General features: G+C 32.6%; 51 protein-coding genes (2 of these 51 cut by a window edge). 33 read left to right on the forward strand and 18 right to left on the reverse strand.

Annotation, left to right across the window (positions count from 1 at the left end):
- The 6 genes from AABL87_RS04005 to AABL87_RS04030 all read left to right on the forward strand — a co-directional run.
- A protein-coding gene (locus AABL87_RS04005; protein ID WP_253113253.1) for an alkaline phosphatase crosses the window boundary here: on the forward strand, nt 1–696 show its end. It extends 1098 nt beyond the left edge of the window; the window shows 696 of its 1794 coding nt (coding positions 1099–1794); its start codon lies beyond the left edge, outside the window; it ends in the stop codon at nt 694–696.
- Complete coding sequence (locus tag AABL87_RS04010) at nt 696–2195, forward strand: calcineurin-like phosphoesterase C-terminal domain-containing protein (RefSeq protein ID WP_341276975.1); 1500 nt, start codon at nt 696–698, stop codon at nt 2193–2195. Before AABL87_RS04005 ends, AABL87_RS04010 begins: the two co-directional genes overlap by 1 nt.
- Nucleotides 2196–2524: 329 nt before the next feature.
- A complete protein-coding gene (locus AABL87_RS04015) occupies nt 2525–4012 on the forward strand; it encodes a S41 family peptidase (protein WP_006265212.1) in 1488 nt (495 codons plus the stop codon).
- 115 nt (nt 4013–4127) lie between these two features.
- Nucleotides 4128–4838 carry a sterol desaturase family protein gene (locus AABL87_RS04020; protein WP_341276976.1) on the forward strand — a complete coding sequence of 237 codons (711 nt, stop codon included), beginning with the start codon at nt 4128–4130 and terminating at the stop codon, nt 4836–4838.
- 262 nt (nt 4839–5100) lie between these two features.
- The gene (locus AABL87_RS04025) at nt 5101–6234 is read left to right on the forward strand and encodes a hypothetical protein (protein ID WP_341276977.1); all 1134 of its coding nucleotides are present in this window, start codon (nt 5101–5103) and stop codon (nt 6232–6234) included.
- 156 nt (nt 6235–6390) lie between these two features.
- Nucleotides 6391–8169 carry an aminopeptidase P family protein gene (locus AABL87_RS04030; protein WP_006258974.1) on the forward strand — a complete coding sequence of 593 codons (1779 nt, stop codon included), beginning with the start codon at nt 6391–6393 and terminating at the stop codon, nt 8167–8169.
- Between the two features lie 51 nt (nt 8170–8220).
- On the opposite strand, the gene AABL87_RS04035 is transcribed toward AABL87_RS04030, so the two are convergent.
- Both AABL87_RS04035 and AABL87_RS04040 read right to left on the reverse strand, forming a co-directional pair.
- A complete protein-coding gene (locus AABL87_RS04035) occupies nt 8221–9084 on the reverse strand; it encodes a hypothetical protein (protein WP_006263509.1) in 864 nt (287 codons plus the stop codon).
- A gap of 735 nt (nt 9085–9819) precedes the next feature.
- Nucleotides 9820–10314: a GNAT family N-acetyltransferase gene (locus tag AABL87_RS04040; protein ID WP_006258971.1), complete on the reverse strand. Its 495-nt coding sequence runs from the start codon at nt 10312–10314 to the stop codon at nt 9820–9822.
- 180 nt (nt 10315–10494) lie between these two features.
- On the opposite strand from AABL87_RS04040, the gene aroC reads away from it, so the two are divergent.
- Complete coding sequence (aroC, locus tag AABL87_RS04045) at nt 10495–11562, forward strand: chorismate synthase (RefSeq protein WP_341276978.1); 1068 nt, start codon at nt 10495–10497, stop codon at nt 11560–11562.
- Nucleotides 11563–11565: 3 nt separating this feature from the next.
- Here aroC and AABL87_RS04050 read toward each other — a convergent pair whose 3' ends face one another.
- From AABL87_RS04050 to hutI, 4 genes are read right to left on the reverse strand one after another with little or no spacing between them, the layout of a single operon-like run.
- Nucleotides 11566–12915 carry a HAMP domain-containing sensor histidine kinase gene (locus AABL87_RS04050; RefSeq protein ID WP_039329451.1) on the reverse strand — a complete coding sequence of 450 codons (1350 nt, stop codon included), beginning with the start codon at nt 12913–12915 and terminating at the stop codon, nt 11566–11568.
- Between the two features lies 1 nt (nt 12916).
- Entirely contained in the window at nt 12917–13591 is a 675-nt protein-coding gene (locus AABL87_RS04055; protein WP_341276979.1) for a response regulator transcription factor, read from the reverse strand.
- 2 nt (nt 13592–13593) lie between these two features.
- On the reverse strand, nt 13594–14637 hold the full coding sequence (locus AABL87_RS04060; RefSeq protein ID WP_006261131.1) for a formimidoylglutamase: 1044 nt from the start codon (nt 14635–14637) through the stop codon (nt 13594–13596).
- A 39-nt stretch (nt 14638–14676) separates the two neighbouring features.
- Complete coding sequence (gene hutI, locus AABL87_RS04065; protein ID WP_006263512.1) at nt 14677–15918, reverse strand: imidazolonepropionase; 1242 nt, start codon at nt 15916–15918, stop codon at nt 14677–14679.
- Between the two features lie 79 nt (nt 15919–15997).
- Here hutI and corA point away from each other — a divergent pair, with 79 nt between their 5' ends.
- Together corA and AABL87_RS04075 are read left to right on the forward strand one after the other, a co-directional pair.
- A complete protein-coding gene (gene corA, locus AABL87_RS04070) occupies nt 15998–17083 on the forward strand; it encodes a magnesium/cobalt transporter CorA (RefSeq protein ID WP_006261133.1) in 1086 nt (361 codons plus the stop codon).
- A gap of 1282 nt (nt 17084–18365) precedes the next feature.
- Nucleotides 18366–19400, forward strand: coding sequence for an LLM class flavin-dependent oxidoreductase (locus AABL87_RS04075; RefSeq protein ID WP_006263514.1), 1035 nt, complete (start codon nt 18366–18368; stop codon nt 19398–19400).
- A 64-nt stretch (nt 19401–19464) separates the two neighbouring features.
- Here the strand turns inward: AABL87_RS04075 and pdxR are convergent, their stop codons facing one another.
- The 3 genes from pdxR to AABL87_RS04090 all read right to left on the reverse strand — a co-directional run bounded on the left by pdxR (nt 19465) and on the right by AABL87_RS04090 (nt 21859).
- Entirely contained in the window at nt 19465–20877 is a 1413-nt protein-coding gene (gene pdxR, locus AABL87_RS04080) for a MocR-like pyridoxine biosynthesis transcription factor PdxR (RefSeq protein ID WP_341276980.1), read from the reverse strand.
- 156 nt (nt 20878–21033) lie between these two features.
- Nucleotides 21034–21459 (reverse strand): hypothetical protein, encoded by a 426-nt coding sequence (locus AABL87_RS04085; RefSeq protein WP_230486156.1) that lies wholly within the window; start codon nt 21457–21459, stop codon nt 21034–21036.
- Nucleotides 21460–21613: 154 nt separating this feature from the next.
- Complete coding sequence (locus tag AABL87_RS04090) at nt 21614–21859, reverse strand: hypothetical protein (protein WP_006258960.1); 246 nt, start codon at nt 21857–21859, stop codon at nt 21614–21616.
- Nucleotides 21860–22268: 409 nt separating this feature from the next.
- Between AABL87_RS04090 and AABL87_RS04095 the strand changes: the two genes are divergently transcribed.
- Nucleotides 22269–23006: an OmpA family protein gene (locus AABL87_RS04095; RefSeq protein ID WP_286430174.1), complete on the forward strand. Its 738-nt coding sequence runs from the start codon at nt 22269–22271 to the stop codon at nt 23004–23006.
- 160 nt (nt 23007–23166) lie between these two features.
- Complete coding sequence (locus AABL87_RS04100; protein WP_341276981.1) at nt 23167–23850, forward strand: phosphoribosylaminoimidazolesuccinocarboxamide synthase; 684 nt, start codon at nt 23167–23169, stop codon at nt 23848–23850.
- 55 nt (nt 23851–23905) lie between these two features.
- Here the strand turns inward: AABL87_RS04100 and AABL87_RS04105 are convergent, their stop codons facing one another.
- From AABL87_RS04105 to AABL87_RS04130, 6 genes are all read right to left on the reverse strand, one after another.
- The gene (locus AABL87_RS04105; protein WP_006261141.1) at nt 23906–24145 is read right to left on the reverse strand and encodes a Sec-independent protein translocase subunit TatA/TatB; all 240 of its coding nucleotides are present in this window, start codon (nt 24143–24145) and stop codon (nt 23906–23908) included.
- Between the two features lie 94 nt (nt 24146–24239).
- Nucleotides 24240–25319: an alanine racemase gene (locus AABL87_RS04110; RefSeq protein ID WP_341276982.1), complete on the reverse strand. Its 1080-nt coding sequence runs from the start codon at nt 25317–25319 to the stop codon at nt 24240–24242.
- 4 nt (nt 25320–25323) lie between these two features.
- The gene (locus AABL87_RS04115) at nt 25324–25767 is read right to left on the reverse strand and encodes a GNAT family N-acetyltransferase (protein WP_006263519.1); all 444 of its coding nucleotides are present in this window, start codon (nt 25765–25767) and stop codon (nt 25324–25326) included.
- Between the two features lie 803 nt (nt 25768–26570).
- Complete coding sequence (locus AABL87_RS04120; RefSeq protein WP_341276983.1) at nt 26571–27689, reverse strand: GNAT family N-acetyltransferase; 1119 nt, start codon at nt 27687–27689, stop codon at nt 26571–26573.
- 87 nt (nt 27690–27776) lie between these two features.
- On the reverse strand, nt 27777–28445 hold the full coding sequence (locus tag AABL87_RS04125; RefSeq protein WP_006261143.1) for a spermidine synthase: 669 nt from the start codon (nt 28443–28445) through the stop codon (nt 27777–27779).
- Nucleotides 28446–28531: 86 nt separating this feature from the next.
- Nucleotides 28532–29044 carry a helix-turn-helix domain-containing protein gene (locus tag AABL87_RS04130; RefSeq protein ID WP_006265227.1) on the reverse strand — a complete coding sequence of 171 codons (513 nt, stop codon included), beginning with the start codon at nt 29042–29044 and terminating at the stop codon, nt 28532–28534.
- A gap of 304 nt (nt 29045–29348) precedes the next feature.
- On the opposite strand from AABL87_RS04130, the gene AABL87_RS04135 reads away from it, so the two are divergent.
- From AABL87_RS04135 to AABL87_RS04185, 11 genes are all read left to right on the forward strand, one after another.
- Complete coding sequence (locus AABL87_RS04135; RefSeq protein WP_071307647.1) at nt 29349–30500, forward strand: M14 family metallopeptidase; 1152 nt, start codon at nt 29349–29351, stop codon at nt 30498–30500.
- An 88-nt stretch (nt 30501–30588) separates the two neighbouring features.
- A complete protein-coding gene (locus AABL87_RS04140) occupies nt 30589–31068 on the forward strand; it encodes an Lrp/AsnC family transcriptional regulator (protein ID WP_006258948.1) in 480 nt (159 codons plus the stop codon).
- A 149-nt stretch (nt 31069–31217) separates the two neighbouring features.
- Nucleotides 31218–32222, forward strand: a complete 1005-nt coding sequence (locus AABL87_RS04145) for a metal-dependent hydrolase (protein ID WP_286398847.1) — start codon at nt 31218–31220, stop codon at nt 32220–32222.
- A 32-nt stretch (nt 32223–32254) separates the two neighbouring features.
- Nucleotides 32255–33211, forward strand: a complete 957-nt coding sequence (locus AABL87_RS04150) for a hypothetical protein (protein ID WP_286398844.1) — start codon at nt 32255–32257, stop codon at nt 33209–33211.
- 119 nt (nt 33212–33330) lie between these two features.
- A complete protein-coding gene (gene kynU, locus AABL87_RS04155) occupies nt 33331–34620 on the forward strand; it encodes a kynureninase (RefSeq protein ID WP_341276984.1) in 1290 nt (429 codons plus the stop codon).
- A gap of 84 nt (nt 34621–34704) precedes the next feature.
- Nucleotides 34705–35271, forward strand: coding sequence for a hypothetical protein (locus AABL87_RS04160; protein WP_341276985.1), 567 nt, complete (start codon nt 34705–34707; stop codon nt 35269–35271).
- An 87-nt stretch (nt 35272–35358) separates the two neighbouring features.
- A complete protein-coding gene (locus AABL87_RS04165) occupies nt 35359–35946 on the forward strand; it encodes a hypothetical protein (protein ID WP_006258942.1) in 588 nt (195 codons plus the stop codon).
- Between the two features lie 71 nt (nt 35947–36017).
- Nucleotides 36018–36665, forward strand: coding sequence for a DUF4240 domain-containing protein (locus tag AABL87_RS04170; protein ID WP_006261148.1), 648 nt, complete (start codon nt 36018–36020; stop codon nt 36663–36665).
- A 219-nt stretch (nt 36666–36884) separates the two neighbouring features.
- A complete protein-coding gene (locus AABL87_RS04175) occupies nt 36885–37553 on the forward strand; it encodes a hypothetical protein (RefSeq protein ID WP_006263526.1) in 669 nt (222 codons plus the stop codon).
- Nucleotides 37531–38142: an SMI1/KNR4 family protein gene (locus AABL87_RS04180; RefSeq protein WP_006258939.1), complete on the forward strand. Its 612-nt coding sequence runs from the start codon at nt 37531–37533 to the stop codon at nt 38140–38142. The genes AABL87_RS04175 and AABL87_RS04180 overlap by 23 nt, the downstream gene beginning before the upstream one ends.
- A 15-nt stretch (nt 38143–38157) precedes the next feature.
- Nucleotides 38158–38691, forward strand: a complete 534-nt coding sequence (locus AABL87_RS04185) for a hypothetical protein (RefSeq protein WP_006261151.1) — start codon at nt 38158–38160, stop codon at nt 38689–38691.
- 34 nt (nt 38692–38725) lie between these two features.
- Here the strand turns inward: AABL87_RS04185 and AABL87_RS04190 are convergent, their stop codons facing one another.
- A complete protein-coding gene (locus AABL87_RS04190) occupies nt 38726–39955 on the reverse strand; it encodes an MFS transporter (protein ID WP_006261152.1) in 1230 nt (409 codons plus the stop codon).
- Between the two features lie 349 nt (nt 39956–40304).
- Between AABL87_RS04190 and AABL87_RS04195 the strand changes: the two genes are divergently transcribed.
- Nucleotides 40305–41060 carry a hypothetical protein gene (locus tag AABL87_RS04195; protein WP_341276986.1) on the forward strand — a complete coding sequence of 252 codons (756 nt, stop codon included), beginning with the start codon at nt 40305–40307 and terminating at the stop codon, nt 41058–41060.
- A 78-nt stretch (nt 41061–41138) separates the two neighbouring features.
- Here the strand turns inward: AABL87_RS04195 and AABL87_RS04200 are convergent, their stop codons facing one another.
- Nucleotides 41139–41885 (reverse strand): glutamine amidotransferase-related protein, encoded by a 747-nt coding sequence (locus tag AABL87_RS04200; protein WP_006263530.1) that lies wholly within the window; start codon nt 41883–41885, stop codon nt 41139–41141.
- Nucleotides 41886–42211: 326 nt separating this feature from the next.
- Here AABL87_RS04200 and AABL87_RS04205 point away from each other — a divergent pair, with 326 nt between their 5' ends.
- Together AABL87_RS04205 and AABL87_RS04210 are read left to right on the forward strand one after the other, a co-directional pair.
- The gene (locus tag AABL87_RS04205) at nt 42212–44179 is read left to right on the forward strand and encodes an OmpA family protein (RefSeq protein WP_341276987.1); all 1968 of its coding nucleotides are present in this window, start codon (nt 42212–42214) and stop codon (nt 44177–44179) included.
- Nucleotides 44180–44527: 348 nt separating this feature from the next.
- Nucleotides 44528–45001 (forward strand): hypothetical protein, encoded by a 474-nt coding sequence (locus tag AABL87_RS04210; RefSeq protein ID WP_006258933.1) that lies wholly within the window; start codon nt 44528–44530, stop codon nt 44999–45001.
- Nucleotides 45002–45400: 399 nt separating this feature from the next.
- Here AABL87_RS04210 and AABL87_RS04215 read toward each other — a convergent pair whose 3' ends face one another.
- Nucleotides 45401–46387, reverse strand: coding sequence for a diaminopimelate dehydrogenase (locus AABL87_RS04215; protein WP_006261155.1), 987 nt, complete (start codon nt 46385–46387; stop codon nt 45401–45403).
- A gap of 770 nt (nt 46388–47157) precedes the next feature.
- Between AABL87_RS04215 and AABL87_RS04220 the strand changes: the two genes are divergently transcribed.
- The 8 genes from AABL87_RS04220 to lpxD form a co-directional block, all read left to right on the forward strand.
- Entirely contained in the window at nt 47158–48081 is a 924-nt protein-coding gene (locus AABL87_RS04220) for a DUF6985 domain-containing protein (RefSeq protein WP_341276988.1), read from the forward strand.
- A gap of 198 nt (nt 48082–48279) precedes the next feature.
- On the forward strand, nt 48280–49824 hold the full coding sequence (locus AABL87_RS04225) for a hypothetical protein (protein ID WP_341276989.1): 1545 nt from the start codon (nt 48280–48282) through the stop codon (nt 49822–49824).
- 174 nt (nt 49825–49998) lie between these two features.
- Nucleotides 49999–51684, forward strand: coding sequence for a cytochrome-c peroxidase (locus AABL87_RS04230; RefSeq protein ID WP_341276990.1), 1686 nt, complete (start codon nt 49999–50001; stop codon nt 51682–51684).
- Nucleotides 51685–51824: 140 nt separating this feature from the next.
- Nucleotides 51825–52925: a DUF695 domain-containing protein gene (locus tag AABL87_RS04235; RefSeq protein WP_058699572.1), complete on the forward strand. Its 1101-nt coding sequence runs from the start codon at nt 51825–51827 to the stop codon at nt 52923–52925.
- Between the two features lie 223 nt (nt 52926–53148).
- A complete protein-coding gene (yaaA, locus tag AABL87_RS04240; RefSeq protein WP_006258926.1) occupies nt 53149–53916 on the forward strand; it encodes a peroxide stress protein YaaA in 768 nt (255 codons plus the stop codon).
- A gap of 27 nt (nt 53917–53943) precedes the next feature.
- Nucleotides 53944–55446 carry a histidine ammonia-lyase gene (gene hutH, locus AABL87_RS04245; protein WP_039329484.1) on the forward strand — a complete coding sequence of 501 codons (1503 nt, stop codon included), beginning with the start codon at nt 53944–53946 and terminating at the stop codon, nt 55444–55446.
- A 112-nt stretch (nt 55447–55558) separates the two neighbouring features.
- Nucleotides 55559–56797, forward strand: coding sequence for an HD domain-containing protein (locus AABL87_RS04250; RefSeq protein ID WP_006258924.1), 1239 nt, complete (start codon nt 55559–55561; stop codon nt 56795–56797).
- 30 nt (nt 56798–56827) lie between these two features.
- Nucleotides 56828–57671, forward strand: partial view of a UDP-3-O-(3-hydroxymyristoyl)glucosamine N-acyltransferase gene (lpxD, locus tag AABL87_RS04255; RefSeq protein WP_286415716.1) — the 5' portion only. Its footprint extends 176 nt past the window's final position; 844 of the gene's 1020 nt are visible here — the first part of the coding sequence; its start codon is at nt 56828–56830; the stop codon falls past the right edge of the window.

Consider the following 57671-nt stretch of genomic DNA (forward strand, 5'->3'; position numbering starts at 1 on the left):
ACAGGAGTAATTACCACAGATGAGTTAACAGGAGCTACGCCTTCTGCTTTTTATGCACATCAAAAAGATAGAGATGATAGCTCACTAATAGCTCAAGATTTATTAAAAAGTCAACTTTCTCTCTTTGTAGGTGGAGGAAAGAAGTCTTTTAACAATGTGAATCTAAAGCAAGAGTTTACTTTACTAGAGCAAGTAGAACAGCTTAGTACCAGTAAGGATGCTCGTGTTGGTTATTTCTTAGGAGAAGGAGGATTAAAAGGTGTGATAGAAGGAAGAACAGACGTTTTAGCCCAATCTACTAAACACAGTTTAGACTTTTTGTCAAAAGGAAATCAACCTTTCTTTTTAATGGTAGAAGGAGCTAAAATAGATTCTTATGGTCATTTTAATAATACAGGGGGGATTGTAACAGAGGGAATTGACTTCGATAAAGCGATAACAGAAGCTTTAAAATTTGCAGATAAAGACGGGCAAACCTTAGTTATTATAACAGCAGATCACGAGACAGGTGGTTTTGCAATTCCACAAGGAGACGTAAAACAAGGTATTATTGAAGGAGATTTCATTTCTCATGATCATACAGGAGCTATGGTACCTATTTTTGCTTACGGGCCTAAATCGGGTGAGTTTAGAGGTGCTTATGAGAATAATGAAGTCTACCATAAGATTATAAAACTCTTAAATCTAGATAACTAATGAAGCGCTTATTAGTAGGTATAAGTCTTATTATAACGAGTGGAGCTTGGGCTCAAGGGGCACAAGTAACAGGTAGAGTATTTGAAGATACCAATCAAAATAGGCAATACGATAAAGGAGAACCTCTGTTGAAAGATGTTTTGATCAGTAATGGCAAGGATTTAGTTGTGACTAATGCTAAAGGTGAATATAAGATCAACAGTTTAGAGCAAGGGCAAATCTTTTTAATCAAGCCTTCAGGATATCAGTCTCCTTTGTCAAAGTCTAATAAAGTTGAGTTTTATATCCCCTTTGGAGAAGAACATAAGAGTTATGATTTTCCTGTGTATAAGCAAGAGGAAGATAAATCTCTAAAGGCTGTTTTATTGGGAGATTTGCAGTCGGATGTAATGGATGATATTCATCACGTAGAAAAACTCGTGGTAAGCGAATTAGCTACCACACCTCCAGATTTAATCTTTCCGCTTGGAGATTTAGCTTTTGATCGTTTAGAAGTATTTGAGCCTTTATCACAGGCATTAGGTGTAATCGGTAGCCCTATATATTATGTGGTTGGAAATCATGATTTAAACTTTGGATCAGGTCTAACACTTCAAGATAGAGATAGTAGTTATAAGAAAGCTTTTGGCCCATCTTATTATGCATTAGAATATGGAGAGGAGCTTATTTTAGTACTTAATAATATACTTCCTGTAAATGACAAAGAATATATAGGAACAATAGATGAGGTACAAAAAGCTTTTATACAAAATGTACTAGCTCGTTATGCTCTAAAGTATGATAAAGTAAAAGTGATGATGCATATTCCTATTGAGTTTATGGAAGATAAGCAGGAGTTTCTAGACTTGTTTAAGGACTATAAAGAAGTCTTTGTAGCTGTAGGACATACACATACACAGTATCATCAGTACTTTGAAAGAGATAATAAAAAACCTGTACATCAATTAGTAGCTGGAGCTGTTTGTGGTGCGTGGTGGCAAGGGCCTCATGATATCGAAGGTATCCCTTTTGCTATGATGTATGATGGTACTTGGAAGGGATACTGGACACTAGAGACACAAAAAGGAGATTATAACTTATCCTATAAAGTATCTGGTAGAGCTGAGAATAAACAGATTCAGATTTGGACTCCAGAAGTACAAGAGTGGGATAAGAGTTTAGAACACTTAAACGATGGATATGTCTATGCAAATGTATTTGCGGCAGATCTGAATACAGCTGTTGAAATAAGCTTCGATGGTGTAAGTTGGCAAAAGATGAAGTACTATGAAGGAGTAGACCCTCATTATACCCGTTTAATAGAGCTACAGAATCAAGGGCGATATAAAAATATGAAAACCTCTCCTTTAGTAGACGCTAAAAGGAAGAGTAAACATTTATGGCGTATGCCAATACCTAAGGGGTTAAAAGAAGGCCCTCAGTTAATTAAAGTAAAAGCTATTGATCCTAGATACGGTCTTAATCATGTGGAGAATCGTGTCTTGTGGACCCCAAAATAGTTTTGTTGTAAGAAGTTGTTGTTTCAACTTTTTAGATTAGTAGTGTTTGTATTGGAAGGTGGCCTGGCGAGGTCACCTTTCTTTTTTTGAACCCTATTTAAAAGCACAAAGTTGGTTGTTTTAAAAAAGATTGTTTTTTTAACTTTTATAAAATAATAAAATTGATAATTAGCTGTTATAATATACATACTAGTAAAAGTTGCGTAGGTATATGCTTAACTTTATCTTTGTATGCTTAGGAAATAAAGAGATTTGCATAAATTGCTTTTGGAATAATGTTTTAAAATGCTATAAATTCTTTATTTTAGATAATTTAATTGAGAACAGGAATGATAAAAAAAGGTTTATTATTAATTGCCTTATTATTGAGTAGTTCTTTTGTATTAGGACAGAAGAAATATTCGGAGTTGACGAAAGAAGATTATTTAAATGATTTTGATATACTTATTAATATTATAAAAAAGCAACATCCTAATCCATTTCGAACTATTAGTGAAAAGGACTTGGATGCAAAAGTTGCAGAAATAAGAAAAAAACTAGAAGAGAATCCTTCTTATGCTAATTTCTTGTTATCTAATCCGATTCCTCTAATTCACGATGCTCATTCCTCTTTGAGTACAGATAGTACCGTTTTTGAGGATTTTACAAAGGAAACTTCTTTTTTCCCAATTAATACCATTGTTTATGATGGAAAGGTGTTTGTGAATCAACACAACCCTACTATACCTGTAGGAAGTATTATTACAAAAGTAAATGATGTAAAATCAGAAGATTACTTAAAGCGTATTAATGTAACAACGGATGGAAGTATAGAGGCTGATGATGCTAAAGACTTTTCGTTCTATGTGTCTTTAATGAGTCCTGAGCAAGAGTATAAAATCACTTATCTTGATAGTCTAAATGCTGTAGAGAGTAAAGAAGCTACACTAAAGGCAGTTAACTATGCACGAAACTATTACAATGTACAGAAAGCAATATTGCCAGTAGATATCATTAGTTACTCCTACGGAATCTATGGACAGAAGGTCAATGACGATACATACTGCCTAACGATTAAGACTTTTGCTTTTTCAGAAGAGTTCGCCTACCAGAAGTTAAGTTCTTTCTTTGAGAAGATTAATGAAGAAGGAGTGAAGAATTTAATTATTGATATCAGAGGTAATGGAGGAGGATATCTAAGTAATATTCCTTTGTTTTACTCTTTTATATCACAAGAAAAAGTGTTTAAGAACAATTATAGATATGCAACTAAGGTAATAGACATCAATGTACGTGAGAATCTTATAGATGCTAGTGGTAGACAGTATTCTGATATGGATATTAAGAATATGAATAACTTTATGTTCCAGCGATATGATAAGAGTGAGGTAGAAGGAGATGAGTACTATTATGGTAATAATCGATTAGACGAGTCTTATGTAGAGAACTATCCTCGTGATCGTTATTTCTTTGAAGGGAATACGATGTTATTGATAGATAATAACACAGTATCAGCAGCAGCGTATTTTGCTTCTTTATTTAAAGAGAATAAAAGAGGGATTATCATAGGACAAGAGACACGCACCTGTAGTAACTTCACTACTGCATCTTGGTTTATTAATTATAAATTGCCTAATACGCAGACAGTGGTAGATTTGCCTCGATCAGAAGTGTTTTTTAATAATTCAATTAGTACAGATAAGGGGTGTAGAGGAGTACTACCAGACTATACTGTAGATGAAAAAGGTTTTTATAGAAGTATCTTAAACGAAGAAGACCCTGAACTTACATTTGCTTTAGATCTACTAAAGAGACAAGCTCAAAATGAAGAACAGTAATTAAGAATACTCTAAATAAATATAGATATAAGATGTAGAAGGATGACTCAAGCAGTCATCCTTTTTATTATATGTTTTTTGTAAGTTTGATTATTAATAATATAAATGGAGAACCATGTTAGATCTAGTGATCAGAATGTCTATTACACAACTAGTCCTTTTTAGTATAGTATTGAATATACTGTTCTATGGTGTATCTATTGGATTGTATTTGACTCTAAACAGATGTAAGAAGGGAGAGTATATTCAAGAAATAAAACAAGAGATTACTAGAAGAGATCTAATATTATCATTTGTTGTTTTGCTGTGTAATGCAGCCGTTTTTGTATTAGGAGTAGGGTTGTATAATTATGGGTATATTCATGTATTAGAAGGTAGCTCTATCACTGTTATAGCTCTACAAACATTAGGACTAGTGATTGGTATGGACTTTCTAATGTATGTATTTCACAGATTAGCTCATATCCCGATTTTTTATCCATTAGCGCATCTAAGACATCATGAGCACAACAGTGTTAATGCGATAAGTTTATTTGTATTACATCCACTAGAGGCTATTGGTTTTGGGCTATTGTTTATCTTGTTGTTGTGTATATATCCTTTTGACACTTTTTCGATAGGACTGTACTTACTTATAAATCTTATTTGGGGAACGATAGGTCATATAGATAAGGATGTGTTTAAGAATACTTACTTTGAGCGTTGGATACGAGATATACTGTGTCTTACCTTGTTTCACAATATTCATCATCAAGATCCGAACTGTAATTATGGTTTTTACACATTATTATGGGACAAACTTTTTAAAACGTATCGAAAAGTATAGTATATGCCTTGTAAACGTTTGAATATTAGTAGGGTACTAATTTTTTTGCTATCATTATAATGATGTGATTTACTTGTTTCTATTTGTAAGGTGTTGATATATAATGGTGTCTATATCTATATAGTGGTTTATAACTATCTATTTAATTGTTTTTGGAAACGTAATTTTATTTTTTTGTCATTTGAAATTTGTAAATTTGATATTCATGGTTTTAGACAAGGAGTTTAGGATTATGCATACTATGTTATTTAAAAAGAAAAATATGAAAAAGGGTATTGTATTATTGGCACTAAGTATAGGAGGAGTACTATATGCGCAAAATCATACTACAGTGACAGATTCTATACATAGAGATACTCTTAAGTTGAAGGATATTAGTTATCTAGTAGAGACTTCTACTGTTAATGATAGTTTGAAAGTTGTAGAGAAGACAGCATCATATCCTAATACATTATCTATGTTAACGGATCGATTAAAGTTTATTTCACTTTATGATCAGCAAGCTAAGGCATATATAGAGGTAGAGAATAAACAAGATACAATACAGGTAAAGGCTATATATCAAGAAGGGAAGATATATAAAGGACTATTAGTAGAAGAGAATGTATCTAATGATCTTGATATCGTTTATTATGAAGATGCTATTCCGAGATATCGTTATACTACAGATCATGATTATCATTACTATACACTATTATCTAGTGAGTTAGATAAGAACGATTCTATACGTGGGCAGTTCTATGATTTACATGAAGGGAGCCTATTACCTTTAAAGCAAGACTATGTAGATGGACAATGGGTAACAACATGGCAGAAAGACTTAAAAAAAGAAGAAGTAGCTTTAAATGGATTAGCTACTCCTGCTACCTTGTACTCTTCATTAGATGATAAAAAAGAGCGCATGGTATGGAAAATCGAAAATGAAAATAAGGAGTTACATTATATATTCTTACAAAGAGAGGGAAATATGATTCTAATCTATGAACAAGCTTGCCCTGTAGTAGAAGGAGAAGAGGTGTATCTAAATGTTGCCTCAATGATAAACGTTGGTTTTGACAAAAAAAGGGTAACTGCTAGGACTAATAATAAGGAATCTATCTCAGATGTTTACTTTGAAAACTTTGGTAAACGCGATTGGAAAAAGCCTAATCAGTATGTTTTTGATTATTATAGAAGATCTGATAAGAAGCTTGTACGCGCTCGTGCTGTACTAGATCCAACAGTGATGAGTAATAAGGTGTTCTCAGACTTTATAATCGCTTTAGTGAATAACCCAGAGTTGTTTAGAAGAGATGTTCATTTAAAAGACTTTTCTTTTGAAGATGTATTGAGTAAACAAATTCTACGATTAAATCCTACGATTAAGCCAACTCACATTTTAGACGAACAGAAATAAAATAAAAGAAGCCAACTAAATGTTGGCTTTTTTGCATTTAAGGGATTAGAAATTAAGCTACTATCTACAGAAGTAAAAACTATTCTAATTTAACAGATTTATCTTTTTGTAGTACTCGTCATTTTGTACCTTTAGCTTGAAAAATTTATTATCGTAATGACATATTTAGAAAAATTATCGAAGATACGTTCACTGATGAAGGAGAGAGGAATTGATGGATACATTATCCCTTCTTCAGATCCACATATCAGTGAATATTTACCAGATTATTATAAGTGTATAGTTTGGACATCTGGTTTTAGTGGTTCAGCAGGAACATTAGTGATTACACAAGATTTTGCTGGATTATGGACTGACTCTCGTTATTTTGTACAAGGACCAGCACAGTTAAAAGGATCTGGTTTTGAGTTAGTAAAATTAAAAGTTCAACATGCACCTGAGTATGTGTCATGGTTAGGAGATAAATTACAAGCAGGTAATACAGTTGCCTTTGATGGTAATTTAGCTTCATTAGCAGTAGCGAATGCTGTAAATACTATATTAGGACCTTTAAATATCAAGGTAGATGGTCATGTAGACTTATTAGATGTAATATGGAATGATAGACCAGCATTGCCAACAGAGCCAGCTTATACATTACCTATTTCTATTACAGGACAATCTACTCCAGATAAGATAGCAGCTGTACGCAAAGTCTTAAAACAAAAAAGAGCGACATGTCACCTAATTTCATCTTTAGATGATTTAGCTTGGGTATTGAATATAAGAGGTACAGATGTAAAATGTAATCCTGTTACACTAGGGTTTGTATTTATCAGTCAAGAAAAATCAATCTTATTCATTGATTCTAAGAAATTAGATAAAGGTACAGCTGAGGAGTTACAAGGGTATGGTATCTTAATCAAACCTTATGAGGAAGTAAGAAATTACTTAAAATCACTAGGAACAAGCGAAACTATCTTATTAGATCCTAAGCGTACTTGTTTTGCTACTTATGATTCTGTTCCTGAGGGGGTAACTATCTTAGAGGATATGAATCCGTCTACTATGCTAAAAGCAGTGAAGAATGAAGTAGAGTTAAATCATGAGAGACATGCCATGATTAATGATGGTGTAGCACTGACGAAGTTCTTTAAATGGATAGAAGAAAATGTAGCTTCAGGCGAATTATCTGAGATGAGTATTGCAGATCATTTAAGAGGATTACGCGCAGAACAGCCAGGTTTTAAAGATATTAGTTTTGACACTATTGCTGGATATAAAGATCACGGAGCTTTACCACACTATAAGGCAGAATTGGATAGCAACTATAAATTAGAGGCTAAAGGATTGCTATTAGTAGATTCTGGTGGACAATACGAGACAGGAACTACAGATATTACACGTGTGGTATCTTTAGGACAGTTGACTCAAGAAGAAAAAGAAGATTACACTATTGTTTTAAAAGGAACGATAGAAGGATCTATGGCTATCTTCACTAAAGGTACTAGAGGATATCAAATCGATGCTATAACACGTCGTCCTATCTGGGCTACTATGCGTAACTATGGACATGGTACAGGTCATGGAGTAGGATTCTTCTTGAACGTACACGAGGGCCCTCACACTTTTAATGGTGCTGCAGTAGATATTGCGATAGAGCCAGGAATGATCAGTTCTATAGAACCAGGATTATACAGAGAAGGTAAGCACGGTATTCGTATCGAAAACTTAGTAGTATCTAAGGATTTAGCTTCTAATCAATTCGGTGATTTTATGGATTTCGAAACAATCACAATCTGTTATATCGCAACAGATTTAGTAGAGAAGTCACTATTAGATCAAGTACATATTGATTGGTTAAATAACTATAATCAATGGGTGTATGAATCTTTAGAATCAAAATTATCAGCAGAAGAAGCTGCTTGGTTAAAAGAAAAGACAAAAGCAATTTAAGTTGCACATAAAAAAAGGTTGATTCATTTGAATCAACCTTTTTTACTTTTATTACGCTTGTAATATGTTTGAATAGCGAATAATAGGATTATATCCGTTACTTTCAAATTTCTTGTACTTTGTGATTAATGACTCAGTAGAGTTAAAGCCACATACATCAGCAATCTCTTCGAATGAATTCTTTGTAAAGAATACAAGTTCTAAACTCTGTAGGTACTTTCTCTTATCATAAAAGGTAAGGTATCCTTCTCCAAAGAAATAGATAAAATCATTATTAAAATCTACACTAGAGATATTCTTCTTATCTAATGCATCTTTAAGTGCCTGTGGTGTTGTTATTTTACTTAACGCTAATTCTCTATAAAGCTTTACGTACTTAGCCTTGTCTTTCATATAGAAGTCTACTTCTAATAAAGAATCAATGCGTTCGTTACGAATGTTTAAGTAGAATAAGTTTAGAATGAGTTCTCCTGTTTTAGAGTCTTTAAACAAAGTTCCTCCTAGGCCACATAATCTATTTTCTCTATTTAGACAGTTAAATCTAATGTAGTGATAAGTGTCTTCGCTTAACCCTTTATTTAAAAAAGGAAGATCACCTAGTACTACTTTTAAAATCTGCTGTTGAACTTTAGGTTCAAACTTGTCAAAGTTAATATCTCTTAGTGGTTTAAAATTTTTATCCAATACTAATGAGAAAGCTTCTGCATATTGAACATTGTCTTTCTCTTGTTGTATAGTCGCATAGTTTAAGTGAACTAATGACTTATACAGCGTAGTTGTCATTGAATCAAAATAGTTGTAGTGGAATCGTTGCCAAGCTAGAGAATGCTTGTTTGCTTTAATGTTGAGGTTAGTAAATTTCTCTACGAATACCCCCAGAACATCTGAGAGTTCTTCAAATAATTCAAGTGTCATAATAAGTTGTTTGATTAGTTAGGTTTTGTTAAGGACAATTTATATAATTTTTCTATAAAAACAAACAAGAATATTTTAATTTAAGCGTTTATTCTTGTGTTAAAATTATAAATAGCTAAATGTTTATGGTATACTATTGCATTATAGTTAATAGTGTGATATCGCTTAATGTCTGTATAACCGTGGTGTTTAGAAGATTTTAGTATGGAAATATAAAGTAAGAAAAACAGGTTATGAGGAATCTATATAAATTGACTTTAAATACTTAAATGGCTTAAAAAGAACTTTTTTTTCTTCTTTGAAAACTATATTTATCTATAAAAGCAGTGTTTTGTACTGCTATGAATGTATTCATCTTGCTTAAAGATGTCTTTTAAGTTTAATAAAATGTGATTTCTGTACAGAAAATAACCTTTGTCTGCAGTAGTAAAGATGAAAATTAGAATCGAGCTGATTCCTGTTATCTATAAACTCAATTTTGACTGTAGGTAAGATTGCTTATAGGAGAGTAATTGTAAAAGAATAGAAGCAATATTATAAGACTGTACAGTACTAAGTAGGATTGTGAACTATAGTTGTACAGTTATAGAAGGACTAGACATTCGAGTCCTTAGTGAGTCCGTTAAAACAAATATTATAACGGAGTCACTAAGGAAATAATCTGTTGCAAATTTAGATCGACTAGCAACTTTGTCACTAGAAAATAGAAATATATATAATAGCTATCGTAAGTGGTTACTTTTTAGTATAGTCCATTTGTTTACTAAACCATTGTTCTCCATTTGGTAGATCAAAACTTCTCATAGGAACATCAGCAAAGGTAAAGCCTATTTTTTCATAACATTTAATAGCTCCAATATTCCAATCAAATACATTAAGGATAACAGAATCACTTTGGATATCATTTAGACAATAATCTACAAAGGCTTGCATCATCTTTTGTCCATAACCTTTTCCTCTATTATTTCGATCACCTACCACTATACGAGCTAGTTTAGTAGCATTATTCTCCATCAAAATAATTTCGCCAACTCCAATTACGGTGTCATTATCAGTGTCAATTGCTTTAAAGAATAAAGAGTTTTCTACTTTCATGAAAGCCAAGACTTGATCCTCTGTAAGAGGATGTGTAAATGCAGTTCCTCCAAACTGTAGTAGTTCTTCTTCTGTAAAATTCCAATCTATAATTATTGGGGCATCCGTTTTGGTAAATGGTTTTAGTATAATCATTTGTTTTATTTTGAATTACAAATATATCGATATCTGCTTAAAAAAGGAAGTGGTTAGGGAATATAGAAGGACTTTGGGAGTAAATAAGGTAAGGTCTAGAAAGTAACTTTGTCAAAAAATATCTAGAATAACAAGGTGCAAAACTTAGAAAAGTAGTAAACTTGTATAAAATACATTAATATGGCAGGTAATACTTATGGCAATAGATTTAGAGTAACTACTTTCGGTGAATCTCATGGAGTAGCGATCGGTGGTATTATAGATGGTTGTCCAGCAGGAATAGAGTTAGATTTAGAACAAATTCAGTTGGAATTAGACAGACGTAAACCAGGTCAATCTAAGATAGTTACACAGCGAAAAGAAGCGGATGAAGTAAAGTTTCTTTCAGGAATATTTGAAGGGAAGACAACAGGTACTCCTATAGGTTTTGTAATTGAAAATACAAATTCAAAATCAAAGGATTATGATCATATCAAAGATATTTATCGTCCAAGCCATGCAGATTATGTATACGATGAAAAATATGGACATCGTGACCACAGAGGAGGTGGGCGTAGTTCTGCTCGTGAGACTGCCAGTAGAGTAGTAGCGGGAGCAATAGCAAAGCAAGTATTAAAAGAAATAAAAATAACAGCTTATGTGTCTTCAGTAGGAGATATTGCTGTTGAGAAAAAATACAGTGAATTAGATTTTAACGAGATAGAGAACAATCCTGTTCGTTGTGCTGATCCTATTAAAGCAGTAGAAATGGAGACTTTAATTAAGGAAGTTAAAAAAGATGGGGATTCTATAGGAGGAACTATTATCTGCGTGGTACAGAACGTGCCTGTAGGATTAGGAGAACCTGTATTTGATCGACTTGATGCTGATTTGGCTAAAGCTATGCTTGGAATCAATGCTGTTAAAGGAGTAGAGTTTGGTCGTGGTTTTGAAGGGACAAAGATGAGAGGTAGTCAGCATAATGATTTTATCCTTCCTGATGGCTCTACAACAACCAATAATGCAGGAGGAATAGTAGGCGGTATAAGTAATGGAATGGATATTTACTTTAAAGTTGCTTTTAAACCAACTGCTACCTTAATGAAAGACCAACAGTCTATTAATACAGCACATGAGGTGGTGACTGTACAAGGGAAGGGGAGACACGATGCTTGTGTATTACCACGTGCAGTGCCTATCGTAGAGGCAATGACTGCAATCACTCTTCTAGATTTTTATATCGAACAGTTTGGTTTCAAAAGAAAATAAACTTTAAAATGTTAAAGTAATAATTGTCCCTTGTTCTAACTGAGAAATAATGTCGAATTTAATGTGATGTTGTTCAAAGATGATAGTAGCAAGGGACAGTCCTATACCACTTCCTTTAATATCTCCGACATTTTTACCTCTGTAGAATGTTTGTTTTATAAAAGTAAGTTCTTCTTCAGAGATACCTTTTCCATGGTCTTTTACCTCTAGTTGTAGCCTATTGTTATGTAGAGACAGCTCTACTGAAACAGGTTTGCTATTAGAGTATTTTACAGCATTTTCGACAATATTGTATAATGCTAGATGGATTAGCGTTTCATTACCTTTATACTCTAGTTTAGTGAAGTCATCTACATTGATATTTATCTCTAAGGTAGTCTGTAGCTCTGCTAATTTATCTTGTAATGCTTCATATATAGTCCAGATTATCTCGTCTATTCTAAATAGACTAGCGTCTTTCTCTGTGTTTTTTAATCCTGATAATAAAAGAAGGTTACTTAAGATGTTCTCTATTTTGTACACATTTTTTAAAGCTTCTTTGACTACTTGATTATATTCTTCAGGAGAACGCTCTTTCTGAGCAAAAACTTCTAGGTTACCACTGATAGCAGTAAGTGGAGTTTTAAATTCATGAGAGACATAGTTAATAAAGTTCTTTTGAATTAAGAATGTTTCTGATAGTCTGATTAGTAGGTTGTTATAAGTCGAGATTAATTCTTCTAATTCATCATTTGTTTTCGGTACTTCTATCCCGTTTTCTAGATTAGAGTAGTTTACCTCATTTACCTGCTGCACAATATTCTTAAGGGGCTTATAGGCGATATTAGAGATGTACTTACTTAAAAAATAAATAGCTAGTAAACCTCCTACAAGTACAATGCATAGGATAAGAATAAGGCTTTTCATCTGATTCATAAAGTCAGCTGTAGACTCTCTCGTATATACTACGAAGTCCCCTTGGTTATCAGGGTAGTATATTCCGTAATAAAAAAAGTCATTTGCTTTAAATCGATGTGATTTATCTGTTCTTGTTTTGTTTAAAATAGCATTTGTCAGTACAGGGTCATTAACTAGAGCTCCATAGGATAACTGATTACTAAAGTTATATACAGCTACATTTTTAGACTGAATAGTGGCTCTAAATTCTTCTTTTACAACAGAATGCTCTGTATGAGATAGCTCGTCTTGTTCTAAGTAATATATTGCAGATAGGAGGGTAGTATTCTTCAGATTGTTAAACACAGACTCTTGTGTCTTAGAGAAGTAAGCTAAGAATATAATAAGTGATGCAATAAAAAATACTATACCGAATACTATAGTACTGTAGGTGGTAAGACGAGTGCGTAAATTCATATCATTCTTGTAGCATATAGCCAGTTCCTTTTATGGTGTGTATTATTTTTCCTTTAGAATCATCTATTTTACTTCTTAGATAAGAAATATAGACATCTACTACATTGGTATTGGTATCAAATTGTATTCCCCATACTCGTTCTAGAATCTGCATCCTAGAGACTACGCGATCTTTATTTTCTAATAAGAAAAGTAATAATTTGTATTCTCTAGGTGACAGATCTATTGTTTTATCTCCTTGTGTGACTAGATGTTTTTCAGGGTCTAGTTTTAAATCACCACAGATATAGATATGGTCTTTTTTTTCGTAATTAAATTTAGTTCGTCTTGTTAAGGCATTAATTCTCGATAGTAATTCACTAAAGTGAAAAGGCTTTGTTAAGTAGTCATCAGCACCACTGTCTAGAGCAGATATCTTATCAGTGGTTTCGCTTAGAGCGCTTAACATCAGTATAGGGGTATAGTTCTTTTTAAAACGAATCATTTTGGTTAACTGAATACCATCTATACCTGGAAGCATTATATCCATTAAGATAAGATCCCAATTAGCACTGAGAATAAGATCTCTAGCTTCTTCTCCAGAAGCAGCAAGTTGTACTTGCATACCATTTTCCTTTAAACCTTTGACGATAAAGTCACTGATGCGAGAATCGTCTTCTACAAGTAATATATTCAAGACTAAATTTTTTCTGTATTTGATTTGATAAAATCTGTTACTAAATAAGTGATTAACTTTCCTACAAGATGACTGTTCTGTTCGAAATCTAAAGAAGGAGCCCCTTCACAGATGTGAATATATCCAACATTCTTAGATTTAGCAAAGTAGTGTATGAACTGTCTCAACCTCTCAGCAGAGAACCCTGTAGGTGTGATAGCACTACTAGCTACTAGTGGTACAGCATCTAAGTCTATTTCGATACCATAAGTATTGTTTTCAATATGTCGTTGAGCAGTTAGTAATTCGGTGTCAAAAGATTTCTCTTTGCGAATGCGTATTTGCTCATAAGTATTATACTTAACGCGGTCTGCATGAAGTTTTATATCCCCAAAAACAGTCTTAGAGGTATAGTTCTCATGAAGACCGAAGATAAAATAGTTCTTTAAAAAACCTTCTTCGAATGCATAAGAAAACCCGTTACCGCTATGTCTTCCTTCTAGTGGTCTAAAATCTGTATGCGCATCAAAGTTGATTACATTAATGGCTTTGCCCTTGGCTAAGGCAAGTCCTTTAATATTACCATAAGCATTATTATGTCCACCACCTATAACAATAGGTATTTTGCCTGCCTTTACAATTTTAGCGATGGTATGTGATACTTCTTTATCTATACGAGACACTAATTCGAAGAGTCTTTTGCGATCTTCTCTATTATTGGGGTCTAGTTGTTCTGCTTCTTTTTGTTCTTCACTGAAATCTAAATGGCCAATTAACGTAGTCCAGCTTCCTTTACAGAATCTGTTGTGTTGAATATTTAAAAGGCTGTTTAAGAAATTTTGCCAAGCAGAAGAAGTACCTGTACGGCCTAGATTAGCTTTTACACCTATATCTTCAGGAATACCAATAATAGCATATTTAGCGTCTGTAGCGGCTAATTCATTATGCCAATTCTCTTCTGATTCTAAAGTGTGAACTCTTTCACCAAATTTGATTTCCCCACTTCTGAATTTGGTCAAGGCAACCAAATCAGTTTTCTTAAATAACACTAGTTTTTGTTTGTTCATAGCGATGTTGTTGTGATGCAATTGATACTAGGGTATCTTTTATTTTTGTATTTGTCCATTTAGAATTACCTGATCTATAAGGTTAGAACCAAAAGCATAAGGTAATTCATAAAATGAATTTAGTGGTTTTGTGATAATTAAACTAGCTTTTTTACCTTTTGTTATACTACCGTACTCTTGTTGTAGTCCCATTGCATAAGCTCCATTTATTGTAGCTGCATTAATCGCTTCTTCAGGAGTCATTTTCATTTTGATACATGCTGTAGCTACGACAAAGTTCATATTCCCAGATGGTGTAGTACCAGGGTTAGAATCAGAAGCTAAAGCTAGTGGTAGACCTGCTTCTAACATCTTTCTAGCAGGAGTATAAGGAATAGAAATAAAGAAAGAACATGTAGGTAAGGCTACAGGCATCGTTTTACTTCCTTTTAGGATTTCGATATCTTCGTCTGTTACTATTTCTAGGTGATCTACTGATAGCGCACCATTTTTCACACAAGTTTCGATTCCTCCAATAGCAGTAAACTGGTTAACATGTACTTTAGCAATAAGCCCGTGTTCTTGTCCTGCTTTAATGATACGCTCTGTCTCTTCACAAGAGAAATAACCTGTCTCTAAGAAAGCATCTACATACTCAGCTAAGTTTTCTTTAGCAATAGCTGGAATCATTTCATTGACTATAAGGTCGATATATCCCTGGTGGTTATCTTTATATTCAGTAGGGAAGGCGTGAGCACCTAAGAAAGTAGCTTTAATAGCTATAGGGTAGTTTTCTTTTAGTTTTTTAATCACGCGTAGCATCTTAAGCTCAGCTTCTACTGTTAATCCGTATCCTGATTTTATTTCGACTGCTCCAGTACCTTGACTGATTACTTCTTCTAAACGTTTGCGAGACTGTTCATATAAATCTTCTTCTGAAGTTTCTTGTAGTTTTTTTGCAGAGTTTAGGATTCCACCACCTCTGTTGAAGATTTCTTCATAACTAAGCCCATTGATGCGGTCTACGAACTCTAATTCTCTATTACCAGCATAGACTAAGTGTGTATGACTATCTACCCATGTAGGTAAGATGGTTTTCCCGGTAGCATCTATTACTTGATCCATTTCACTTTCATTAGGACAAGTATCCATCGTACCATAATCCGCTATCAAGTCGTGTTCTATAATTAGATATGCATTGTCTAGCTTAGGTAAAGTTGCCATATCTGCACCAGATACTTTCTCTATAGCTTCATTTCTAACTTGTAGTATTTCTTTTATATTCTTAATTAGTGTTTTCATATTTGTTTGAGTTGTTTTTTTAGGCTTATAAATGAGATAAAAGTCTAAAAACTTTTATCTTTAAGCAAATTTACAAAATGTGAGACGAGTTAAATATAAGAAAACTAGAAAACTTCAGCCAAATTCTCTAGAATATGCAGGTTCTTTTCCAGAGGTACCTATTTCTATGCAATTGTTTATCTACGATGAGAATACATTCGAGGAGTACAATGATTTAAGTTTGAAGGAAATAGAAGAGATATTATTAGCAGCATCTCCTAATTCTATAAAGTGGTTTAATCTACATGGACTACATGATATAGATTTATTAAAAGAAGTTGGAAGTTTTTTTCATATAGAATCTTATATCATGGCAGAGATTCTAAATTTCTCTAGAAGAACAAGAGTAGAGGAGTTAGATAATACACTGTTCTTTAGTGTTAAGGCCATTTTGCCGTCTTCTAATGAAGATATTCTAGTAGGGATAGAACAGATAAGCTTTATCCTCCAAGAGAATGTACTGTTGTCATTTCAAGAGAAAAGAGGAGCGTTCTTTAATTTGATCAGAGAGCGTATTAGAACCAAAACAGGACAAATAAGAAGAAAAGATTCGGGCTATCTATTGTATGGCTTATTAGATTCTTTAATGGAGAGTTATTTTGTAACCTTAGACTTGATAGAAGATAATGTAGAACAGATTCTTTTAGAGGCTAGAACTAAATATCACAAGCAAATTCTGGTAAGTATAGAAGAATATACTCAACAACTACAAGAGGTAAAACGAGCTATTATACCGCTAAGAGAAGTGCTATACAACCTAAAAACACAGCATGATAAAAAGAATGTAGAGAGTCAAATCAGTAGAAATAGTATTGTTTTCTTTGACCGATTACAGTATAAAAGCTATGAAATGCTCGATCAGATAGATTATAATCTAAACAAACTAGATAGTGCTACCAACTATTATTTCTCTTCTCAGAGCAATCGAATGAATGAAATCATGAAGGTATTGACTATTGTATCTGTAGTCTTTATTCCGCTAACATTTATCGTTGGAGTGTATGGAATGAACTTTGAGAATATGCCAGAATTAAAAACAGAGAATGGTTATTTCTATACTTTATGGGTAATGTTAGGCTTGGTTGTTCTCATGATAAGTTATTTTAAATGGAGAAAATGGTTCTAATAAACTTCTTGTTATATTATATTGACTGTAAAAGTCGAGAAGGAAAGTTTAACCCAGATTAAGCATTAGCCAAAGACTGCAAAGCAATTCTACTTCATATCTTTTTCATTTCTTCTAAAACCATACTACAGTATGCTTTTTTCTTAAATTCAGAGCTATTTTGTATAATTACTTTTCGTTTCTATGTCTATCGCTTAATCTGGGTTTAAAACAATATTTTTGTTTTATGATGGATAGCAAAGAAATATTAAACTAATCTTGATAGAGTATTTGGTAGAGCTTTCAATATTTTAAGAGTTGAAGAAAGAAATAGTTGTTTAGCTATTTCTTTCGAAGAAAAAGTGCTTACTTCCACTTTTTTCCATTTTCTTCCATTCTTTTCCAAATATTTCTCAATATTTCCAAAAAAGTCTATTTATTTCCATTTATTAAATCATAAATACCTCATTACCAGTATTTATGAGTTTTTGATACACCCATTTATTCGGAAGCTCTTCGGAAGAGTTCAGTATTTGTTCGGACTGAGGGGCAGTTTTCCGAAGAGCACCCAAAGACTGCCCAATAAACTCCCGAAGAACATGCACTTAGTTTTCTAATTTTTAATGATCTTTAAGGACATATTACTTATTGATAATCAAAGTAATTTTGCTGTTTTAGTAACGTTTAAAAATTACTATAGGATACAATAAAAAAAAGCTCTATCAACAACAATAGAGCTTTCATAATAGGAAACAACATTATAACTTAAATAGAACGTTATGTTCTATGATAGTTCTTTTTTAGCACTCAGTCTCTTTGTTAAATATTAAAATACTGAATGATAGTGTCTTACTCAGATAAGACGTAAGATTTACTTGTAATAAGTAAGGAGTATTAAATAATCTAGTATTTATACTTCTATTCTTCTTTATTATTAATCTTGTAGGACAAAAGTATAAAAAAAGCACAGTATAATTTCCTAATTTGACGCTAAAACTTACTAAAAGTGTCCTTTTTGCGAATAAAACTTTTTGATTGTTAATCTATATCTCTTACAACTTCAAATTATACTAAAAGAGATTAAGTTCTTTAATTAAATGTAGAAAACTGTAACACTTTTATGTTTGAACAAGCTGTTTTTTTAACTTAAAATGCCTTTTTGGTCATTTTCTTTGAATAATATTAAGCTTTTATACAGGGCTAGAGCATTATTGACAATATCTGGCTGTGTATATCTTAATATAGATTAAGTATAATCCATATTAATAGGAGTAATTTTATAGTATAATAAAAAATGATAAAGATGGAAATAGGAATTAGCATGTTTGGGGATTTAAAATTCGACAAACAAAACAATAGTTATCAGTCAAGTACACAACGTATAAATGAGATTATAGAGGAAGTTAAGTTAATGGATGAAGTAGGATTGGATGTTTTCGGTATAGGAGAACATCACCGTAAAGATTACGCAGTCTCTACTCCAGATATTATATTAGCTGGTGCAGCTACAGTAACTAAGAATATCAAGTTGACGAGTGCTGTTACTGTATTGAGCTCTAATGATCCTGTACGTGTATATCAATCGTTCTCTACTATAAACGCTATGTCTAATGGTAGAGCAGAGATTACAGTAGGACGTGGAAGTTTTATAGAGTCATTCCCTTTGTTTGGATATGATCTTAATGATTACAATGAGTTGTTTACAGAAAAACTTAATTTATTGTTGAATATCAATGCAATAGATGGTCCATTGACCTGGACAGGAAAACACAGAGCTTCTCTAAAAGAACAGCAGGTTTTCCCACGAAGTGAACAGCCAATGGATGTATGGATTGCAGCAGGAGGAACACCGGAGTCTGTATTAAGAGCAGCTAAATTAGGATTGCCACTTGTGTTCGCTATTATTGGTGGAATGCCAGAACAGTATAAACCATTCTTTGACTACTATAAACAAGAGTATATTAATGCAGGTCATGATATTAGTAAAATGCAGATCGCTACGCACTCACATGGATTAGTAGGAGTAGACGGAAATGCTTTAGCTAAAGATTATTTCCCTGTATATAAAGAACAGATGGATAGAATAGGGGCATCACGTGGATGGCAACCTTACACTTATGAGCAGTATGAAGGAGGAAGAAGTAGAGACGGTGCTTTATTTATAGGAGATGTGGATCAAGTAGTAGATAAGATTTTATATCATCAAGAGATGTTTGGTTTAACACGTTGGTTAATGCACAGTGACTTAGGAGCGCCTGATCACTTAACACAGATGAAAAACATAGAGCTATTAGGTACTAAAATAGCTCCTGCAGTTAAAAAAGCATTGCGTAAATAATACCAATGATTATAACAAAAATAAATTCCTTTAGTAAAGTCTTTACTAAAGGAATTTATTTTTGTTATAAATGTCTTTTTAAGCATAGTATAGCTTCTTCTATTTGTCGTTCTGACAATGATCCAAAACTAAACCGTATCCCTTGTAATTTATCACTATAGGAGAACCTTTCAGGCCCCATAAAAGCAATTTTATCTAGGTCTAGTTTCTTTTTGAGTTTGTCCCAATCTGTTTCTTTTTTAGGAACTAACCATATTGCTAACCCTCCATCAGCGATTGTATAATTTACTTGTTCTTTGAGATTTTTCTCTAGTAAATCGGCAGTTATATCTCTCTTGCTTTTATAGTAGTTATGTGCTTTTTTTAAATGTTTTCTTATGGTCCCGTCATCCATTAATTGTAAGATAGCTTGTTCCATGATATTATCACCTTGTACATCGATAATACTTCTAAGTTCACCTATTTTTTGAATCAGATCATTGTTAGTCGCTATATAACCGATACGTAGAGAAGGAGCTACGACTTTACTCAATGTTCCTATATATACATAGTTTAGTACATTCGGAAGACTGCTAATCGGCATAACGGGTCTATGTCCGTAATGAAATTCATAGTCGTAATCATCTTCTATAATAGTAAAGTTATACAAGTTAGAGAGCTCTATCAGCTTATATCTCCTCTGTAAACTAAGGGTTGCTGTAGTTGGGTATTGGTGGTGAGGAGTAATATAAATAGCTTTAATTCTTTTGTTTTCTTTTAAAAGGCTTTCGACTTGATTGATATCAATTCCTTGATCATCTACATTAGCATATAACAATTTTGCTCCAGCATGCTCAAATGTGTGCCAGGCTTTTCTATATCCAGGATGTTCTACTATAATATAGTCATCTTTCTTTAGTAGTACTTGAGCGATAAGGTACATTGCCATTTGACTTCCTCTAGAAATACATATTTCTTCGGCAGTTACTTGCATACCTCGCCAATGATTTAGCATTTTACTAATATGTTCTCTAAATTCAAATAACCCTAGAGGAGATGAGTACCCCATCATTTGCCACTTTCCTTTTCGCTTAAATATTTGGCGATAAGCTCTTGCTAATTCTTCAACAGGAGCAATAGAAGTATCAGGGTTTCCATCATCAACGGTGATATTGTATTGAATAGTTGATTTACTTTCTTTTTTTATAGGAATTTTATTGAGAGGAGTTATATTTATGTCAGCAAGTTTAGAGACGTAAGTTCCACTACGCGATTTGGACATAATCCAACCTTCACTTAATAAGACATCATAGGCTTCTATAACTGTATTTCTGTTTACTCCTAAGATCTCTGCTAACTTTCTACTTCCTGGTAGGGCTTCTTCCTCTTTTAGTTGACCTGTTTTTATAGCTTCTATAATAGCGTCAGCTATTTGGAGATAGATAGCTTTTTTTTCAGTATTAATAATTTGAATTTGTAAGGGCCAAGGTCTAAGCATATTAATAAAGTGTGTGAAATAAGTAAATGAGTTTAAATCAATCTAAGGCTATTTAATACAAAATAGAGAGTAGATATAAAATCAAATCAAAGGTACAATGAAAAAGAGAATTTTGTTTCTTTATTTATAAAAGTGAATGTAGTTCTTTAATGACTTTTAATTTTTCTTGTTTATTAATTTTATACAATAGGGTTGTTTTTCTACACAAGAGGTTCCGTCTGGAGAAGGATAGCAGTTAGGGGTATTATTAGGTATAATACAGTTATTACTACCGTATATAAGATACTCACCTTCTACACGGGGTATAGAAACGAAATGAGCAAGAGAAATAAGAGTATAATCTTTATTTTTGGAAATAAAATAGTATACATTATTAAACTTCGAGATTGTTAGTGTAGGAGAAGTAATTTTAGATACATGAGGGGAAAAGTACTCTTCTATCTCAGCTTTAAGAGCTTTAGGTTTGATTAAGAACTGATAAGATTCATTGCCTATGGAATCTCTTATAATTCGAACAATATTCTTTTCTTGTAGGGTTTTCTTTTGATAGGCAGTGATTGTAGTCTTTTTATTCTGACCCAAACAGTAAAAAGAATATAGAAAAAAAATAAGTAAAAGTCTCATTATTAAAAATTGTATGTGTTTAATAATGAATGCACAAACACTATTCCAGTTTTAAGATAAGGTATGTGTAAAAGGTTAGTAAGGTGTGAAAATCTGTGACCTATAAAACAAGTTAAAACTGGATTAAAAAATATTTTATTCTCCTCTTTTTAAAGAGGAAGTAATTGTACCTATATTTATATATAGGAATGATGACAAAGCCTTTTTCTTTTAGTTTTTTCGATATAGAAGTCGGTAAATTCTTTATAATACATGAGTTCTTTCCTTTTATAGCAGATTCTTTTAGTTGATTTATTATTTTTTTGTATTGATCATTAAGAGCATTTTCTGCAATAATATTTAGTTCTTCCGCTGTCATTAGATTCTTAATTAAATATATTGTATCGCTGTAAAATTATACAAATGATTAAAATAATTCGCAAAAGGTGTTTTTTTTATATTATTTTCATTGATTGTAAGGGATTTTTTATTGAATTCATTATTTAGAAGTATAACTACTAATAATGTTTCTTTTTTGAAAGCGAAATCGATAACAATGACTTTGTAAATTAACAATAAGTGACAACTATGGTGTAATATTTGAGTTTTTTAATCTAAATTAGAATAAATAATGAAATTGTATTTTGTATACTCATTTATTGTTAGGTAAAAAGCAAAAACAAAACATATTGCTCTAAATAAAACAACTATAATGTTAAAAATTATAAAATAAAGTGTAGTTTTGTGTAAGGAGAATAATAATGTTTATTAGTCTATACTAGAATGATATGAAAAAATTACAATTAATAACTTTAGGACTTTCTTTATTTAGTTTTATTTCTGTATCTGCTCAGAAAATAGAGGGTAAGGTATTTGATAAAAAAACAAATAACCCGATAGGAGAAGGAGAAGTAACATTCTTTAATTCATCAGGAGATAGAATAGCTACAGTATATACTTCTGCAGATGGAGCTTATGTTTTCGAACCTAAAAGGATGACAGATATTCATAAGGTATCTACAGCTGCAAAGAATTATAGTAAAGCAGAGGTTCTTTTGAATCAAATGGATAATGGTGTAGTTGCTAATTTTGGATTAACAAGTGTAGTAAGTGAATCTCAAAATAGAGGTAATACAATAGCAAGTGGCGATTATAATACAACTAGAACTTCTAACGTAAACTATGATAGCTCTACATTGCCATCTTTTTATTACGATTTTAATAGTTCTTATTTAAATACAGATAATAAAGCATCAGTGGATGAGATAGTAGCTTATATGTATAATAATCCAGAAGCTAGAGTGAGAGTTCACGTTTATTTTGATACGAGAGGTAATGCTAAATATGATGAGTGGTTAGCTGATAGACGAGCAGATAGAGTTATTAATTATATGGTCATGAAAGGAATTTCTCCGTCTAGATTATTAAAATTAGTTGAAACTGTGTATCAGAATGTGCCTCCTAAAGAAGGTAGTTATAGAAGTGGAGGATCAGAAAATAGAAGATGTGATTTTGACCTTATTTAAGGAATAAGTATAAATATAAAAGCTGGAAGTATTCATTACTTCCAGCTTTTTTTATGTTGTTTAGTTTTAGACATAGCTGCTATAAATAAAGTTTCTGAAAAATCGTTGGAGTTGGGACATTTGTCTTATTTTTGAACTTTAATAACAACACTAACACACAATGACATTAAAGTATCAAGGAAAGACTAAAGATGTATATAGTCTATCAAACAATCAAGTTCTTTTAAAGTTTAAAGACGATGTAACAGGAGAAGATGGTGTATTCGATCCAGGTGCAAATACAGTGGGATTAACTATCGATGGAGCAGGTAAGAGTGGATTGAAAATGACAAAACACTTCTTCGAAGTTTTAGCACAAAAGAGCGTTCCTACACATTATGTTTCGGCTGATATAGAAGATGTATCGATGATTGTAAAAGAAGCGATACCATTTGGTAAAGGATTAGAAGTAATCTGTCGTTACAGAGCAGTAGGAAGTTTCTTTAGAAGATATGGCGCTTATTGTACAGAAGGACAACAGCTAGATAGCTTCGTAGAAGTAACCATTAAAGATGATGAAAGAGCTGATCCAACTATTTCTGACGATGCATTAGAAATGTTAGGTATATTGTCAAAAGAAGAATATGCAATTTTAAAATCTCGTACTAAAGAGATTTGTCAAATTATAAAGGATGAGTTAGCTACTAAGAATTTAGAGTTATATGATATCAAATTAGAGTTTGGAAGAGATAAAGCTACTAATGATATTATCTTAATAGATGAGATTTCTGGTGGTAATATGAGAGTGTATAAGAATAATGTCTACATCGCTCCATTAGATTTAGAAAAAGAGTTTTTAAAATAAGAATAAGAATAAACAAGGGGATGTATTAATACATCCCCTTGTTTGCTTAAATCCTTTATTTAATAGGCTCATTTGTCGATTCAACATTGCTTTTTTGCTCTTGAATATTTTCATTTGCAATAGCATTAGTTGTATTTGTTTCTCTTGTAGCTTGTTTGAATTCTTTAATTCCTGTTCCAAGTCCCTTCATTAATTCTGGAATTTTCTTTCCACCAAAAAGTAATAAAGCTATTGCAACAACAACTATTAATTCAGAAGGAGCTACTCCGCCTAATGGGATAATTGTTGAAACCATATTGTAAAGATATTTTGATTGAGGAAAACAAATGTAATTAAGAGAATACTTAATCAATTTTTTTTAACATGATTTTAATTTGTGAATAATGGAATTACTCTCTACCAATTACTCTTTTATCAACATAATTAGAATTCATAATTCTAAGAATTCCCATATAGCTCATATAAAATGAGATCGTGTCACCCACTTTTAAGTTCTCTGGATTATCTCCTAGGTCCATGACCATCATATCAGAGCTAGACCCAACGAATTGCTGTTTAGCATTGATAGGTGTAATGTGGTCTTCTTCTATATCTAATAACCCTAAGTCTATAATGGCTCTATAATTCACACTATTTTCCCATTCTGGTGCTAACTCTACTTTCTCTCCTGTCATTTTCAATCCGATTTCTCCTTCAGGCATCATCGGCTTTTCATATAGCTCAATAATTTCTGCATGAAGCATAAAGATATTCTGTTCGAAATCAGGATAAGCTACATTGTCATAGGCATTGGTTCCCATAAATAAGGTCTCTCCAATTCTAAAGTGATTAATAGCTGTAGGGATCGTGTCATTTAAGATTAAAGGAAGCGTTACAGATGCACCACCAGACAAATAGGGGATTGTCTTTTTAAATTTGAGTTCCAGTAAGTCTCTAAATAGCGTTAATTGGATTAACTTATCATTATTAGGTAATACGCCATACATGCAGGTAAGATTAGTGCCTAGTCCAATAATATCAATGTTAGGTAGTTCAAAGACTTGGCTGTAGAAGTCTATCAGTTCTTCTCTTAGAACACCTTCTCTTAGTTCGCCAAGTTCTACCATAATAACAATTTTATGTACAATGTTTTGACGCTTCGCTTCTTCAGAAAGAAGTTTGATCGTCTCTAGTTCTGTATTAAAACTGATATCTGCGTACTCAATAATTTCTTCAATACTACCATTAGGGGCAGGTTTAATATAAATGGTTTCAACTGTAGGATCAATTTGTTTGATCATTCTTAAGTTAGAAACTCTAGAGTCACATATTTGTTGAGGGTTTAATGCTAAAACCTCTCTGAGGAAGGTCTCATCACCACAAAGTAATTTTCCTACAACAGCCCAGTGTATTCCTTTCTCCTGAAATAGAGCATCTAGCTTGTTGTAATTATGTTTTAATTTACTTTGATTTAATGTTATATAAGCCATCTTCCTATTTTGTTAATCTCATTTCTATGTATTTTTTCTCAAAGCCTTTTCGTTCATATAAGTTTTGAGCAGGATTATCTTTATCTACATGTAGTGCAATAGAACCGTGGGCCTCTTGTTTTAATCTATCTATTAATTGTCCTCCTAGACCTTGACCACGTACACTAGAGTCTATCGCGATATAAACAAGAATATGTTCAGGGATAAATCCTCCCATTAAGGTGTCTAGTAAGACTGTAATACCAACAATCTCTTGTTTTGGATTTTTGGCAACTAATACAAATCCACCTGGTTTGTTGTCATAAGAAAGAGCGTAGTGAATTGCTTTTTCTATATCTTGTTTCTCGTCTCCATATTGTTCTAAATGAAGGTATAGAAAATCAACATATTCTTTGATTTGTGATTCGTTTGTAGAGGTGTGTTTGTCTATTTTATGAATTGAAAGCATAAAAAAATGTTTATATGCTTATTTAGGCTTTACAGAAAAGATGAAGACAAAATAGAAAAGGTAAAAACCTTTGATTTGAAAGTAAAAAAATAGAAACGAATATTGTGTTTCTATGGAATATCTCTTTTAATAAAATAGCTAAATAAGCTTGATTAAATAAATTTGATTTTTGTAAAAATACAAAAAATATGATATTTTGACAAGTTTAAATGATATTTATTGAGAAAAAGTAATTTTTTTTGATTGTAATTGCACTTTGTTTTTATAAGTAAAAGTAGGGGCAATACCTTTATTATAAAGGGTTTAGTAATGATGTGATAAGAGAGATAAAAAGACAAAACCAAAGTATACTTACTATTAACCAAAATGTGATTAATAAGTAATTTTACTACAATTACCTAAGAAGTAAAATAAACAACAATATAAATAATGGTATGATAAAATATTCAAATATCGGATTTAAAAATTCTATTTTTTATTCGTATTTAGTGATAAACTAAAGGTGGTTTTGTTCTGACTTATTAGAGGATTGCTTGAGGGTTTCTTGCACCTTTCTTCGAGAAAAGCACCTTCTGGGCAAGGAAAGCCCAAGAAAACTCCTAGGAATCCCCTAAGAAGTGCAAGCAAAACGCTATTATCTTATTCATTAATACCGAAATTACAGCATTGTGTACTCATACTTCTATTTTTGATTTACCAAATAAGGATCATCTCAAAATAAAGTGTAAAGCCTTTTAATCCGGGTTTAACCCAAAATACGGATTAAAAAAAGGCTAATAGTGAGTTCTATTAACCTTGTATATTTATTGAATATCTAGTCGATATGTTTTGCGTTCTTTGTGAATCTCTGGATCTAGTTGTTTCCAGAGTTGTTGAATTTTATTGTTTTCAACCAATAGAGGATTAGTCTCGACAAATGTGATATTGTGTTTTGAAAAACACTTGTATATCTCTTCAAAAATTATTGCAGTTACTCCTTTATTTCTATATTCAGGATCTACACCAATTAAATAGAACTCTGCATGACTGTTTTTCTTAATTGCTTGTAGTAAATGCCAAAAACCAAAAGGGAAGAGTTTTCCATTAGCCTTTTGGAACGCTCTTGAGAATGAGGGCATTGTAATGGCAAAAGCAATCATTTTATTATTTTCATCCATAATACAAGAGATGTAGTCTGGATGAATAAACTGTAGGTATTTCTTTTTATAGTGCTCTACTTGAAAAGGCTCTATAGGAACAAAGCTTTGTAAGTCTGCATAAGTCTTGTTTAATAGAGCAAACATCTCATCAACATAAGGCATTAGTTCTTTAATCGTTTTGAACTTTAGTACTTTTACATTGTATCTCGTTTTTACAAGAGAAGACATTTTGTCTATTTTCGGTTTGTCAAATTTAGAGATATCGAGTTTGTATTCAATCCATTCAGCCTCAGGTTTAAAACCAAGTTGTTGCATATGTTGTGGATAATACTCGAAGTTGTATAATCCTATCATGGTTGCTATATAATCAAACCCTTTAGTAAGCATTCCTGCTTTATCCATATTAGAGAATCCCATAGGACCTTCTATATATTCCATCTTTTGGCTTTTACCGAATGCGATAACAGTGTTTATTAAAGCTTTTGTCACTTCAATATCATCAATCATTTCTAACCATCCGAAGCGCACTTTAGGCTTGTGTAAGTCTTTTACTTCTGTCCAATTGATACAGCAAGCAACTCTTCCTACAATTTCATTGTTTTTATAAGCTAGGTAAAAGTGAACATCTACAGTTTTGAAGATATCATTGTTTCTATCAAAACTTTTGATTTCTTCTTTAATCATAGAAGGAACCCAGTACTTATTGTCTTTATATAGTTTAAAAGGGAACTTAACGAATTCTTTAATTTCTTGATTCGTTTTAGCTTCTCTAATTTCAATCATTTTGTTTCGTTTTTTAAACTCAGGATTACAAAGATACTTATTTGTAATATTAGAAAAACAAGGTTTGTCTAATTAAAAGTACAGTTGTTATAGTAGTTTCTTGATAGTAAGGAGTTCGTTATACTTTTGTTGTTTAGGATAAGACCGAATAGAATAGTTTTCTTTAGGAAATAAAGTGTAAAAATGCTCATTACGAGTCTCATCTTCTTTTGTCAGTACTATGGTATTGAATAATATGAAACCTTTTGGGTTTAGTAATTCTTGTAGCCTCTCAACAAAATAACGTTCAAATAAGAAGTCGGGCATTCTTGCATCTTGGAAGATATCTATGATGATTAGATCATACTGTTCTTTAGAACGCAAGACAAATTCAAAAGCATCTATGTTGTGAATAACGTGGTTAGTGTTGTACTTTTCGATATCAAAGTACTTTTTACCAATAAATAGAATAGCTTCATCTAGCTCAACACTATCAATAGCACTCTGGTATTTTACTTCATCTCTTAATGTCTTTAGAACTCCACCTGCTCCAAGACCAAGGATAAGCACCTTGTTCATTTTTTTGATTTTCTCAAAACCTATAAAGCTTAGACCGTTCTTTAGTACTTTTTCTAGATTACCGTAAGAGTAGTTGGTGTGTTTAGTATCTACTACTAGATGTCCATCAATCCAAGTTACTTCTAATTGTTGACTAACTTTTGAGGGAATTTTCTTTTCTATAACTGGGGTAAAATAACTTAGGATTTTCTTTATCATTTTTTTCTAGCTCAACTTTCCTTCAAAGATAAATCAAATATTAGATACCTAAAACGGCAATTTTTACTAGGTGATATGGATTAGAATTATCGCGGTTTAAATTGACTAAATGTTCCATCTTTATAAAAAATAATCACCTGTTCAATCTCTCCTTTATTAGATCCTAAAGCAAAATGAGGGAGAATATTTTCAGTACTATTTTCTTCTTTTTGGTCGTGAATAGAGGTGGTTTTTTCCGTTGTTATTTCTTCTTTTTTCTCTACAAAACTTGGAGCTAATTCTTCTTCTTTTTCAGCCGAAAAAAGATCAGTTGAGTAAGGAGTGGTCATTGGAGTAGAAGGAGGAGTTTGGATAATTTTAGTGATAGTAGTGGTATTGTCTTTCTCTAAATAGTTACCCGTTCCTTTGATTAACCATTCCAAACTTAGCTCAGGAAAAGCTTCATTTATTTTTAAAATAAAGTCTAAACTAGGTTTATTTCTACCTGACAAAAGGTGAGATAAACTTGACCTTTGAACACCAACTTTGTCTGCAAAAGAAGAGGCAGAGTAGTCATAGTTGTGAAGTATAAATTCAAGTCTGTTTACAAAGTTATCCATAGCATTTTGTTTATAGAAGTAAATAGTTATAGTGTTTACAAATGTAATATTGTTTATGATATTACAAATGTATACATATTTAGAATTGTAAACAATACTAAAGTTTGTGTTTAAGTGATAGTACCTAATAAGCTGATAAAAAGAAGGTTGTGTATTGTTGTTTAATTTTGTAAACTTCTAAAGTGTTGCTGATGGTAGTTATGGTTTAAGTATGTTACTTTTGTAAACAAAGAGTTACTTTAAATTGTTTACAGATGTAAAAGATAAGTTATTTACATTTGTAACATCATATAATAATAGAGGGATGAACTATAACTTTTTAGTAGATAACTATACCAATAAATGTGTGTCAGGTAGATATGTGACAGCTGACATGATTGTTGATTTTTTAAATGACTTAAACCTAAACTTCAAGGTTGAGGAGAAAGGAAAATCAGTAGAAGGAAGATCGATAAAAACGATAACATGGGGTGTTGGTAGCACGCGTATTTTTATGTGGTCTCAGATGCACGGAAATGAATCTACAACAACAAAAGCAGTATTAGATTTTCTTCTTTTACTCCATCAAGAAAAAGAGAGTTTCATTAAAGAATGGTATGCTAAATTTACCTTTTATATAGTGCCTATTCTGAACCCTGATGGAGCACATTATTATACTCGAGTAAATGCAAATCAGGTAGACCTTAATAGAGACTCTATTGACCTTAGTCAACCAGAAAGTAAATTGCTTAGAACTTTATTAGAAGAGTATAAACCAGACTATGCATTTAACCTACATGATCAGCGAACAATATTTGGGGTAGGAGAGACTGGGAAACCTGCTACAGTTTCTTTTTTAGCTCCTTCTTATAATATGGAAAGAGAGATTAACGATAATCGCTTAAAAGCTATTAAATTAATCGTGTCAATGAACAAAGAACTTCAAAAGGTAATTCCAGGACAAGTAGGAAGGTTTGATGATGGGTTTAATATAAATTGTATTGGAGATTATTGTCAATCACTAGGTATACCAACCATATTATTTGAAGCAGGACATTATCCTGAGGATTATATAAGAGAAGAAAGCAGAAAGATTATATTTAGAAGCTTACTAGTGGTAGTTTCTGAGATATTTTCTTCAAATTATGAGAATAATACAGTAGATTCCTATTTTAGTATTCCAGAAAACAGTAAAAACTTCAATGATATAGCTATTGAATTTGTCAAACTTAAAGAAACTGACGAGGATTATATTGTGAAAATCCAATATTTAGAGCAATTAGAAGAAGATAATGTTAAACTTTATCCTATAATTGTTGATATTATTAAAAAAGAGAGTAAATTTGTCCATCATCGTATAAAAGAAAATCTCTTTTTTAAAGAAAGTATTGAAAATATTGATGAAGTACTAGATAAAAGATTAACTGAGGTTATTGATTTAAAGGCTGAAGAGGTTAATTATTTATTAAAAAAATAATAAAATTTATTTTTTTTTCAGAAAATCCAAATTTTATTTAGTATTATTGTACAGAATTATAGATTATAATAAGATAAATAATTGATTTATGAGTAAATTTCGTTTAGATGAAATCGATCACCAAATCCTAGATATGTTGATTGACAATACGAGAGTTCCTTTTACAGATATAGCAAAAAAACTATTAATCTCTGCAGGTACTGTTCACGTTCGTGTTAAGAAAATGGAAGATGCAGGAATTATCCAAGGTTCTTCTTTAACATTAGATTATGAAAAATTAGGATATGCTTTCATCGCATATATTGGAATCTTCTTACATAACACGTCACAAACTAAGTTTGTATTAGAGCGTATTAATGAAATTCCTTTCGTAACTGTAGCGCACGTAACTACAGGTAAGTTTAACGTGTTCTGCAAAATTAGAGCGAAAAACACACGTCATGCAAAAGAAGTTATTTACATGATTGATGATATCGAAGGAGTTTACAGAACTGAATCAATGATTTCTCTAGAAGAAAGCATCAATGATAAAAAACGTTTAATGCATACAATCTTTAAAGAACTTTAAGATTAGAATGTATATCACATATAGAAGAGAGTATCTACTAGATACTCTCTTTTTTTGTATTTATATGGGATAGAGACTATAAAAATGTTAAGCTGTGATTAGGTTTATAGGGCATCTTTTCTTTTTATTTGTATTTTTGAAAAAAAAACATGGACTCATTAACACAAATCATACTAGGTGGTGCGGTTGGAAATGCTATTGTAGGTCGTAAGATAGGCAATAGGGCAATTCTTTATGGAGCAATAGCAGGTACTATACCTGATTTAGATATTTTGTCTGGTTTTTTTACTGATCCTATCACAGCTGTAGAAGTACATCGTGGGTTCACACATTCTATTCTATTTGCTTTTTTGGGAGCTATTTTGTTCGGTTATTTACTCTATTTTATAGAGAAAAAGAATAAAGTAACTTACGAAGAGGGGTTTTGGCTTTTCTTTTGGGGGTTCTTTACACATGCTCTCTTAGATATGTTTACCACATGGGGCACTAGGCTGTTTTGGCCTCTTGATTACTCTTTTGCATTCAAGTCTATCTTTGTGATAGATCCTTTATACACTTTACCGTTTGCATACTTTTTGGTGCGTTCAATGCGAGAGAAGTCAAATTTAGACAAAAGAATGTTTTATAATAGAATGGGGTTCTATGTAAGTTCATTCTATCTATTTATTACATTAATGCTTAAGGCATTCGCTTTTTACAGTTTTACCGACGCATTAGATCGCCAAGGAATTAAGTACACAGAAATGTCTGTAAAACCTACAGTGATGAATACTATCCTATGGAATGCTATTGTAGAAACAAAAGATTCTTTTTTAATAGGAGAGTACTCTTTCTTTGATAAGTCTCCTATTACCTTTCAGGAGTTTCCTAAAAACCACACTCTTATAAAGTCTTTAGAGAGTCACCCACTAATTGTACGCTTAGTAAAGATTAGCGAAGGATATTATACTTTTTCTGAAAAGAAAGATGAAGTCTATTTCAATGATTTGCGCTTTGGTCTGTTGAAAAATGAAGGAGAAGAAGTGCAGTTTGCTTTTAGTTATAGATTCTACTTAGATGATAAAGGAGAGCTACAAGTAGAAGAAGTGAAAAAAGAGAGAAAAGATGGTTTTAAATTATTGAAAAAGCTATGGTTTAGACTCCAAGGAGTATAACTAAATGATAAAAACTTATTATTCTTTTACCTATGTCAGCTTATCAAAAACATTTTATTCATATTATTTCAGAACAACTGCCTGAGGGAGTAAAGCTAGTTGATTTTATCTCTGAGCTAATTCATCTAGGTAAGGAGGCCTGTTATAGAAGAATCAGAGGAGAAGTGGAGTTTACCTTGACAGAGGTAGTTACGATAGCAAAAGCAATGAACATTAATCTTACTTCTTTAATTATTAGAGAAGGAGGAGATAAGATTACTTGTAACTTAAGAGTATTAAAGGAGGATACTTTAGAACAAGTTTACATCAGGATGATAGAGGCTGAATTAAACGTTTTAGAGGGGTTTGAACAAAAAAGTAGACATACACTTCACATGGTGTGTAAAGAGCTTCCAGAGCTTCTGTATTTAGCTTCAGATAACCTGATGAAGTTGCGTTTAATGAAAATAGAATTAAACCAAGGGGTTTTAATACCGACAGCGTTTAAAAAAATTGAGATAACCTCAGCTATCAAAAGAATTCAACAACGATATTGGCAAGCTTTACATGACTTTAAACTCACTGTGTACTTAGGTCCTGATATATTAAATACATTGGTATACGATATCTTGTATTTTTATAAGATCAATACACTAACAGAAGAGGATAAAACACTAATACAAAATGAACTTAATGAAGTAATAGATCTACTTAGCTTGATAGGAAGCACAGGGAAGTATAAGAATAAAGAGATAGAGCTTTATCTGTCTTATTTAGGATTAGATATTTCTCATAACTATTTAAAATCTGATGGATTAGAAGCAAGTGTAGTACATCTAAGTAGTCCAAATAGTATTTTATCATTTGATCCTGCATTTAATAACGCACAAGAACATCGCATTAACATGATAAAACGGACTTCTACTTTGATTAGTTTGTCAGGAGAACCCGAGAAAGTAGCTTATCTAAACAAGCAGAGAGAGGTTTTAAAAAATATAAAGAGCAAGTAATTGCTCTTTTTTTGTGGGAATAGACATAGATGTTATTCTTTGTTTCGCTATTAGACACAGATTGAAAAGTTCCTTTTCATTTATAGTTGTTATTTGCAGCTAATAAAAATGATGGATCAATGGCAAATAAAGATTTTAAACCAGGCATAGAACAAGCGAAAGCACTTGATAAGGCAGATGTATTATATAGATTTAGAGAAAGATTCTTCCCTTTAGCAGATAATAAGATCTATATGGATGGTAATTCTCTAGGGTTAGCGTCTAAGGATGCAGAGCAAGCTTTGTTACAAGTGATGGAGGTATGGAAAAGTGAAGGTATTCTAATTTGGAATGTAGAGAGTGGACATTACTTTAACTATGGTAAGAATCTAGGAAATAGAGTAGGTCGTTTGATTAATGCACAGGAGAATGAGGTAATGATTACAGCTAATACAACGCTTAATATACACCAGGTTATAGCGACATTCTGGAAACCTACTAAGCAGCGTTATAAGATACTTGTAGATGATTTAAACTTCCCGACAGATAGATATGCTGTAGATAGTCAGATAGCATTAAAGGGGATGAAGGTAGAAGAAGTTTTAAAAGTAGTAGAGAGTAGTGATGGAGTGTTCATTGATGAGGATGCGGTGATAGAGGCGATGACCCCAGATATAGCAGTGATTTTATTGCCTTCTGTATTGTACAGAAGTGCTCAACTCCTAGATATGCAACGCCTAACGAATGAAGCGCATAAACGCGGTATATACATTGGTTTTGACTTATGTCACTCTATTGGAGCAGTAGCACATGATTTTGACTTAATTAATCCAGATTTTGCTATCTGGTGCAATTATAAGTATCTATCAGCAGGTCCTGGTTCTACAGCAGGTCTTTATATCAATAAAAAACATTTTAATAAATCAGTGGGACTTGCAGGTTGGTTTGGAAATAAAGACGAAACACAGTTCCAACTAAAGCATGAGTTCGAACAAGCTTCTGATATAACAGCCTTTCAGACAGGTACACCGAATATCTTCTCGATGGCTCCTCTGGAAGGAGTATTAAATATATATGAAGAAGCGGGAATGGAGCATATTAGAGCAAAGTCATTAAACTTGACAGCTTATATGATGTATCTCATCGATACCCGACTAAGACTGTATGGATATTCGTATAACAATGAAACAGAGGATTATAAGCGTGGAGGACATATAGCATTAGTCCATGAGGAAGCTTATAGAATTTGTTTAGCCTTAAAACATCATAATATTATTCCTGATTATAGAGAGCCTAATGTTATTCGTCTTGCTCCTATAGCATTGTATAATTCTTATCAGGAAGTCTATAAGTTAATCGAAGTATTAGAAGTAATTGGTCAAGAACAGCAATGGAATAATTTTAGCAATCAAAGAGCAATAGTTATTTAATTTAATATAAAGAAAGACGTTTCAATAGTATTTGGAGCGTCTTTTCTTTTTACTTTTACAATAGAATTAGAAATTGTTTACTGAATGATTATTGATATTAATCAACATAAAATCTCTATTGGGAGTCACTATGACATATTTATTGATGGAGAAAAGAAGTATTATGGAAAGCAAAAGCTTTTTAAGTTGTTTGCAGAAGTGAATTTGTTTGCAGAAACAACCAATGAACAAGCCTTTAAGGTCAAAAAGAAGTTCTTTCTGTTGTACCCTACCTATGTACTAACTGATAGTCAAGGAAGAGAAGCTATATTAGAGATGAAGTCCTATTGGAAGACTCACTATCAATGTACTTACCAACATAAAGTATATGATATCTATGCACATCGAGGGCGCAAGTGTTCTGTTTTTATAAATGGAAAGCAAGTAGCATGGTGGGATAAGCAGGCAGTGTCTTGGTTTGATGGAGATAATTATCAAATTATAGCGGATGATGATGTGAATGCAGAAGTGCTGATTGCTTGTTGTTTAGCTTATGATAACTATACTTATAAATCTCAAGATAAAGGTGTGTTTAATTATGATCTAGGTAACTTAATCTTTCAAAACAGAAGTTTTGATAAACAGTGGAAACCTAACAATAAAAATAAATAAAGCATTTTAGGATAAAAAGGCTCTTTAACACTAGTGTTGAGAGCCTTTTTATCTTTAGTTTTATAGAGTCAAACACAAAGATGAATAATGGTTATAGAAGTAGATCAATTGATAGATTACCATTTGATTAAGTACAAAGGGTTTATCAATAAAGAGAAGAGATTTTACGCAGAGCAGAATGCAGATAGCGATTTTGTAGATATTAATTTGTTTTCGACGAGTAGTGATATTCCTGTTTTTAATATTAGAAGAGGAGAAGGTACAGGTCTATTTAAGCCTGCAAAATATATTCTAACAGATCAGCATGGGAATACAGCGAGGTTAGAAATGCTCTCTTATTGGAAAACTCACTATCAATGTCATTATAACTATAAGGTATATGATATTTATGCTCATCGCGGACTAAAGTGCTCTATTTTTGAAAACAGGAAACAAATCGCTTGGTGGGATAAGGAAAGAATAAGTATTAGTTATGCTGATAATTATTTTATGATTGCCAATAATGATGTTAATCAAGAATTACTTATTGCTTTTTGTCTAGCGTATGATGATTATCATTTTGAACCAGCAGAATATAGAAGGCATTTCATAAGAGATAAAATAAAACTAAGTATAGGAAATATCTTTTTTGAGAAAAGAAAATTTGATAAAAACTGGAAGGCAAATAAATATTGAGTAAAATAAAATCCAATAGATAATATTATCTAAATTTATAAAGAGAACAAGAACCTTAAAAATATACAGAAATGAGTATTCTAAAAGCAACACAACAAGAACAAGATAACTTCTTTTGGAAGATTATAGATGAATCTAATGATGTAAAAGATTTTGATTGGGAGGAATATGATCAAGATCAACACATCGATCAAATGATTGATTTATTAAGTAAAACAGACAAAGATCATTTAATCGTTTTCGAGAAAGTAATGCAACAACAATTACATAGATTGTACACTGCGGAGATAGCAGAGCTGTACATCGTCTTGAATAATGATTTTGAGGTAGAAGACGATGTGATAGACTTTGATGATACGATTTCTGATGATGCATTTATCTATTTCAGATGTTGGTTATTACTTAAAGGTAAAGATTTTGTAGAAGAAATTAGTAGTGATATTCAGAACTTTGTAAATGGAGAATATAGTTTTGATATCGGAGAGTGTGATGCAGAAGAGTTATTGTATGTAGCAGACTTAGCTAATGAAGAGATGACGGGTATCGAAGAGTCAGAAGAAATAAGAGATGCTATTTATGAGTCTTTTCCAGACGTAGTGAACTATGATGATGTAGATGTGAAGATGAATAGAGAGGTAAAAGGAGGAACAGCGCTACAAAAGGCTTACCCAGAATTGGTAGAAGAAATATGTGATGTACGCTCTGACGTAGAAGAATAAGATAAAAAGAAGTTTAAAGCATCTATGCTCTAAACTTCTTTTTTTAATCCAGATTACGATAGACATCTAAACGAAAAGTAATTATATAAAAATAGGCCTGAGTAAGTGAGTATAGCATACTATAGTATGGTTTTAGAGCTAATGAAAGAGCTACGAAGTAGAATTGCTTTGTAGTATTTGGCTAATGCGGAATCTGGGTTTAAATACTAAAAGGTAAATATGAAAGGAAAGACATTGTTTAGGAGTTTGTTGATAGCAGGTTTGTTATTTGTAGCTACAGAAGCACAAGCTCAAAAAATAGAGAAAAATTATAGAGAAGATTGGACTTACTCACATAATAGATATGATGCTCAGTTAGAAAAATCCTTCTTTGGAGGTTTAGATTTCTCAGATAATAATAGAAATAAATTAGAATTTTCAAAAGAGTACCTAAACTTAGAATATAGCGGGATTCTGGAGGATGACGAGTTGCAGCAGTTGTTCTTAATGGACTTAGTTAAGAAGTATAAGTATACTAATCGTTATACAGCAACTTATGAGGTGGATATGTTTGGAAAAGTGACGATAAAAGATAACCAAGGAAACAGGATTGAGTACGGTACAGATTTGTTTGGGAATAAAATTTATGAAGACAAGAAAAGAGGGATTAAGTATTCTATTGGAAAAGATTTAATGGGAGACTATAACTATAAGTCTGGTAGAGAAAGCGCTAGTTTAAAGAAAGATATCTTTGACAGATGGAAGTATACAGATAGTTTTGGTAATAAATTAGAGATAGGACAAGAGACTTGGGGACGCTGGATTACACAGTTTAGAGACGAAGAGGGAGTATTATTTTATTTAATAACTGTATTCTTTAGACCAAATGACAACATTATGTATAGATAAGAAGGAAGATATCATCATTCCTTTTATTAGAATAGGTGATCCTTTATGGGAAGATAAGACTAGGCTGATCATTGAGTCCTTAGCTGATAATTGGTCAAATGATTTAGCTGATCCCAAATCAGAAGAGGAAATACGACTATTAGAAGCAAGAATAGCAACAAGTTTACCAAATTCTTTAAAGGAATTCTATAAAGTGTTTGGGGTAGCTGATATAGGCGAACAGTTAATCAGCTTTGATGAAATAGATTATCTTGGTAAAATATGGGAACCTCACCCAGAATACGGTCCTAGCTTCACACAAGAGGACTTATCAGTGTTACCTTACTTAATTACTTTTAGTGATTATCTAGGTAATGGTAATATGTTCTGTTTTCATAAAGAGACTAAAGAAATCTATTATTTTGACCACGATAGTCAGCCTTATTTGACGAAGATGTTTAGTCATTTTGATGATTATTTAAAAGGGTGTTTGGTTTTTGCACAAGCAGATTTGTTTGGAGAGGTAGGCCAGGATCAAGTTGATCAATGGACAGAACAAATAGTTGATGAGCTGATAGGAGAAGACCTAGTTCGTAAATGGAGATATTAAAATAAAACAATTGGAATGATAGAAATAGCTAATTGGAAAACTTTCGAAAAACAGTATAACTTCGAAGAGTCTGTATATAATTATGTAAGAAAATCACTTGAACTAATCAGCCAATCTACTTTAAAAGAAGAAGTGTTTTGTTCTTTTGCTTTTAACTGTAGTGCATATAATGGATATGTGTTACTGAGTTTAGATACTGATATGCTGAATAGAGAGAGAAAGTATTATCCGCCAGATTGGACTTATGAAGTTGTAGAAGATTATGTTTTAGAGCTTAGAGATCTTGGCACTCTTCTTTATGAGCCTATAGAAGATGCATATCACAGCATTGTAAAGGATTTAGAAGATCAAGCTCAGTTTGATGACTTTACTAATGGATTCCTTAATAGTTTAAGAAAGGTAATGGTAAGAATAGAAAGAGAAAATATGCTCTCACAGTATTTAAGAACAACTTCTAATCTATGGACTTTGGTGACAGAGATAGATGCAGATGAAGATGAAGAGGAACGTTTGCTACAAGAAGAGCGCTCTCGTGCTATTGAAGTATAATAAACAAGGGGAAGTGATCACTTCCCCTTGTTTATTATAAAGTTCGTTTGCGTATCAGTTTATTAACTCTACTCATTAAGATAATACTTATAGTAGACACAACAACTAGTACATAAGCCACAATATTGTAATTAACAAGAGGACTGTTATCATGTTCTTGATAGACAATTAGTCCTGCAATAGCAGCAGCAATACCTCCTGATATCTGTTGAAGTGAAGAAGTAATACTCATATAAGCTCCTCTGTCAGCTGTATCAGGCACAGCACTGTTTAAGGCTGCTGAAGGAACCATACGACTCATGATACCGATCATCATTAAGATATTTGTTCCAACTACTAGAGCAAAAGGGATTTGAGAAAAATTAGTATAGACCACACTAACTATCATTAACCAAATAGATGCAATGGTAAATAATTTGTATTTACTCACTCTATCACTTAAACGACCTATAAAAGGCATTAATGTTAATGAGGTAACTCCAGATATCATAAATAGGATAGGTAACTGATCTGGATGAACACCTAAGTTATTCACAGCAAATATAGTTCCGAATGGCATCATCATAAATCCTCCTACAGATAGCATGGTGATAGACATAAATCCTATTCTATAATCCTTGTTTTTCACAGTATTCCACAGATGCGTAAGTACCTTTTTTTGAGGTTGTAGACTTAAGTGATCCCTGACAGGTTTTAAATAGAACCCAATAGCGATAGCAATAAGTATTGACAACCCTACAATCATAAAGAAAGGAGCTTCCCAAAACCATTTGTTAGCAATATATAACCCTATAGGAATACCAAGTACCTGGCTTGCTCCAAATCCCATTTGTATAAACCCCATTACTCTTCCTCGTTGTTTTAGTGAAAAGATATCTGTGATAATAGCCATAGAGATAGAGCCTATTACTCCTCCAAATAGTCCTGTAAAGATGCGAGCGAATACTAGTGTCTCATAAGAGTTTGCTAAACCACAGAATAAGGTACCAACAATAAAACCGATGTAGAAGAACAATAATAGTTTCTTTCTATCAAACTTATCCGCAAAGCCTGCTGTGAGTAATCCTGCAGCTCCTGCGCTAAATGCATAAGCAGATACAGCTATGCCAAAATCCTGTGTAGACATAGACAAGCTTTTTAGTAAGAGATCTCCTAGTGGAGCCATAACCATAAAGTCTAAGATAACAGTGAATTGTGTGATGGCTAATATGAAAATAACGAATTTCTCGTATTTGGTAAACTTTTGATCTAGCGTCTGTGTCATAGTAATATATAGAGATATCTCTTTAATTTACATCTAAATAAATTGAAAAGAGTGAAATGCAAATATAAGTCATTATTCTTTTCTTTATCTTTAGCTAGTGAGTACTAAAATAATTAACTTTATTAGTTAGATATTTACTGTATATAGTATCTACTATATTACTTGTTTATAGTGTTTTTAATTCTCTACGATGAATAAGAATAGTTTTAGTATCTAAGTTTTATCAAGTAGTACAAATAGAGAACTTTAGTGACTTAATCGTGAAAGAGGTGTCCTAAGAGAATGTTCTTGTGGAGCATATATAAAAGTATATAATATATAAAAGAGGATAGACGTAATTAAAAAGGTGATGAGTATAAGTTTATATAAAAAAAAGTACAATGAACTTTCTAAAATGTTTAGAGAGAGTTATAGCATTAAGGACTTAGCGTCTGATTTATTTGATTTATTGTATGCATTGCAAGCAGATGAACAAACGAGTGAGAATTTATTGTTGCAGAGTCATATTTATGCATTATTAGAGTATTGGGAGACTGCATATAAATTGTTACTTGAAGTAGAAAGTAGTAAAACTCATAAAATCCAAGATAAGCTTTTTGTTTTTTCAGAGAAAGCAAAGACTCATAAAGATATTTTTGGTGTAAAAGATCTTCGAAAGTTAAGAGAAAGAAAGACAATAGACCTTCTGTTTCCAGAAGATATCACCCTCGTAGAGGGGACTAATAATCAATATGGTATAAAAGAGAAGAGAGTAGTTATTTTTAATAAGTACTGTCCACTTGATCGGTTTTTGATTATTAGCCATATTCCTTTTGATAGCAGAGCACAGTCTAAGGTGATAGATTATCTATATTGGCTTACAGACTTGCGTGAAGAGCTAATAGGATTCTATAATAGTGAGAATAACGCTTTCCTTCCTTTCTTAGACGGAAAAGCAGATGATGATTGGTATGATACCTTAGATGTATATAGTGTTACAATCTGTTTACATAATTTAGCACATATTACAGCGTCTATTGCAATAGGGGATGAGCTTATCGCTGATCATATTATAGATATAGAAATTTCTAATAAAGAATGTATCGAAATGAGTATAGATGGATAATAGAATATCTTGACTCTTTCTATGTATATGAAGCCTGTATGAGTTAGAAGTGTGTTCTAATAAATACAGGCTTCTTGTTTATAGATGATGAAGTGGTCTAACGTCAGATAGTTGTTTATATTCTTCTACTAACTTATCTAAGAATGTATATAAGGCTTGATTCATTGTAGTATAGTCGTATTTCATTAGTTGTTGAGCAGACTGTACAAAGCGATGATTAGCATATCTCACTAAGCTTTCTTGGTCATTAGCAATAATTAATTCTATTACTTCTGGTGTAAATTCCATATGACACTGCAATCCATACACTAGATTAGAATATTCTATTATTTGTCTAGGACATCCTTCGCTAGTAGCTAGTACTATAGCATCTGGTGTAAGTCCTGGCATATCATTGTGCCAGTGGCCTACTGGAAGTTCATTTTCTATATGTTTAAACTTTGGATGGGTCTTTCCTTCATCAGTAAGGTGAATAGGCCATACACCAAACTCTTTTTCTGGGCTGTGACTATAAGCGTTACACAGAGCTTCTCCTATTAGTTGTGCCCCTAGACAAACACCAATAACCGCTTTATGAGCAAGTATACACTTTAGTATCAATTCTTTTTCTTTTTGTGCATCAAAATAAGGGCATTCATCTGTTGTCGTAATAGGATCTTGAGGTCCTCCTAATACGATTAGTAAATCAATGTGTTCTGCTGAGGTAGGCAAAATATTGTTTTCATATAGTTTAGTCATACTTACACTATAATTATGATCTTTTACCCAATCTAAAAAGGCACCAGGCCCTTCATACTCTTCGTGAATTACAAAATGTATATGCATTATATCTATTGTTTGATTGGCAACAAAGGTAAATGCCTAGATAATGAAGGGTATAGTCCAGAATAAACAAAAGCTTCCTAGTCCAAGTAAATAAGGCGAAATTAGAAAGTATGGGGTATATGGTTGCTTATATTTTATTAAAATATACTAAATAGTTATGGTTTGTTTATTTTTGTTGTTTTTAAAATAATTTTTAATATATAAATAGTTGTAAAGTAGTTGTTATGTGGTATTATTGTAGGCGTAACCTCTGTTTTGTTGTGTTTTTGACAATACTTAATGTAGTTTTGTATTAGGTGATTAACCCCACATTCCCAATCTAACGTATGAGAAAACAATTACTAAAAACAGGTTTATTAAGTATTGCTTTATTTGCGCTAAGTACTAGTGTACAAGCTCAGCGTGTAGCTGAGAAGAAAGCCGATAAAGAGTATGAAAAACTAGCTTATATAGATGCTATAAAAATCTATGAACGCATGGCTAAAAAAGGATATATTAATGGAGATATATTAATGAAATTAGCTGATTCATATTATTTTAATGGAAAGCTACTTGATGCTAATAAATGGTATACAGAGCTGTTTAATGGAGAGTATGATGATAAGGATACAGTGAAGATTCCTTCAGAGTACTACTATCGCTATGCACAAACTTTAAAAGCTGCTGAACAATATGATGCTTCTAAGAAGGTAATGGAGCAGTTCGTTGTATTAGAAAAGGAAGACTCTAGGGCAAAATTATACCTAGCGAATAAGGACTATTTAAAAACAATAGAGGAAGGTACAGCTCGTTATGAATTGACACATACATCTATTAATACTCCTTATTCTGATTATGGAGCAGCAGTGATAGGAGATCAACTTATTTTTACTTCTGCACGTCCTTCTAGTGAATTATCAAGTAAGAAATTACACGAGTGGACGAATGAGAGTTTTACTACACTATACAGTAGCACGATCTTAGCAGATGGTAAGTTAGGAGAGCCTGTTGTTTACGCTCCTGAGTTGAGTTCTAAGGTTAATGATGCTACTGCTGTATTTACGAAGGATGGAAAGACCATGTTCTTTACTCGTAATAATTCTAATTTAAAAGGAAAGCGTAAAAACAATAAGAAAAACTCGTCTCTATTAAAGATATTTAGTGCTACTAAGCAAGCTAATGGTACTTGGGGAGATATAAAAGAATTACCAATCAACTCAGATAACTTTAATACTGCGCACCCAGCGTTGACACCAGATAATGAATGGCTGTATTTCTCTTCTGATAGAGAGGGAAGCGAAGGACAGTCAGATATCTTTAGAGTAGCGCTGTATCCTAATGATGTGTATGGAGGTGTAGAGAATATCGGGAAGAAAGTAAACACAGCAGGACGTGAGACATTCCCATTTATCTCTTCTGATCATTATTTATTCTTTGCCTCTGATGGACATCCTGGTTTAGGAGGATTAGATATCTTTTCGGCTAAGTTAGAGAAAAATGGAGTGATAGGAGAAGTAGTTAATTTAGGAGCGCCTATTAATAGTCCGTTTGATGATTTTTCTATTTATATCAATAGAGACACAAATGCAGGATATGTGAGTTCAAACCGACCAGAAGGGTTAGGAGGAGATGATATCTATTCTTTTATTCAGAAAGCATGTCTACAGCATATAATAGGTACTGTATATGATATTAAAACAAAGAAAGGTATTCCTAATGCAACTGTTGTGATATCAGATGGATTATATGAAAAGTCTAAAACCATTCAGACAGATGAGCAAGGTAAGTATAGTTCTGAGACATTAGATTGTAGTGAGAAGTATCGTATTAAGGCAGAAGCACCAGAGTATAGTACAGTAGAGTTAGTATTTGCTGCAGCTGATGTGGCAGGTGATAAAGAAGTGAATATCGGTTTAGATAAGGCATATGAGACAGTAGGTATAAACGATGATTTATTTAAGAAACTAAAATTACAACCAATCTATTTTGACTTTGATCAATCATTTATCCGTAGAGATGCATCGATAGAGTTGATGAAAGTTGTTGAGGTAATGAGAGAGTACCCAGCTATGATCGTAGATGTACGTTCACATACAGATAGTAGAGGAAATGACAATTATAATTTAGCCTTATCAGATAGACGTGTGAAAGCAACTATTAAATGGATGATTTCGCAAGGTATAGAACCAAGTCGTCTAACAGGTAGAGGATATGGAGAAAGTCAACTACAGAACAGATGTTCTAATGGAGTACCATGTAGTGAAGCGGATCATCAGCTAAACAGAAGAAGTGAATTTATCATTATAAAAATGTAACAAAAAAGAGGCGAGAGCCTCTTTTTTTAATTAGGAATTAGGAGTTAAGAATTAGGAGTTAAGAATTAGGAATTATCTGCCTTGCGGGCAATATGCACACACAGAGTATCAATGTAGAGATGCAATATTTTGCGTGTCACACAATACATACATATACATACATACCATTTTCGTCTCCACACAGTAGTCATAAGTCATCTCCATAATCGTAGGGACTATTTCATACATCTGTACATCGTAACCACAAACTTTGTCTAGTTATAGAAATAGTCTTTTAATGTTTGAATACTATATATTTATCTAAATTATAAGTTTTAAAATTGTTATGCTGATTTTAAATATATTAAGATGAAAAAGATAGTACTTTTTATGAGTCTATTACTTATAATAGCTTGTAGTAGTGACGATGAATTTAGTCCAACAGTTGTTGATACTAATTATAGCATCATGTTAAAGGATATTAAAGGACATAATCTATTAGACCCTACGTATGAGGGATCCTTTTCTCATCAAAAAATAGTATTATATGAAGCAGATACAAATGGTCAAAACACATCTATTATTTATAGAAAAGGATCAGAAATAATAAAGTCTGTATCTATTGAAGGAAAGACGGAATATTATCTAGAAATACAAGGAGGTTCTTATATTGCACCTGATAGATATATTGTGTATTTATCTTTGCCAAATGGGGATTTAGATAAACTGGAAATGAAGTTTAAGAAGAAAGGTCATAGTACATTGAAATATGAAGTGTACTATAACTCTAAATTAATATGGCGTGAGGGAGATATTGATTTAGGGTTTGTTATCATTAAATAGATAAATATAAATAGTTGATAATTCTATCTTTTAGAATACCAACTATTTATATTATCGGTTTATAATTTCTCTATTTTCTGTGTTTTAAAGACGTATTTATCTCCCTACAGTAATCATAAGTATGTCATCATAAGATGAAATACTTCTCACACACTCTGCTTTTACTGACTTTCTTAGGAGGACATAGTATGAGTAAGTCCATTGTTTAATGTAGAGACGTCAATATTTTGCGTGTCACACCATACATACACAATATGTGTAGATGTGTAGTGTGGTTACGGTGTGTAGACAGAAGATGTTCCGTCTTTACCTTATATTCGTTGTGTTCTTATTGCAAAGACTTATCACATAATTATCCCCTAATGCCTGAAAGACAACAATTCTAAATTCCTAATTAAATTATAGTATTTCTCTTCTCAGATCTTCTGCAGACTTAGGAGATAGTGCACCTAGAGGAATATCATATACAGTCACAGCACCAGTTTCTCCCTTTTGAGCTAATTTATATACAGCACGCGAGAAGGCTACTAATACACTAGCAGTGAACTCAGGGTTACTCTCAAGTGTTAGTCCAAATTCTATATTTTGTTTAGTGTCTGTACCTGTGATACCAGATCTAAACACTTTACCACCGTGAGGCATAGCAGAGTGATTTGCTTTAAGTTCTTCCTCAGATATAAAGTGTACCGTAGTGTGATAATCAGCGAAGTAGTTAGGCATTGTTTTGATAGTGTGTTCTATGATAGAAGTATCAGCTCTATCTTCTGCTACTACATAGCAGATACGCTCATGCTTCTCAGCTGTAGTTAATACAGGGTTTTCTCCTTGACGTACTCTATCTAAAGCACTTTCTATAGGGATAGTATATTGTACTCCACCTTTAACCCCAGAGATACGTCTAATCGCATCAGAGTGTCCTTGGCTTAATCCTTTCCCCCAGAATGTATATGTTTCTCCTTGAGGTAAGATACTTTCTCCTAATAATCTAAGCATAGAGAACAGTCCTGGATCCCATCCCGTAGAGATAAGGCTCAACTTATTGTGATCTTTAGCTGCTTTGTTTACCGTATTGAAGAATTCAGGAATCTTAGCATGAGTGTCAAAGCTATCAACTGTATTAAACCACTGTGCGATATAAGGCACTTGCTCAGGTAGATCAGTAGAAGAGCCACCACAGATAATCATTACATCAATGATATCTCTATATTCTGTGATTTGATCGATGTGTATTGCTTGAGCCTGAGTAGGAATGCTTTGAGGATCTCTTCTAGTGAAGACAGCTACTAATTCTAAATCAGTATTTTGACGAATAGCAAGTTCTACACCTTTTCCTAAGTTACCATAACCTACAATACCTATTTTGATAGGCTGATTAGAAGTATTCATATTTTTATTTTAAAAGTCTGTACAGTCCCTTTAGTTGTAGGGAGTTTCGTTTATAAGGGAGCTAATTTAGCTAAAACTTTAGACTTACTGTACACTAAATAGATTATCATTAGTTGTCCCCACGCATCTTTCCTTGGTTCACTATGAATAAAATAAGCTCTTTAAGTCATTTCCTTATTAGCTAGAAGGGATTTGATATGTAATCTCAAAAGGAGTTAAAGTTTTTTTGTATATTTGCAGAGTATTTTGCTTTAAATCAGAACCTTGTCTGAATACTTTTTAACTTGAAAGTATATAAATCAAAGCAAAAATACTTCTTCGTTTAGTTTTAAAAAGTACTATATTTTTTAAGGCTAAAAACTCTCATTTAGTACTATCGGTTTAAAATTACTAAAAAACACTTGTCACTTTTTTCGAGTGTTTATGCGGTATTTATCGGTGTTTCTTCGGAAAAGCCCCCCTTTTTGCAATACTTTTCCGAACAACTTCCAAACCACGCCCGAACAAAGGCCTTTTTTTAGCTGTTAAACCCTTGGTGTTATTGGGATAGGGCGTAGTTCGATAACTTCAGAACTAACATTTTGAGAATAAGTGTAGGTGCATTATGAGAACGGTAAAAAGTACTATTTGTGTTTTAATAGCAACTTAAGTATTGAGGGGAATTATATAAATCAAATAATTTATAATCAAGATTGAGTGTTCAGCAATATGTTTTATAGACTCAATAAAATATAAATTCCCTAATTTTAGCCTTGAAAAATAAAAATAGTATGGAAGAGGCACAAGTGGTAATAAATCGTATATATAGTTATCTAGACAGGTATAGTTTAAAAACGAATACAGATACTGTAGAGGATTTGATTGCTTTTATAGAGGAGCAATGGAACTTAGCTGATGAAAGTAAGTATTGTATATATGATGCCTCTATCATTATAGGACGTATGACTACTGAATATATAAGATTAAGAGAGTTTGAGAAGATGATGTTTTGGCTTGATGAAGGTGATAAGCATAGTAATAAAGATAGAAATCCTGAGTATGTACGCAATTATTATAAAGGAGAGTGTTGTTTAGAGTGTGGATATGAAGAAGCTGCTCTGCATTATTTAAATTTGTGTTATGCTGTAGAGCCAGAGTATATCTTTACAAGAGCTCCTTTTTGCTATGAGTTTTTTAATCAACATTTAGAAAATCCTGTACAGTTGTCAGAGCCTATTGAAGAGGATGAGGTAGAAATAGAGATGGAGTTAGAACTACCTTTGTGGAAAGCCTTTTTTAAGATGGAAGAAGCTATCCGATGTGAAGTATTACTAGATTATATAGAAGATGAGGTAGATGAGAAGGAAGCAACAGAATTAATGAATCGAATAGTAAAGGACGTTCAAGAGAATGAACAGACTATTCTAGAAGAGTTATTGAGTAAGCTAGTTTCTAAATACGAGAAGTGGCAAGTGCAGTATGGATATGAAGCAGAGGATAAAGAAACTTTTATGCCTGATATTGTAGATAAGAATCAGTTCGGAATGTTGATTACACCGATGACTATCTATATTATACCAGAATCATGGACAGAACCTCCTCATATAGGATATCTCTTTGATTGTTCATGGGATAGAGAACATGCATTAGGATTCATGACTTATGACCATAAGGTAGAGCATATTGGTGGAGCAGATAGTGCTTTTTGTTTGTAGAGGAGTTGAATTATGTAAATTAATACACACCCTTCAAGGTATATACCTTGAAGGTTTTTTTGTTGTTAATCTATATTTATCCAAAAGGATTAGGTTCTATCATTGTGAAAAGTTAATAAACAAAACAGATTATTAGTCATAGCTTATTTTTTGTTTGATTTTTTAATTAATTATTAACATTTTGGTAATTGATGCGTAATGTTAAGGTTAACTAGTGAAGGTAGCTTTGCCTCAACAAAAAATGATAAACTAATGAAAATTAACTACAAATTACCAACTTGGATTTTAGGTCTAGTTATGACTGCGTCTGTAGTAGGGTGCCATGATGATAATAATTCAGGTAGTGGCGAAGGGGAAAACAATGGCGACAAAATTGTTTTAAAGAATCATTCAAAAACACCAGCTTTTGTTTACGCGATGCCTGGTTTTGAAAAATTAGAGATTTTTTCTCTTATTTCGAGTGAAGATAAATTAAGTGAATCTCCTGATTTCGTGTTTGGAGGACAACCTGATGGGGCTGGTTTTATGAAAGATCCTAAAGGAGATGGATATTTGATGATTACAAATCATGAGATTATGAAATCTGTTTCTCGTGTTTATTTAGATAAAACATTTAAACCTGTTAAAGGAGAGTATATTGTAGATGGAATAGGAGGGATTACAAGGCTTTGTTCTGCTACTTTAGCAAAACCAGAGATACATGGTTTTGGACCTGTATTCTTGACAGCTGGAGAGTCGGGAGAAGAAAGTATGGTACACGCTATTGATCCTATGGGATCTACTGATCTTAAATCTAATCGAGATAGAGTATTGCCAGCGTTGGGTAAAGCAAGTATGGAGAATGCAGTTCCGCTTCCTTTGGATGTTTCTAATGGGAAAACGATTGTTTTAATTGGGGAAGATCAAGGGTATTTTTCTAATCATCAAAGTGCAGGGCAATTAATCATGTATGTTGGAAATAAAGGTGATCTTCAAGGAGGAAAATTATATGCATTAAAACGTAAGTCAGGAGGATATACTGAGATGGATATGAAAAAAGGAATGGAGTATGATGTAGAGTTTGTAGAGATACCAGGCGCTAAAGATATGACTGGAGCTCAGATTAATCAAAAGAATATGGAGCTAGGAGTTATTCGATTTTCTCGAGTAGAAGATGTTGATTATAGAAAAGGTGCAGGAAAAGGAAATGAAATTTACTTTACTGCAACAGGGCAAGCAAGCGGAGGTAATCCTGTAAATGGTTTTACGATGTGGGGAAGAGTATATAAACTAGTATTAGATAAAAACGGTATGATGACAGGTAAATTATCTGTTGCTGCAGAGGGAGATAGTGATCCTGGTAAGAATCTAATCAATCCTGATAACCTATGTGTGACTGAGAATTATGTATATATTCAAGAAGATGGAGATTCTTATTATGCCGATGCAAAACATGATTCTTATATCTGGCAATATAAAATAGCTGATGGTTCTTATAAACCATGGTTGAATATGAAGCACAATAGAGAAGATGCGGAGTGGCAAAAGAATTATAATCAATCTGGAAATCTTCAGAAATTTGGTTCTTGGGAGTTTGGAGCTATGGAAGATATCTCTGAGTTGATAGGTGTTCCAAATACTTTTTCTGTTAATATTCACTCGCATACTTGGCAAAAAAATGAATTTGTTGATGCAGATAAAGCGGGTGTGAACAAGAATAAAGAAGGAGGTCAGGTAGTGATTATTCGCAACGTAGAAAAATAGTTTAAGTTCTAATGTTTTGTAACCTCTAGTAGTATCTTATTTACTACTAGAGGTCTTTTTTTAGATTTTATGAAAACAATTAAATACACTTTTTTGATTGTTTTGGTTTGTTGTTTATTTAGTTGTTCCAACAAAACCAAAATATATGAAAATATTACTTATAATAACTATTTATTGACTCAAGTAGATAGTTTAGAAACGACAATAAATAATTTAGTAGATGCAGTAGAACAAGGTAAAGATAGTACTGTTGTTAGAAATGCGTTCGTAGAGAGTAGAAAGGCTTATAAAAAAATAGAGTGGGCAGTTGCCTATTTTTTACCTCATACAAGTAAATCAATTAATGGACCTGCACTAGATCAACTAGATTTAGATGAGAATAAATATGTACCTGCAGAAGGGTATCAGGTTGTAGAAGAATATCTATATCCTGTCTATGAACTAGAAAATTATGGCGAACTACTTATTGATACAAAGAGGTTAAAAAACTTTGTACTGAGTATACGCAAGAATTTTGAAGTAATTACCATTTCGGAAGATGTAGTTTTAGAGGCATTAAAGATGGAGTTGTTTCAGATTACAGCTTTAGGGATTACAGGTTTTGATACTCCAGCAAGTAAATTGTTATTTGTGGAAGCTGCCGTTAGTCTATCAGGAGTTAAACAAGTATTGGAGTTATCGAAGAATTGGCAGAATACAGCTTCTTATCCAGAAGTGAAATTATTATTAGATAAAGCTATAACTATCTGTCAAAAAAATCCTAACAAGGACAGTTTTGATTATCTAGATTTTATTACTTCGTATTTAGATCCCATAGCAAAAGGAATTGTAGGGATACAAAGGGACTTAGAGATTCCTTTTAAGGATGGTAATCAAGTGGTAAAAGGTAGTGTGAACTCACTTTTTGATAAGGATTTGATTAATTTAAATGCTTTTTTACCAGATTCTACTTACTATTTAACGCCAGCAAAGGTTGCTCTAGGTAAAGAATTGTTTTTTGATAAAAAGCTTTCTAAAGATAGTTTTAGAAGTTGTGCTGATTGTCATCATCCAGATAAAGCGTTTAGTGAGCCTTTTAAAACAGCATTAGACCTAAAAGGTCAACCACTTCTGCGCAATACACCTTCTCTGAATTACTCAGCATATTATCACGGGCAGTTTTGGGATATGCGAAGTGTTACTTTAGAGAGTCAGTCTTCTGATGTAATCACAAATAAAGATGAGATGCATGGAGATTTAAAACAAATAGTAGCTCATCTTAACGAAGAAGAAAAATACAAAAAACAGTTTAAAACAGTATACCAAACGGAAAAGGAAATAGAAGTATGGCAATTAGAAAATGTGTTAGCTTCTTATATTCGTTCTCTTTCTGTTTTTAACTCTCGTTTTGATCAGTATATGAGAGGTAATAAACAAGCTTTAACTTCTCGTGAAAAGAAAGGGTTCAATTTATTTGTAGGTAAAGCACAATGTGCAACTTGTCATTTTATGCCGGTGTTTAATGGGACAGTTCCTCCGTTTTTTGTGAATTCGGAACAAGAAGTATTAGGAGTACCAGCAGATAAACAAGGTAAGGTCTTAGATGGTGATTTAGGGAGATATGTATTTAATACAGATCTACCACAATTAAAACATTCGTTTAAGACACCTACTGTTAGGAATATAGGAGAAAGCGGTCCTTATATGCATAATGGTGTGTATGAGACCTTAGAAGAAGTAATGGATTTTTACAATAAAGGAGGAGGATTAGGTATGGGACTAGAAGTAGAAAGCCAAACCTTACCAGAAGACCCTTTACAGTTAACAGAGAGTGAAATTTCTGATATAGTATTATTTATGAAGGCATTAAGTGACCAATAATAAAAGTTAAATTCGTTTTAAAGCTCATGGTGTAGAACAATACATTGTGAGCTTTTTTAGTTATAGAAGTAGAGTAGAAGAGTTTCTTGTGATTTATTGAAAAAAGAGTACTTTTAGCACTCAAGTTTAAAAGAAATGTTATGGGTTTTTTTGATAAATTATTTGGAAAAGGCGTTAAGGAGGCAAATACTGTTGAATTAGAGACACAATATCAACAATTTTGGGATTGGTTTATTGCTAATGAGTCAAAATTCTATAAGACAATAGAAAATCATGAACGTGTAGTGGAGGATTTTATTGACATTGTCAGTCCTAAGTTAAAGGATATTAATCCAGACTTTAATATGCTAACAGGGATGGGAAAAGATGGGATAGGAGAACTAATTATTTCTCCTGATGGTAGACTAAAGTCATTGCCTTTTGTAGATGATTTTATTGAAGCAGCTCCAGAGCATGAAAGATGGCGTTTTATCAGTTGTAAACCGAGTGTAAAAGGGATAGGGTTAAATATGAATGGTTTTTTACTAGATGAAGAGACAGTTTCATTTGTACCTATTCATGATGATGAGTACCCTGATTATATCCATTTACGTTTTATAATTAAAGAATGTACTCCTGAGAATGAAGAAGAAATAGGGAATGCTCTTTATATGTTTTTAGATAATTACCTAGGTGAGATTAAGACAATGACCATGATAGATTACTTAGAGGTAAAAGGAGAAGAAGGTGTTGAAGGAGAGTTGATTCCGGTGTCTAAGTTAAGCGATTATTTAAGTTATAGGGAAACGGAGTTTGTGGAGAAGTATGATAGTGTGATTCGCAATAGTGAGGAGGATACTTATTCTATATTAGAAAGTAATACTGATCATGAGCCCTTAATAGTGGTAGTGAATACTAGTTTTTTAAACTGGGACCAGAAGATGTCTTACCCATGGGTAGTGAAGGTATCTATAAAGTATAAAGGACGTGAGGATGGGCTACCAAATAAACAAGATGTCACGACAATGGATGAGATAGAAGATCTAATTCTCGAATCAGGAATCTTGCATAGTGTGGCCAGAGAGACAGGTTCTGGAGAACGCACTTTATTCTTTGCAACAAAAGATTATAGAAGCGCATCTAGAGATGTATTTAAAACAATCGGCTTATTTACAGATCGCTTTGATATTGACTATACTATTTATAGAGATAAATATTGGATGGGGCTAGAAGTCTATACAAGAGCGATTAATAATGGCTAGTAAATATAATATGATTTAGGTGATAGTTTTAATTTTTATTTAAAACATTTTAGTTATTATCTATTTAGTAATGAGAATAGTTAGTACGGATATTGAGATTTATGTAGTTGGTAAAGCTGTCAGAAAAAGTGTTAAAACAAGGATAAAACCTAAAAACACAAGGGTAGCAAATATGAAAATCTAAATAGTTATCCTATATTTGGGATGCTAAAAAAAAGAAATCATGAAAATTTTAATATCACCTGCTAAGAGTTTAGATTATACAACAGCGGTACCTGTAGAAAAAGCTACAAAAGCTTCATTCATCAAAGAATCAAAAGTAATCAATGAAGTTTTACAATCTAAAACTCCTATGGACTTAGAGGCTCTAATGAAGATATCTAACAATCTAGCAGAACTAAATTGGAAGAGAAATCAAGAGAGAGCTTTTGTGAAGAAAGCTGGAAGGGAAAAAGATTTTAGACAAGCAGTTTTTGCTTTTAATGGAGATGTATACGCTGGTTTAGACCCTTATAGTCTAACAGCAGAGAAAATAGAGATATTACAAGATAAATTAAGAATATTATCAGGTCTTTATGGCTTGTTAAAACCTTTAGATGAAATAGAACCGTATCGCTTAGAAATGGGAACTAAAATGGCTGTAGGAGCAAATGCAAACTTATATGAGTTTTGGAAACCAATTTTAGCAGAAGCTTTAAATAAAGAAATGAAACAAGGTGAGTTACTAATTAACTTAGCTAGTAATGAATATTTTAGTGCTATTGATAAAAAAGCGATTAAAGGAACTCTTGTTACTCCAGATTTTAAAGAATTGAGAGAGGGAAAACTGAAGACAATCAGTTTCTATGCTAAAAAAGCAAGAGGAATGATGGTGCGTTATATCATAGATAATAATGTCAATGATATAGAGGGTTTAAAAAAGTTTAATGTAGATGGGTATGCATGGAGTGAAGCTGATTCTAAGGGTAATAATTTAGTGTTTACAAGATAAAATTTTATATACCACCAATATACAAATATGGAATTAGTACATTATATTACTTCAGATGTATTTACAATCGAGAAGTTAAATGAGATTTTAACTCAAGGTCAAAAAATACAGCTTTCTGAAGAGGCAAGAGCGAATATTGTGAATTGTCGTATGTATTTAGACGATAAAATGGCTAAACAAGCAGATCCTATTTATGGGATTAATACAGGGTTTGGTTCATTGTGTAACGTCAAAATAGACAATGATAACTTATCTCAATTGCAAGAAAACTTAATGATGTCTCACGCTTGTGGAACAGGAGAGATTGTTCCTGAAGAGATCGTTAAGATTATGTTGTTGTTAAAAGTGAAGTCTCTTAGTTACGGTAACTCAGGGGTTCAGTTAGAAACAGTAGAGAGATTAATTGATTTCTTTAATAATGATATTCTTCCTGTAGTTTATAACCAAGGGTCTTTAGGGGCTTCAGGGGATTTATCTCCACTAGCACACTTGACATTGCCATTAATCGGTGAAGGAGAAGTGTTTTGTGATGGATTTAGACAACCGGCCAATAAAGTGCTAGCTAATCACAATTGGCAGCCTATAAAATTAAAATCAAAAGAAGGATTAGCACTATTAAATGGAACTCAGTTTATGAGTGCATACGGATGCTATATTCTTTTAAAGTCAAAGAAATTATCTTATTTAGCTGATGTTATAGGGGCTATTTCTTTAGAAGGTTTTGATGGTAGAATCGAGCCGTTTAATGAGTTAATTCACTATGTAAGACCTCATAAAGGACAGATAGAGACAGCACAGTTCTTTAATGAAATTTTAGAAGGGTCTGAATTGATTAGTCGTCCAAAAGAGCACGTTCAAGATCCATACTCATTCAGATGTATTCCACAGGTACATGGAGCATCAAAAGACGCTATCGATTATGTGAATCGCGTGTTTAAAACAGAGATTAACTCTGTAACAGATAACCCAAATGTGTTTTATAAAGACGATATTATCGTTTCTGGAGGTAATTTCCATGGACAACCATTGGCATTAGCGTTAGATTTCTTAGGAATTGCTTTAGCTGAATTGGGAAGTATATCAGAACGTAGAACTTATCAATTGATTTCAGGGCTAAGAGGCTTACCAGCATTCTTGGTTTCTAATCCAGGTTTAAACTCAGGGTTTATGATTCCTCAATATACAGCTGCGAGTATTGTAAGTCAGAACAAACAATTAGCAACTCCTGCGAGTGTGGATAGTATTGTGTCAAGTAATGGACAAGAAGACCACGTAAGTATGGGGGCTAATGGGGCTACGAAGACGCTACGCATAGTAGATAATTTAGAGCGCATTCTAGCTATAGAATTGATGAATGCAGCACAAGCATTAGAGTTCAGAAGACCTGCGAAATCAAGTGAGTTCATTGAATCTTTCTTGAAAATTTATAGAGAAGAGGTTTCTTTTGTAGATGTTGATCGCATTTTACATTATGATATAGAAAAGTCAATAGCATTCTTAAATTCATTTCAAATAGATTTAGAAGCTTAAGACTTATAAAATTATAGAAATATTAGGATTAACCGCATCTTTCTTTCTAAAAGGGGTGCGGTTTTTTTAATATATATGCTATATTTGTATACGTTTATAAAAATGATTCTCATTGGCCAACATTAATAAACTTAAAATCCTAAATGATCCTATTTATGGATTCATTTCTATACCAAATTCTTTGGTATATGACTTAATTGAACACCCTTATTTTCAACGATTGAGAAGAATCTCTCAAATGGGAGTGTCTTATCTAGTATACCCTGGTGCTCATCACACTCGTTTTCATCATGCTTTAGGCTGTATGCATTTAATGCAAAAAGCGGTACAAGTTTTGCGCTTTAAGAATGTAGAGATTTCTGAAGAAGAAGAAAATGCTTTGTATGTAGCTATTTTACTTCATGATATAGGGCATGGACCTTTCTCTCATGCGATGGAAGAAAGTATTGTAGAGGGAGTTCATCACGAAGAGATTTCAATCTTGTTTATGAATCGTTTAAATAAAGAGTTTGAAGGGAAGTTAGACTTAGCAATCAAGATATTTAAAGGTGAATATCACCGTAAGTTTATGTTACAATTGATCTCAGGTCAGTTAGATATGGATCGTATGGATTATCTAAAGAGAGATAGTTTCTATAGTGGAGTAGCAGAAGGTAATATTAACTCAGAGCGATTAATTCAGATGTTGAATGTAGTGAATGATGAGTTAGTCGTGGAAAAGAAGGGGATTTACTCTGTAGAGATGTTTTTGATCGCACGTAGATTAATGTATTGGCAAGCATATCTACACAAGACAAGTGTATGTGCAGAATTAATTTTAGTGCGTGTATTAAAACGAGCAAAAGAATTAACTCATAAAGGAGTAGAGTTATGGTGTAGTGAGTCTTTACAATTCTTTCTAAAGAATCAGATAGAAGAAGGAGATTTCGATCAAGTAGGGTTAGAGAAATTCGCTTTATTAGACGATTCAGATATTCTAGGAGCTCTTAAATCATGGCAATTCCATAATGACTTTATTTTGTCAGAATTGAGTAAAATGATTATTAATCGCGAGCTATTACGCATTGAATTTGTCTCAGATAAAGAGGAAACAAAGTTAAAGTTAAATAATATGCTTGATAAAGTATCTAAGAAATATTCTATTTCTAATGAGGCTTCAAAATACTTTGTATTTAAAGGTAAAATGGAGAATCAAGCGTATAGTAAAGATAAAGAGCCTATTATGATACTTAAAAAAGATGGGACAACAAAAGATGTGTTATCGGTATCAGATGAACTAAACCTTAAATCATTGACGAAAGTGGTGACAAAGTATTTTGTTTGTTATCCAAAAAACGTTTTTGAAAGTTAAATTTCAATTATATTTTATATTTTTGCCTCGATGAAAATAGCAGCAGAACAAATAGCGTCAGTATTAGAAGGAGAAATTGTAGGGAATCCTATGATAGAAGTAAGTACATTGGCTAAGATAGAGGAAGGAACAGCAGGTTCAATTTCTTTTTTAGCAAATCCTAAATACGTACACCATATATATACAACAAATGCCTCTGTGGTTATCGTAAATAAAACTTTCGAACCAGAGCATCCAATAACAGCAACTTTAATTAAAGTAGATGATGCGTATAAAGCATTCTCTAAATTATTAGAGTATTACAATCAAGTGAAATTAATGAAGTCAGGAATCGAACAACCTTCAGTTATATCAGAAGGGGTAGAGTACGGTGATGACTTATATTTGGGAAGCTTTGCTTATATTGGTAAAAATGTTAAAATAGGAAATAACGTAAAGATATACCCTAATACATTCGTAGGAGACAATGTACGTATTGGGGATAATACAGTTTTATTTGCAGGAGTTCGTATTTACTCAGAATCTGTAATAGGAGCTAATTGTACTTTTCATGCAGGAGTAATTATTGGATCTGATGGATTTGGTTTTGCACCTAATCCTGATGGGACATTTAATAAAGTTCCTCAGATAGGTAATGTTATCATTGAGGATAATGTAGAAATAGGTGCAGCGTCTACTATAGATAGAGCTACATTAGGATCTACAGTTATTCGCAAAGGAGTAAAGTTAGATAATCAAATTCAGATAGCTCACAATGTGGAGATAGGAGAGAATACAGTAATCGCTTCTCAAACAGGAGTGGCGGGATCTACAAAGATTGGAAAAAACTGTATGATAGGAGGGCAAGTAGGTATAGTAGGACATTTGACAATAG

The organism is Myroides sp. C4067, from assembly GCF_038039665.1.
GTDB lineage: Bacteria > Bacteroidota > Bacteroidia > Flavobacteriales > Flavobacteriaceae > Flavobacterium > Flavobacterium odoratimimum.

What these genes read in the sequence shown, in the direction of transcription:
- AABL87_RS04040 (WP_006258971.1), bottom strand. Translation starts at nt 10,314, where the DNA reads ATGATTATACTAAAACCATTTACCAAAACGGATGCCCCAATAATTATA.
- hutI (WP_006263512.1), bottom strand. Translation starts at nt 15,918, where the DNA reads ATGAAAACACTAATTAAGAATATAAAAGAAATACTACAAGTTAGAAAT.
- AABL87_RS04030 (WP_006258974.1), top strand. Translation starts at nt 6,391, where the DNA reads ATGACATATTTAGAAAAATTATCGAAGATACGTTCACTGATGAAGGAG.
- AABL87_RS04035 (WP_006263509.1), bottom strand. Translation starts at nt 9,084, where the DNA reads ATGACACTTGAATTATTTGAAGAACTCTCAGATGTTCTGGGGGTATTC.
- AABL87_RS04025 (WP_341276977.1), top strand. Translation starts at nt 5,101, where the DNA reads ATGAAAAAGGGTATTGTATTATTGGCACTAAGTATAGGAGGAGTACTA.
- aroC (WP_341276978.1), top strand. Translation starts at nt 10,495, where the DNA reads ATGGCAGGTAATACTTATGGCAATAGATTTAGAGTAACTACTTTCGGT.
- kynU (WP_341276984.1), top strand. Translation starts at nt 33,331, where the DNA reads ATGGCAAATAAAGATTTTAAACCAGGCATAGAACAAGCGAAAGCACTT.
- AABL87_RS04060 (WP_006261131.1), bottom strand. Translation starts at nt 14,637, where the DNA reads ATGAACAAACAAAAACTAGTGTTATTTAAGAAAACTGATTTGGTTGCC.
- AABL87_RS04195 (WP_341276986.1), top strand. Translation starts at nt 40,305, where the DNA reads ATGAGTATAAGTTTATATAAAAAAAAGTACAATGAACTTTCTAAAATG.
- AABL87_RS04170 (WP_006261148.1), top strand. Translation starts at nt 36,018, where the DNA reads ATGAGTATTCTAAAAGCAACACAACAAGAACAAGATAACTTCTTTTGG.
- AABL87_RS04105 (WP_006261141.1), bottom strand. Translation starts at nt 24,145, where the DNA reads ATGGTTTCAACAATTATCCCATTAGGCGGAGTAGCTCCTTCTGAATTA.
- AABL87_RS04200 (WP_006263530.1), bottom strand. Translation starts at nt 41,885, where the DNA reads ATGCATATACATTTTGTAATTCACGAAGAGTATGAAGGGCCTGGTGCC.
- AABL87_RS04020 (WP_341276976.1), top strand. Translation starts at nt 4,128, where the DNA reads ATGTTAGATCTAGTGATCAGAATGTCTATTACACAACTAGTCCTTTTT.
- AABL87_RS04225 (WP_341276989.1), top strand. Translation starts at nt 48,280, where the DNA reads ATGTTAAGGTTAACTAGTGAAGGTAGCTTTGCCTCAACAAAAAATGAT.
- AABL87_RS04115 (WP_006263519.1), bottom strand. Translation starts at nt 25,767, where the DNA reads ATGCTTTCAATTCATAAAATAGACAAACACACCTCTACAAACGAATCA.
- AABL87_RS04190 (WP_006261152.1), bottom strand. Translation starts at nt 39,955, where the DNA reads ATGACACAGACGCTAGATCAAAAGTTTACCAAATACGAGAAATTCGTT.
- hutH (WP_039329484.1), top strand. Translation starts at nt 53,944, where the DNA reads ATGGAATTAGTACATTATATTACTTCAGATGTATTTACAATCGAGAAG.
- AABL87_RS04160 (WP_341276985.1), top strand. Translation starts at nt 34,705, where the DNA reads ATGATTATTGATATTAATCAACATAAAATCTCTATTGGGAGTCACTAT.
- AABL87_RS04075 (WP_006263514.1), top strand. Translation starts at nt 18,366, where the DNA reads ATGGAAATAGGAATTAGCATGTTTGGGGATTTAAAATTCGACAAACAA.
- AABL87_RS04110 (WP_341276982.1), bottom strand. Translation starts at nt 25,319, where the DNA reads ATGGCTTATATAACATTAAATCAAAGTAAATTAAAACATAATTACAAC.
- pdxR (WP_341276980.1), bottom strand. Translation starts at nt 20,877, where the DNA reads ATGCTTAGACCTTGGCCCTTACAAATTCAAATTATTAATACTGAAAAA.
- AABL87_RS04095 (WP_286430174.1), top strand. Translation starts at nt 22,269, where the DNA reads ATGAAAAAATTACAATTAATAACTTTAGGACTTTCTTTATTTAGTTTT.
- yaaA (WP_006258926.1), top strand. Translation starts at nt 53,149, where the DNA reads ATGAAAATTTTAATATCACCTGCTAAGAGTTTAGATTATACAACAGCG.
- AABL87_RS04150 (WP_286398844.1), top strand. Translation starts at nt 32,255, where the DNA reads ATGTCAGCTTATCAAAAACATTTTATTCATATTATTTCAGAACAACTG.
- AABL87_RS04125 (WP_006261143.1), bottom strand. Translation starts at nt 28,445, where the DNA reads ATGATAAAGAAAATCCTAAGTTATTTTACCCCAGTTATAGAAAAGAAA.
- AABL87_RS04185 (WP_006261151.1), top strand. Translation starts at nt 38,158, where the DNA reads ATGATAGAAATAGCTAATTGGAAAACTTTCGAAAAACAGTATAACTTC.
- AABL87_RS04165 (WP_006258942.1), top strand. Translation starts at nt 35,359, where the DNA reads ATGGTTATAGAAGTAGATCAATTGATAGATTACCATTTGATTAAGTAC.
- AABL87_RS04220 (WP_341276988.1), top strand. Translation starts at nt 47,158, where the DNA reads ATGGAAGAGGCACAAGTGGTAATAAATCGTATATATAGTTATCTAGAC.
- AABL87_RS04090 (WP_006258960.1), bottom strand. Translation starts at nt 21,859, where the DNA reads ATGACAGCGGAAGAACTAAATATTATTGCAGAAAATGCTCTTAATGAT.
- AABL87_RS04135 (WP_071307647.1), top strand. Translation starts at nt 29,349, where the DNA reads ATGAACTATAACTTTTTAGTAGATAACTATACCAATAAATGTGTGTCA.
- AABL87_RS04215 (WP_006261155.1), bottom strand. Translation starts at nt 46,387, where the DNA reads ATGAATACTTCTAATCAGCCTATCAAAATAGGTATTGTAGGTTATGGT.
- AABL87_RS04175 (WP_006263526.1), top strand. Translation starts at nt 36,885, where the DNA reads ATGAAAGGAAAGACATTGTTTAGGAGTTTGTTGATAGCAGGTTTGTTA.
- AABL87_RS04145 (WP_286398847.1), top strand. Translation starts at nt 31,218, where the DNA reads ATGGACTCATTAACACAAATCATACTAGGTGGTGCGGTTGGAAATGCT.
- AABL87_RS04210 (WP_006258933.1), top strand. Translation starts at nt 44,528, where the DNA reads ATGAAAAAGATAGTACTTTTTATGAGTCTATTACTTATAATAGCTTGT.
- AABL87_RS04100 (WP_341276981.1), top strand. Translation starts at nt 23,167, where the DNA reads ATGACATTAAAGTATCAAGGAAAGACTAAAGATGTATATAGTCTATCA.
- AABL87_RS04010 (WP_341276975.1), top strand. Translation starts at nt 696, where the DNA reads ATGAAGCGCTTATTAGTAGGTATAAGTCTTATTATAACGAGTGGAGCT.
- AABL87_RS04140 (WP_006258948.1), top strand. Translation starts at nt 30,589, where the DNA reads ATGAGTAAATTTCGTTTAGATGAAATCGATCACCAAATCCTAGATATG.
- AABL87_RS04120 (WP_341276983.1), bottom strand. Translation starts at nt 27,689, where the DNA reads ATGATTGAAATTAGAGAAGCTAAAACGAATCAAGAAATTAAAGAATTC.
- AABL87_RS04015 (WP_006265212.1), top strand. Translation starts at nt 2,525, where the DNA reads ATGATAAAAAAAGGTTTATTATTAATTGCCTTATTATTGAGTAGTTCT.
- AABL87_RS04180 (WP_006258939.1), top strand. Translation starts at nt 37,531, where the DNA reads ATGACAACATTATGTATAGATAAGAAGGAAGATATCATCATTCCTTTT.
- AABL87_RS04130 (WP_006265227.1), bottom strand. Translation starts at nt 29,044, where the DNA reads ATGGATAACTTTGTAAACAGACTTGAATTTATACTTCACAACTATGAC.
- AABL87_RS04205 (WP_341276987.1), top strand. Translation starts at nt 42,212, where the DNA reads ATGAGAAAACAATTACTAAAAACAGGTTTATTAAGTATTGCTTTATTT.
- AABL87_RS04235 (WP_058699572.1), top strand. Translation starts at nt 51,825, where the DNA reads ATGGGTTTTTTTGATAAATTATTTGGAAAAGGCGTTAAGGAGGCAAAT.
- AABL87_RS04050 (WP_039329451.1), bottom strand. Translation starts at nt 12,915, where the DNA reads ATGAATTTACGCACTCGTCTTACCACCTACAGTACTATAGTATTCGGT.